The 55,814-nt window shown below is 68.5% G+C and carries 58 protein-coding genes and 1 pseudogene (1 of these 59 cut by a window edge); 40 read left to right on the top strand and 19 right to left on the bottom strand.

Annotated features, from left to right (window positions below; genetic code table 11):
* From lat to ACFVBH_RS28110, 5 genes are all read left to right on the top strand, one after another.
* Positions 1-1,025, top strand: partial view of an L-lysine 6-transaminase gene (gene lat, locus ACFVBH_RS28130; protein WP_354990431.1) — the 3' portion only. 316 nt of this gene lie to the left of the window's left edge; only the last 1,025 of its 1,341 coding nucleotides appear in the window; its start codon lies off the left edge, out of view; the stop codon is at positions 1,023-1,025.
* A 281-nt stretch (positions 1,026-1,306) separates the two neighbouring features.
* Entirely contained in the window at positions 1,307-2,530 is a 1,224-nt protein-coding gene (locus ACFVBH_RS28125; RefSeq protein ID WP_379006054.1) for a beta-propeller fold lactonase family protein, read from the top strand.
* A 160-nt stretch (positions 2,531-2,690) separates the two neighbouring features.
* A complete protein-coding gene (locus ACFVBH_RS28120) occupies positions 2,691-4,331 on the top strand; it encodes an acyl-CoA carboxylase subunit beta (RefSeq protein ID WP_354991218.1) in 1,641 nt (546 codons plus the stop codon).
* A 230-nt stretch (positions 4,332-4,561) separates the two neighbouring features.
* Entirely contained in the window at positions 4,562-4,873 is a 312-nt protein-coding gene (locus ACFVBH_RS28115; protein ID WP_354991221.1) for an acyl-CoA carboxylase epsilon subunit, read from the top strand.
* A gap of 5 nt (positions 4,874-4,878) precedes the next feature.
* Positions 4,879-5,514, top strand: a complete 636-nt coding sequence (locus ACFVBH_RS28110; protein ID WP_354991217.1) for a nucleoside triphosphate pyrophosphatase — start codon at positions 4,879-4,881, stop codon at positions 5,512-5,514.
* Here the strand turns inward: ACFVBH_RS28110 and ACFVBH_RS28105 are convergent.
* Entirely contained in the window at positions 5,440-6,114 is a 675-nt protein-coding gene (locus tag ACFVBH_RS28105; protein WP_354991216.1) for a transcriptional regulator, read from the bottom strand. The genes ACFVBH_RS28110 and ACFVBH_RS28105 overlap by 75 nt on opposite strands.
* 264 nt (positions 6,115-6,378) lie before the next feature.
* On the opposite strand from ACFVBH_RS28105, the gene ACFVBH_RS28100 reads away from it, so the two are divergent.
* The 6 genes from ACFVBH_RS28100 (at position 6,379) to ACFVBH_RS28075 (ending at position 11,861) form a co-directional block, all read left to right on the top strand.
* Positions 6,379-7,260 carry a sulfurtransferase gene (locus ACFVBH_RS28100; RefSeq protein ID WP_354991215.1) on the top strand — a complete coding sequence of 294 codons (882 nt, stop codon included), beginning with the start codon at positions 6,379-6,381 and terminating at the stop codon, positions 7,258-7,260.
* Positions 7,261-7,449: 189 nt separating this feature from the next.
* Positions 7,450-9,243, top strand: a complete 1,794-nt coding sequence (locus ACFVBH_RS28095) for an acetyl/propionyl/methylcrotonyl-CoA carboxylase subunit alpha (protein WP_354991214.1) — start codon at positions 7,450-7,452, stop codon at positions 9,241-9,243.
* Between the two features lie 136 nt (positions 9,244-9,379).
* The gene (locus ACFVBH_RS28090) at positions 9,380-9,781 is read left to right on the top strand and encodes a DUF1707 domain-containing protein (RefSeq protein ID WP_354991213.1); all 402 of its coding nucleotides are present in this window, start codon (positions 9,380-9,382) and stop codon (positions 9,779-9,781) included.
* Positions 9,781-10,146 carry a hypothetical protein gene (locus tag ACFVBH_RS28085; protein WP_354991212.1) on the top strand — a complete coding sequence of 122 codons (366 nt, stop codon included), beginning with the start codon at positions 9,781-9,783 and terminating at the stop codon, positions 10,144-10,146. Before ACFVBH_RS28090 ends, ACFVBH_RS28085 begins: the two co-directional genes overlap by 1 nt.
* 160 nt (positions 10,147-10,306) lie before the next feature.
* Entirely contained in the window at positions 10,307-10,834 is a 528-nt protein-coding gene (locus ACFVBH_RS28080) for a hypothetical protein (RefSeq protein WP_379006048.1), read from the top strand.
* A 223-nt stretch (positions 10,835-11,057) separates the two neighbouring features.
* Entirely contained in the window at positions 11,058-11,861 is an 804-nt protein-coding gene (locus ACFVBH_RS28075) for a biotin--[acetyl-CoA-carboxylase] ligase (protein ID WP_379006046.1), read from the top strand.
* Between the two features lie 98 nt (positions 11,862-11,959).
* Here ACFVBH_RS28075 and ACFVBH_RS28070 read toward each other — a convergent pair whose 3' ends face one another.
* Positions 11,960-12,913 carry an acyl-ACP desaturase gene (locus ACFVBH_RS28070; protein ID WP_354991210.1) on the bottom strand — a complete coding sequence of 318 codons (954 nt, stop codon included), beginning with the start codon at positions 12,911-12,913 and terminating at the stop codon, positions 11,960-11,962.
* A gap of 199 nt (positions 12,914-13,112) precedes the next feature.
* On the opposite strand from ACFVBH_RS28070, the gene ACFVBH_RS28065 reads away from it, so the two are divergent.
* From ACFVBH_RS28065 to ACFVBH_RS28040, 6 genes are all read left to right on the top strand, one after another.
* Positions 13,113-13,658: a PH domain-containing protein gene (locus tag ACFVBH_RS28065; RefSeq protein ID WP_354991209.1), complete on the top strand. Its 546-nt coding sequence runs from the start codon at positions 13,113-13,115 to the stop codon at positions 13,656-13,658.
* 10 nt (positions 13,659-13,668) lie between these two features.
* Positions 13,669-14,346, top strand: coding sequence for a response regulator transcription factor (locus ACFVBH_RS28060; RefSeq protein WP_297614539.1), 678 nt, complete (start codon positions 13,669-13,671; stop codon positions 14,344-14,346).
* A 107-nt stretch (positions 14,347-14,453) separates the two neighbouring features.
* A complete protein-coding gene (locus tag ACFVBH_RS28055; protein ID WP_354991208.1) occupies positions 14,454-15,773 on the top strand; it encodes a HAMP domain-containing sensor histidine kinase in 1,320 nt (439 codons plus the stop codon).
* A 119-nt stretch (positions 15,774-15,892) separates the two neighbouring features.
* Positions 15,893-16,321, top strand: coding sequence for a hypothetical protein (locus ACFVBH_RS28050; RefSeq protein ID WP_379006042.1), 429 nt, complete (start codon positions 15,893-15,895; stop codon positions 16,319-16,321).
* Between the two features lie 37 nt (positions 16,322-16,358).
* Positions 16,359-17,060 (top strand): response regulator transcription factor, encoded by a 702-nt coding sequence (locus tag ACFVBH_RS28045; RefSeq protein WP_354991220.1) that lies wholly within the window; start codon positions 16,359-16,361, stop codon positions 17,058-17,060.
* Positions 17,061-17,164: 104 nt separating this feature from the next.
* Positions 17,165-18,454 (top strand): sensor histidine kinase, encoded by a 1,290-nt coding sequence (locus ACFVBH_RS28040; RefSeq protein ID WP_379006040.1) that lies wholly within the window; start codon positions 17,165-17,167, stop codon positions 18,452-18,454.
* A gap of 273 nt (positions 18,455-18,727) precedes the next feature.
* On the opposite strand, the gene ACFVBH_RS28035 is transcribed toward ACFVBH_RS28040, so the two are convergent.
* Positions 18,728-19,270, bottom strand: a complete 543-nt coding sequence (locus ACFVBH_RS28035) for a GtrA family protein (RefSeq protein WP_379006038.1) — start codon at positions 19,268-19,270, stop codon at positions 18,728-18,730.
* Positions 19,271-19,351: 81 nt separating this feature from the next.
* Between ACFVBH_RS28035 and ACFVBH_RS28030 the strand changes: the two genes are divergently transcribed.
* From ACFVBH_RS28030 to ACFVBH_RS27995, 8 genes and pseudogenes are all read left to right on the top strand, one after another.
* The gene (locus tag ACFVBH_RS28030) at positions 19,352-20,557 is read left to right on the top strand and encodes a 5-(carboxyamino)imidazole ribonucleotide synthase (RefSeq protein ID WP_379006036.1); all 1,206 of its coding nucleotides are present in this window, start codon (positions 19,352-19,354) and stop codon (positions 20,555-20,557) included.
* Positions 20,550-21,053, top strand: coding sequence for a 5-(carboxyamino)imidazole ribonucleotide mutase (purE, locus tag ACFVBH_RS28025; protein WP_379006034.1), 504 nt, complete (start codon positions 20,550-20,552; stop codon positions 21,051-21,053). The genes ACFVBH_RS28030 and purE overlap by 8 nt, the downstream gene beginning before the upstream one ends.
* Positions 21,054-21,294: 241 nt before the next feature.
* A complete protein-coding gene (locus tag ACFVBH_RS28020) occupies positions 21,295-22,029 on the top strand; it encodes a TetR family transcriptional regulator (RefSeq protein WP_354986767.1) in 735 nt (244 codons plus the stop codon).
* Between the two features lie 165 nt (positions 22,030-22,194).
* Positions 22,195-23,352, top strand: a complete 1,158-nt coding sequence (locus tag ACFVBH_RS28015; RefSeq protein WP_354986768.1) for an acyl-CoA dehydrogenase family protein — start codon at positions 22,195-22,197, stop codon at positions 23,350-23,352.
* Between the two features lie 242 nt (positions 23,353-23,594).
* Positions 23,595-24,275 (top strand): HAD family hydrolase, encoded by a 681-nt coding sequence (locus ACFVBH_RS28010; protein WP_379006029.1) that lies wholly within the window; start codon positions 23,595-23,597, stop codon positions 24,273-24,275.
* Between the two features lie 1,325 nt (positions 24,276-25,600).
* Positions 25,601-25,672, top strand: a pseudogene (locus tag ACFVBH_RS28005) (hypothetical protein); the annotation flags it as partial.
* Positions 25,673-25,776: 104 nt separating this feature from the next.
* The gene (locus ACFVBH_RS28000; protein WP_379006027.1) at positions 25,777-26,445 is read left to right on the top strand and encodes a YdcF family protein; all 669 of its coding nucleotides are present in this window, start codon (positions 25,777-25,779) and stop codon (positions 26,443-26,445) included.
* A gap of 140 nt (positions 26,446-26,585) precedes the next feature.
* On the top strand, positions 26,586-28,067 hold the full coding sequence (locus tag ACFVBH_RS27995; RefSeq protein ID WP_379006024.1) for a DUF222 domain-containing protein: 1,482 nt from the start codon (positions 26,586-26,588) through the stop codon (positions 28,065-28,067).
* Between the two features lie 635 nt (positions 28,068-28,702).
* Here the strand turns inward: ACFVBH_RS27995 and ACFVBH_RS27990 are convergent.
* Both ACFVBH_RS27990 and ACFVBH_RS27985 read right to left on the bottom strand, forming a co-directional pair.
* Positions 28,703-29,506 (bottom strand): aminotransferase class IV family protein, encoded by an 804-nt coding sequence (locus ACFVBH_RS27990; protein WP_379006021.1) that lies wholly within the window; start codon positions 29,504-29,506, stop codon positions 28,703-28,705.
* Between the two features lie 92 nt (positions 29,507-29,598).
* Positions 29,599-30,021: a hypothetical protein gene (locus ACFVBH_RS27985; RefSeq protein WP_379006018.1), complete on the bottom strand. Its 423-nt coding sequence runs from the start codon at positions 30,019-30,021 to the stop codon at positions 29,599-29,601.
* 229 nt (positions 30,022-30,250) lie between these two features.
* Between ACFVBH_RS27985 and ACFVBH_RS27980 the strand changes: the two genes are divergently transcribed.
* The 4 genes from ACFVBH_RS27980 (at position 30,251) to ACFVBH_RS27965 (ending at position 33,340) form a co-directional block, all read left to right on the top strand.
* Positions 30,251-30,838 carry a TetR family transcriptional regulator gene (locus ACFVBH_RS27980; protein WP_379006016.1) on the top strand — a complete coding sequence of 196 codons (588 nt, stop codon included), beginning with the start codon at positions 30,251-30,253 and terminating at the stop codon, positions 30,836-30,838.
* 201 nt (positions 30,839-31,039) lie between these two features.
* Positions 31,040-31,759 carry a carbohydrate-binding protein gene (locus ACFVBH_RS27975; RefSeq protein WP_379006013.1) on the top strand — a complete coding sequence of 240 codons (720 nt, stop codon included), beginning with the start codon at positions 31,040-31,042 and terminating at the stop codon, positions 31,757-31,759.
* Between the two features lie 159 nt (positions 31,760-31,918).
* Positions 31,919-32,677, top strand: coding sequence for an APH(3') family aminoglycoside O-phosphotransferase (locus ACFVBH_RS27970; RefSeq protein WP_379006010.1), 759 nt, complete (start codon positions 31,919-31,921; stop codon positions 32,675-32,677).
* A gap of 327 nt (positions 32,678-33,004) precedes the next feature.
* Entirely contained in the window at positions 33,005-33,340 is a 336-nt protein-coding gene (locus ACFVBH_RS27965) for a hypothetical protein (RefSeq protein WP_354986778.1), read from the top strand.
* Here ACFVBH_RS27965 and ACFVBH_RS27960 read toward each other — a convergent pair.
* From ACFVBH_RS27960 to ACFVBH_RS27950, 3 genes are all read right to left on the bottom strand, one after another.
* Positions 33,337-33,627, bottom strand: coding sequence for a GNAT family N-acetyltransferase (locus ACFVBH_RS27960; RefSeq protein WP_379006007.1), 291 nt, complete (start codon positions 33,625-33,627; stop codon positions 33,337-33,339). The two genes, ACFVBH_RS27965 and ACFVBH_RS27960, sit on opposite strands and share 4 nt — an antisense overlap.
* 46 nt (positions 33,628-33,673) lie before the next feature.
* On the bottom strand, positions 33,674-34,993 hold the full coding sequence (locus tag ACFVBH_RS27955; protein WP_379006920.1) for an FAD-binding oxidoreductase: 1,320 nt from the start codon (positions 34,991-34,993) through the stop codon (positions 33,674-33,676).
* A gap of 187 nt (positions 34,994-35,180) precedes the next feature.
* Positions 35,181-35,690, bottom strand: coding sequence for an anthrone oxygenase family protein (locus tag ACFVBH_RS27950; protein WP_379006004.1), 510 nt, complete (start codon positions 35,688-35,690; stop codon positions 35,181-35,183).
* A gap of 112 nt (positions 35,691-35,802) precedes the next feature.
* Here ACFVBH_RS27950 and ACFVBH_RS27945 point away from each other — a divergent pair, with 112 nt between their 5' ends.
* A complete protein-coding gene (locus ACFVBH_RS27945; RefSeq protein WP_379006002.1) occupies positions 35,803-36,393 on the top strand; it encodes a TetR/AcrR family transcriptional regulator in 591 nt (196 codons plus the stop codon).
* Between the two features lie 97 nt (positions 36,394-36,490).
* On the opposite strand, the gene ACFVBH_RS27940 is transcribed toward ACFVBH_RS27945, so the two are convergent.
* Genes ACFVBH_RS27940 through ACFVBH_RS27930 form a run of 3 tightly spaced genes read right to left on the bottom strand, consistent with a single transcriptional unit; the run spans position 36,491 to position 39,347 of the window.
* A complete protein-coding gene (locus ACFVBH_RS27940; RefSeq protein ID WP_354986782.1) occupies positions 36,491-37,909 on the bottom strand; it encodes an NAD(P)(+) transhydrogenase (Re/Si-specific) subunit beta in 1,419 nt (472 codons plus the stop codon).
* Between the two features lie 2 nt (positions 37,910-37,911).
* Positions 37,912-38,229, bottom strand: a complete 318-nt coding sequence (locus tag ACFVBH_RS27935; protein WP_354986783.1) for an NAD(P) transhydrogenase subunit alpha — start codon at positions 38,227-38,229, stop codon at positions 37,912-37,914.
* The gene (locus ACFVBH_RS27930) at positions 38,229-39,347 is read right to left on the bottom strand and encodes a Re/Si-specific NAD(P)(+) transhydrogenase subunit alpha (protein WP_354986784.1); all 1,119 of its coding nucleotides are present in this window, start codon (positions 39,345-39,347) and stop codon (positions 38,229-38,231) included. The genes ACFVBH_RS27935 and ACFVBH_RS27930 overlap by 1 nt, the downstream gene beginning before the upstream one ends.
* A gap of 328 nt (positions 39,348-39,675) precedes the next feature.
* Here ACFVBH_RS27930 and ACFVBH_RS27925 point away from each other — a divergent pair, with 328 nt between their 5' ends.
* The 3 genes from ACFVBH_RS27925 to ACFVBH_RS27915 are packed head-to-tail and all read left to right on the top strand — an operon-like array spanning position 39,676 to position 40,901.
* The gene (locus ACFVBH_RS27925; RefSeq protein ID WP_354986785.1) at positions 39,676-40,125 is read left to right on the top strand and encodes an HIT domain-containing protein; all 450 of its coding nucleotides are present in this window, start codon (positions 39,676-39,678) and stop codon (positions 40,123-40,125) included.
* Entirely contained in the window at positions 40,122-40,256 is a 135-nt protein-coding gene (locus ACFVBH_RS27920; RefSeq protein ID WP_379005998.1) for a hypothetical protein, read from the top strand. Before ACFVBH_RS27925 ends, ACFVBH_RS27920 begins: the two co-directional genes overlap by 4 nt.
* 6 nt (positions 40,257-40,262) lie before the next feature.
* The gene (locus ACFVBH_RS27915) at positions 40,263-40,901 is read left to right on the top strand and encodes a Type 1 glutamine amidotransferase-like domain-containing protein (protein ID WP_379005996.1); all 639 of its coding nucleotides are present in this window, start codon (positions 40,263-40,265) and stop codon (positions 40,899-40,901) included.
* Between the two features lie 99 nt (positions 40,902-41,000).
* On the opposite strand, the gene ACFVBH_RS27910 is transcribed toward ACFVBH_RS27915, so the two are convergent.
* Complete coding sequence (locus ACFVBH_RS27910) at positions 41,001-42,455, bottom strand: MFS transporter (protein ID WP_354986788.1); 1,455 nt, start codon at positions 42,453-42,455, stop codon at positions 41,001-41,003.
* Between the two features lie 60 nt (positions 42,456-42,515).
* Here ACFVBH_RS27910 and ACFVBH_RS27905 point away from each other — a divergent pair, with 60 nt between their 5' ends.
* Positions 42,516-43,037 carry a MarR family transcriptional regulator gene (locus tag ACFVBH_RS27905; protein ID WP_354986789.1) on the top strand — a complete coding sequence of 174 codons (522 nt, stop codon included), beginning with the start codon at positions 42,516-42,518 and terminating at the stop codon, positions 43,035-43,037.
* 39 nt (positions 43,038-43,076) lie between these two features.
* On the top strand, positions 43,077-43,358 hold the full coding sequence (locus tag ACFVBH_RS27900) for a hypothetical protein (protein WP_379005992.1): 282 nt from the start codon (positions 43,077-43,079) through the stop codon (positions 43,356-43,358).
* Here the strand turns inward: ACFVBH_RS27900 and ACFVBH_RS27895 are convergent.
* Positions 43,317-44,687 carry an MFS transporter gene (locus tag ACFVBH_RS27895; RefSeq protein ID WP_379005990.1) on the bottom strand — a complete coding sequence of 457 codons (1,371 nt, stop codon included), beginning with the start codon at positions 44,685-44,687 and terminating at the stop codon, positions 43,317-43,319. The two genes, ACFVBH_RS27900 and ACFVBH_RS27895, sit on opposite strands and share 42 nt — an antisense overlap.
* A gap of 134 nt (positions 44,688-44,821) precedes the next feature.
* Positions 44,822-45,706: an NAD(P)H-binding protein gene (locus tag ACFVBH_RS27890; RefSeq protein ID WP_379005988.1), complete on the bottom strand. Its 885-nt coding sequence runs from the start codon at positions 45,704-45,706 to the stop codon at positions 44,822-44,824.
* 73 nt (positions 45,707-45,779) lie between these two features.
* On the opposite strand from ACFVBH_RS27890, the gene ACFVBH_RS27885 reads away from it, so the two are divergent.
* Both ACFVBH_RS27885 and ACFVBH_RS27880 read left to right on the top strand, forming a co-directional pair.
* On the top strand, positions 45,780-46,736 hold the full coding sequence (locus ACFVBH_RS27885; RefSeq protein WP_354986793.1) for an AraC family transcriptional regulator: 957 nt from the start codon (positions 45,780-45,782) through the stop codon (positions 46,734-46,736).
* A 341-nt stretch (positions 46,737-47,077) separates the two neighbouring features.
* Positions 47,078-47,509, top strand: a complete 432-nt coding sequence (locus ACFVBH_RS27880) for a thioesterase family protein (RefSeq protein ID WP_354986794.1) — start codon at positions 47,078-47,080, stop codon at positions 47,507-47,509.
* Positions 47,510-47,760: 251 nt separating this feature from the next.
* Here the strand turns inward: ACFVBH_RS27880 and ACFVBH_RS27875 are convergent, their stop codons facing one another.
* Genes ACFVBH_RS27875 through pdhA form a run of 3 tightly spaced genes read right to left on the bottom strand, consistent with a single transcriptional unit; the run spans position 47,761 to position 51,267 of the window.
* On the bottom strand, positions 47,761-49,128 hold the full coding sequence (locus tag ACFVBH_RS27875; protein WP_379006918.1) for a dihydrolipoamide acetyltransferase family protein: 1,368 nt from the start codon (positions 49,126-49,128) through the stop codon (positions 47,761-47,763).
* A 46-nt stretch (positions 49,129-49,174) separates the two neighbouring features.
* Positions 49,175-50,158: an alpha-ketoacid dehydrogenase subunit beta gene (locus tag ACFVBH_RS27870; RefSeq protein WP_354986795.1), complete on the bottom strand. Its 984-nt coding sequence runs from the start codon at positions 50,156-50,158 to the stop codon at positions 49,175-49,177.
* Positions 50,155-51,267, bottom strand: a complete 1,113-nt coding sequence (gene pdhA / locus ACFVBH_RS27865) for a pyruvate dehydrogenase (acetyl-transferring) E1 component subunit alpha (RefSeq protein ID WP_354986796.1) — start codon at positions 51,265-51,267, stop codon at positions 50,155-50,157. The genes ACFVBH_RS27870 and pdhA overlap by 4 nt, the downstream gene beginning before the upstream one ends.
* A 181-nt stretch (positions 51,268-51,448) precedes the next feature.
* Between pdhA and ACFVBH_RS27860 the strand changes: the two genes are divergently transcribed.
* The 3 genes from ACFVBH_RS27860 to ACFVBH_RS27850 all read left to right on the top strand — a co-directional run bounded on the left by ACFVBH_RS27860 (position 51,449) and on the right by ACFVBH_RS27850 (position 54,496).
* Positions 51,449-51,967, top strand: a complete 519-nt coding sequence (locus ACFVBH_RS27860; RefSeq protein WP_379005984.1) for an Lrp/AsnC family transcriptional regulator — start codon at positions 51,449-51,451, stop codon at positions 51,965-51,967.
* A gap of 152 nt (positions 51,968-52,119) precedes the next feature.
* Positions 52,120-53,625 (top strand): benzoate/H(+) symporter BenE family transporter, encoded by a 1,506-nt coding sequence (locus tag ACFVBH_RS27855; protein WP_379005982.1) that lies wholly within the window; start codon positions 52,120-52,122, stop codon positions 53,623-53,625.
* A gap of 61 nt (positions 53,626-53,686) precedes the next feature.
* A complete protein-coding gene (locus ACFVBH_RS27850; RefSeq protein WP_379006915.1) occupies positions 53,687-54,496 on the top strand; it encodes a sulfurtransferase in 810 nt (269 codons plus the stop codon).
* Here the strand turns inward: ACFVBH_RS27850 and ACFVBH_RS27845 are convergent.
* Both ACFVBH_RS27845 and ACFVBH_RS27840 read right to left on the bottom strand, forming a co-directional pair.
* A complete protein-coding gene (locus ACFVBH_RS27845) occupies positions 54,493-55,185 on the bottom strand; it encodes an HNH endonuclease family protein (protein WP_379005980.1) in 693 nt (230 codons plus the stop codon). The two genes, ACFVBH_RS27850 and ACFVBH_RS27845, sit on opposite strands and share 4 nt — an antisense overlap.
* A 112-nt stretch (positions 55,186-55,297) precedes the next feature.
* Positions 55,298-55,660: a hypothetical protein gene (locus ACFVBH_RS27840; protein ID WP_354986800.1), complete on the bottom strand. Its 363-nt coding sequence runs from the start codon at positions 55,658-55,660 to the stop codon at positions 55,298-55,300.
* Between the last annotated feature and the right edge of the window lie 154 nt (positions 55,661-55,814).

Raw genomic sequence — 55,814 nt, 5'->3', positions numbered from 1 at the left:
CACGGTTCGTGGACACCTTCGCCCGCGTCCTCGGCGACCCCCGGCTCCCGCACCTGTTCTTCATAGACGGCGGCGGCCTCGCTGTGGAGAACGCGCTCAAGGCGGCCTTCGACTGGAAGTCCCGGCACAACGAGATGCACGGGCGCGCACCGGAACTCGGCACCAAGGTGCTGCATCTGACCGGCGCCTTCCACGGCCGCACCGGATACACGCTCTCGCTCACCAACACCGACCCGGTCAAGACCGCGCGCTTCCCGAAGTTCGACTGGCCGCGGATCGACACCCCCTACGTCGGAACCGACCACCCCGACATCGAGGCCGCCGAGCAGCGCGCCCTCGACCAGATCGCCCGCGCCTTCGCCGAAAACCCGCACGACATAGCGTGTTTCATCGCCGAGCCCATCCAGGGCGAAGGCGGCGACCGGCACCTGCGGGGCGAGTTCCTGCGCGCGGTCCAGGAACTGTGTCACGCCAACGACGCCCTGTTCATCATGGACGAGGTCCAGACCGGCGTCGGACTGACCGGAACCATGTGGGCCTACCAGCAATTGGGCGTCGAGCCCGACGTGGTGGCCTTCGGCAAGAAGACGCAGGTCTGCGGCATCATGGCCGGCGGCCGCGTGGACGAGGTGCCGGACAACGTGTTCCGCGTCAGCTCCCGGCTCAACTCCACCTGGGGCGGCAACCTCGCCGACATGGTCCGGGCCCGGCGGGTCTTCGAGGTTATCGACCGCGAAGGACTGGTGGAGCGCGCCGCCCTCCTGGGACCGCAGCTGCTGGACCGGCTCACCGCCCTGGCCGCGGCGCATCCGGAGGTCTCCGAACCGCGCGGCCGCGGGCTCATGTGCGCCATCACCCTCGAATCGGGACGGCTGCGCGACACCGTCGTCGAGCGCATGCGGGAACAGGAGCGGGTGCTGATCCTGGGGTCGGGGGAGCGGGGCATCCGCTTCCGCCCGCCGCTCACGGTCACCGTCGAGGAACTGGACGAGGCCGTGGACGCGCTCGAACGCGTACTGGACTGAGCCCCAGCCGATTGCGACGGACCCGAGCCGATCGCGCTCGCACGATCGGCTCGGGTCCGAGTGGCTCGCCCTTGTACCGCACGAGCCGGAGAATTGCCGTGCGCCGCGGGACGCCCGGCGCGGACGGCTCCCCGCGCAGGGTTCGCCCCGCGCGGGGCCGTACACCGTAATGCCGCGTACCACCCGGTACTCCGGGCAACACCCGGCGAAATCCCTTGTGCCCTCCTAGAATTACCGGGCATGTCAGTCCGCCGTCATGTCGGTGTGACACCGTGCGCCACGTGATCGCGCATCGTGTACGCCCGCTGCTGGCCGCCGCGTTGCTCGCGCTGGCCGGTTGCTCCGGTGACGGCGGCATCGAAGGGACCGGAACCGGCACCGCCGGAACAACTTCCGCCCCGACAGTCACCGCACCCGCGAGCACGAGCGCCGCCGCGCCCACCACCACCGCGTCCGCCCAGCACCTCCTGCCGGGCATGCCCGCGCCGCTCTCGGGGACCGACGTGTACGCCGCCACCCGCGAACTCGATCCGACCGTGCTGGGCCACCTGCCGCGCGTCTACGTGCCCAACAGCGAGTCGCACACCATCACCGTCATCGACCCCGCCACCTTCCGGGTCGTGGACTCCTACCCGTCCGGCGGCATCGAACCGCAGCACGTCGTGCCCTCCTACGACCTGCAGACGCTCTACGCCAACAACGATCTCCCGATCGGCGGCGGCAGCCTGCTGCCCATCGACCCGCGCACCGGCGAACCCGGCACGCCGATCCCGGTCCGCGATCCGTACAACATGTACTTCACCCCGGACGGCCGCTACGCGCTCGTGGTGGCCGAGGCCGACCGGTCCCTGGACTTCTACGATCCGCACACCTGGCAGCTCTCGCACGCCATCGCCGTCCCCGACTGCGGCGGGGTGAACCACATGGACTTCACCGCCGACGGCCGCACCGCCCTGGTGAGCTGTGAGTTCAGCGGGCGCATGGCGGTGGTGGACATCGCCGGGATGCGCCTGGTCCGCATGATCGACCTGCCGCAGGGCCGCTCGGGCAAGCCGCAGGACGTCAAACTCTCCCCGGACGGGCGCACCTTCTACGTCGCGGACATGATCGCCAACGGCGTCTACGTCTTCGACGCCGCGACCTTCGAGAACACCGCCTTCGTGCCGACCGGGCACGGTGCGCACGGGCTCTACGTCACCCGCGACTCCCGGGCGATGCTCATCACCAACCGGCACGCGGGCTCGATCTCGGTGTGGGATTTCGCGGCGGGCGGGCTGGTGCGCACGTGGCAGCTGCCCGGCGGCGGCAGTCCGGATATGGGCAATCTCTCCGCAGACGGGCGCGTCTTCTGGGTGTCGGGGCGGCACCACGGCGAGGTCTACGCGATCGACGTGGTCGAGTGGAAGCTGTTGGCGCGCATACCCGTCGGGCGCGGTGCGCACGGACTCACGGTCTGGCCGCAGCCCGGCCGGTACTCGACGGGTCACACGGGGGTGATGCGCTGACGACTCCCGGGTATCGATATTTTTTCGGTGCGAGGCCCGCGAAGGCCGGGGAAATGGCTTCCCACCTGCGGGTTTCTACTGGCGTGCAGTCAATAACCGTACTCACGAGTAGCACCTACGGGATTAACAGACGGCACTGGTACTGGTTACACTCCCCGGCATGACGAGTGTCCAGCAGCAGCCTTCGCCGGGGTCGGCGGGCGCCCCAGATATCCACACGACCGCCGGGAAGCTGGCTGATCTGCGGAACAGGCTCGATGAAGCCCAGCATCCGATGGGTGAAGCCGCCGTCGACAAGGTCCACGCCAAGGGCAAGATGACCGCGCGCGAGCGCATCCTCGCCCTGCTCGACGAGGGCTCCTTCGTCGAGCTCGACGCGCTGGCCCGCCACCGCAGCGTCAATTTCGGCCTGGAGAACCAGCGTCCGCTCGGCGACGGCGTGGTGACCGGTTACGGCACCATCGACGGCCGCGACGTCTGCATCTTCTCCCAGGACGTCACCGTCTTCGGCGGCTCGCTCGGCGAGGTCTACGGCGAGAAGATCGTCAAGGTCATGGACCTGGCCCTCAAGACCGGCCGTCCGCTCGTCGGCATCAACGAGGGCGCGGGCGCGCGCATCCAGGAGGGCGTCGTCTCCCTGGGCCTCTACGGCGAGATCTTCCACCGCAACATCCAGGCCTCCGGCGTGATCCCGCAGATCTCGCTCATCATGGGCCCGGCCGCCGGCGGCCACGTGTACTCCCCGGCCCTGACCGACTTCGTCGTCATGGTCGACCAGACCTCGCAGATGTTCGTCACCGGACCCGACGTGATCAAGACCGTCACCGGTGAAGAGGTCACCATGGAGGAGCTGGGCGGCGCCCAGACCCACATGGTCAAGTCCGGTGTGGCGCACTACGTCGCCTCCGGCGAGCAGGACGCCCTGGACTACGTGAAGGACCTGCTGGGCTACCTGCCGAGCAACAACCGCGCCGAGGCCCCGCGCCACGCCGCCACCGACCCGATCGTCGGCGCCATCGAGGAATCCCTCACCGAGGACGACCTCGCGCTCGACACGATCATCCCGGACTCCCCGAACCAGCCGTACGACATGCACGAGGTCATTCGCTCCCTCGTTGACGACGACGAGTTCCTCGAGGTCCAGGCCGAGCGCGCGATGAACATCATCGTCGGCTTCGCCCGCATCGACGGCCGCAGCGTCGGCTTCGTGGCCAACCAGCCCTCGCAGTTCGCGGGCTGCCTGGACATCGACGCCTCGGAGAAGGCCGCGCGCTTCGTGCGCACCTGCGACGCCTTCAACATCCCGATCATCACCCTGGTGGACGTTCCGGGCTTCCTGCCGGGCACCGGGCAGGAATACAACGGCATCATCCGCCGCGGCGCCAAGCTCCTTTATGCCTACGGCGAGGCCACTGTGGGTAAGATCACAATCATTACCCGCAAGGCCTACGGTGGCGCCTACGACGTCATGGGTTCCAAGCACATGGGCGCCGATGTGAACCTGGCCTGGCCGACCGCCCAGATCGCTGTCATGGGCGCCTCCGGCGCGGTGGGCTTCGTCTACCGCAAGCAACTCAAGGACGCGGCCGCCGAGGGCGCCGACGTCGACGCGCTGCGCCTGGAACTCCAGAACGAATACGAGGACACCCTGGTCAACCCGTACGTGGCCGCCGAGCGCGGTTACGTCGACGCGGTCATCCCGCCCTCGCACACCCGCGGCCAGATCGTGTCGGCGCTGCGGCTGCTCGAGCGCAAGATGGTGACCCTGCCGCCGAAGAAGCACGGCAACATTCCGCTCTGAATCGGCGATAACCGCGGTATGCGGCGCACACTGTGGACAGGGCCCCGGTACGGCTCGTGCCGTGGCCCTCGTACCGCGCAAGATCGCCCCATCCGAGCAAAGATGGTAGGAATCGTCCCTCGCCCCTCGGGGGACGTAACGAATACCGTTCGCGGATCCGAACAACCATCCGTGAACCCGCCGCGTTACCCGCGTGGCAATTGGACAGGAGGACTGGCGCTGTGACGACCATGGCTGACGAAGAAATACTGCGCGCCGCCGAACTGGATCTAGCCGTCGATGGATTGACGGAAGCGGTCGAAACGGCTGTGGCCGATGCCGAACCGTCGAGCACGGGTCCGATCGTTCAGGTTCTGAAGGGCAATCCCACCGATCTCGAACTGGCCGCCCTGGTCGCGGTCATCGCCGCCGCCGCGAGCGTGCCCGCCGGCTCCGGCGCGAGCGGCCCCCTGGACGCGTGGGGGCGTCCCACCCTGCTGCATCGCGGCTCCTCGCCGTTCTCCCCGTACGCCTTCCCGGCGCTGTCGCACCTGCGCGACTGAACTCGGTGACGACCTTCGTACTGGCGTCACAATCCCCGGCCCGGCTCGGCGTCCTGCGCACCGCGGGCGTCGAACCGGTGGTGCGGGTGTCGAACGTGGACGAGGACGCGGTGGCCGCGGCGCTGCCGCCCGGCACCGCACCCGACCGGGTGGTCATCGAACTGGCCCGGGCCAAGGCGCTCGACATCGCCGCCGGGATCGGCGGCGAATTCCCCGATTCCGTTGTGGTGGGCTGTGATTCGATGCTGCTCGTGGACGGCGAGCTGCAGGGCAAACCACTCACCCCCGAGGTGGCGCGCAAACGCTGGGCCGTGATGGCCGGGCGCAGCGCCGACCTGCTCACCGGCCACTGCGTACTGCGCCTGCGCGACGGCGAGATCGTCGGCGAGGCCGCCGACTGCAGCACCACGACGGTGCACTTCGCCGAACCCGATCCCGCCGAGCTGGAGACCTACATCGCCACCGGCGAGCCACTGCAGGTGGCCGGGGCCTTCACCCTCGACGGCCGCGGCGGCTGGTTCGTCGAGCGCATCGAGGGTGACCCCTCCAGCGTGATCGGTATCGGTCTACCGCTGGTTCGTCGACTGCTTGCCCAGGTGGGGGTCGGTGCTACGGAGCTGTGGAGCGACCCGGTTCGCTGAGGGCGCTATCCGCGGTTCCTCCCCGGCCTCGCCGTTCACCCCGGGCACGCCCTCGGCCGCCCGGGCCTTGATCAGCTCCAGCCGCGTCACGCACAGCTCCGGTTCGACGAACGGGTGCAGCCGTACCGTGACGGTGTCGCGGGCGCCGTTGTGGTCCAGCACTTCCCGGATGAGTCCCAGATGGACTCCGCACACCACTTCGGAATGGGTGCGGGCCAATTCGCGCAGCGGGCACGCGGTGAGCCGGATGAGCGACTGCTCCTCGGTCTCGTCGGCGTGGTCGCGTTCGGGCGCGAATCCGAGTTCGGAGGCGACCGTGATGGTCAGATCGCGCGCGTCCTCGAGAGTTTCGATGGGCTGATCCACCGATTCCAATTTCGAACCCCACGCGCGCCCGGCCGCAATGGCGGCGTCCGAGCGCCTGCGCGGATCGCTGCCGAGCTGATCGGCCAGGACCTGCGCCAATTCCTGATAACCCACCGATCGCTGCACGGCGGTATAGCCGATGCGCGGGCGGCCGCGGCCGCGTGGGGGCTGCTGGAATTGACGGACCAGCGATTCACGCGTGAGGACGTCCAAATGGAAACGAACCGTAGTCACATGTTGGCCGGTGACTCGCGCGAGTTCCTGCGCGTCGAGAGGCTCGCTGGCGCCACGTAGGATCGCGAGCAGTCGTCGTCGCGGCCAAGAATCGGACATAGCTCACCCCTCCTCCCGGGAGACTTTATCGGATGAAGCTGCGCTTAATTCGCCCAATCACCCGATTCGTGATCTGAAACGAGTTTCGTTACCGCCACACGCCTACGATCGTTGTCGAGATTCCAACCGTCGATACCCAATCCACCACGCGTGAAGGAACACATCGTGCCCGTTGCTTCGGATCCGCATCCATCGTTCGGCTCCTACGCACATCCTCACCGACTAGTAACCACAGAATGGCTGTCGGCAAACATCGGCGCGCCGGGGATCAAGATCGTGGAGTCCAACGAAGACATATTGCTATACGACATCGGGCATGTCCCGGGCGCCATCAAGATCGATTGGCGAACCGAGCTCATCGACGGCCGCACCCGCGATGTGGTCGACGGTGAAACCTTCGCCGCGCTGATGCGCGCCAAGGGCATCGGCCGGGACGACACCGTCGTTCTCTACGGCGATCGGGCCAACGGCACCGCGGCCGCCGCCCTGTGGGTGTTCGCCCTCTTCGGACACGAGGACGTGCGCCTGCTGGACGGCGGGCGCGACGCCTGGATCTCCGAATCCCGCGACGTCACCTTCGACGTGCCCTACCCGATCCACGGCGAATACCCGGTGGTGGACCGGGACGACAAGCACGCCCGCGCCTTCCGTGCCGATGTCATCGCCCACCTCGGCGGCCCGCTCATCGACGCCCGCGTGGCCGAGGAGTACACCGGCGAGCTCGTCATCCTGGACCGTCCCGAGGAGCAGGCCCTGCGGGTCGGCCACATCCCGACCGCGGTGAGCATCCCGTGGAGCGCCTCGATCGCACCGGATTCTCGATTCCGCTCCCGCGCGGAGCTCGATGTCATCTACGGTGAGGTGTCCGCGGGCACCGCCCCCATGGTGTACTCCCGTATCGGCCGCTGGTCCGCCCTAACCTGGTTCGTCCTCACCTACCTCGTCGGTGTTGAAGGCGTCCGCAATTACGACGGCTCCTGGACCGAATGGGCCAACGCCGTGGGCGCGCCAATCGTCACCGGTGAAGACCCGGGCACGGTTGTCTGACTCACGCCGGCCCGGCCTAACGCTCGACCGAGCCGCTCCGATGTAGGGGCGACGCTCGCGAGAGGGTTGTAGAGTGTCGCACCTGTCACTCTCAGGGCCTACCCATGGGTAGCCCTAGCCGGGTTCGGCAGTTGTTGGCACACTGCCTACACTCGCCCAAGACGAAGTTTTCACAGCACAGGAGGCTCAGTGCCCAGCCATGCCAACGCGCAGATCACAAAGGTCCTCGTAGCCAATCGAGGCGAGATCGCCGTGCGCGTGATCCGGGCCGCCAAGGACGCCGGAATCGCCAGTGTCGCGGTCTACGCGGAACCGGACGCCGACGCGCCCTTCGTGAAGCTCGCTGATGAAGCCTTCGCGCTCGGTGGTCAGACTTCCGCCGAGTCGTACCTGGTGTTCGACAAGATCCTGGACGCCGCCGCCAAGGCCGGCGCCGACGCGATCCACCCGGGTTACGGCTTTCTCTCCGAGAACGCCGACTTCGCGCAGGCCGTGATCGACGCCAATCTGATCTGGATCGGCCCGTCGCCGCAGTCCATTCGCGACCTGGGCGACAAGGTCACCGCGCGCCACATCGCCGAGCGCGCCAAGGCGCCGATGGCGGCGGGCACCAAGGACCCCGTCAAGGGCGCCGACGAGGTCGTCGCGTTCGCCAAGGAGTTCGGTGTCCCGGTCGCGATCAAGGCCGCCTTCGGTGGCGGCGGTCGCGGCATGAAGGTCGCGCAGACCATCGAGGAGATTCCGGAGCTGTTCGAGTCCGCCACCCGCGAGGCCATCGCCGCCTTCGGTCGCGGCGAATGCTTCGTGGAGCAGTACCTCGACAAGGCCCGCCACGTCGAGGCCCAGGTCCTGGCCGACAAGCACGGCAACGTCATCGTCGTCGGCACCCGCGACTGCTCGCTGCAGCGCCGCTTCCAGAAGCTCGTCGAGGAGGCCCCCGCGCCGTTCCTCTCGGACGAGGTGCGCGGCAAGATCCACGCCTCGGCCAAGTCCATCTGCAAGGAAGCCGAGTACTACGGCGCCGGCACCGTGGAGTACCTGGTGCAGGGCGAGACCGTCTCCTTCCTCGAGGTGAACACCCGCCTGCAGGTCGAGCACCCGGTCACCGAGGAGACCGCCGGTATCGACCTGGTGCGTCAGCAGTTCCGCATCGCCGAGGGCCACGAGCTCGAGCTGAAGGAAGATCCCACCCCGCGTGGCCACTCCTTCGAGTTCCGCATCAACGGTGAGGACGCGGGCCGCAACTTCATGCCCGCCCCCGGCCCGGTCGTCGTGTACTCCGAGCCCGCGGGCCCGGGTGTGCGCGTGGACTCCGGCGTGGTCGAGGGCTCGGTCATCGGCGGCCAGTTCGACTCCATGCTGGCCAAGCTGATCGTCACCGGCGAGACCCGCGAGCAGGCGCTGCAGCGTTCGGCGCGCGCGCTGGCCGAGTACAAGATCGAGGGCCTGGCCACCGTGCTGCCCTTCCACCGCCACATCGTCGAGAACCCCGCGTTCATCGGCGACGGCACCAAGTTCGACGTCTACACCAAGTGGATCGAGAACGACTGGGAGAACCCGATCGAGCCGTACACCGGTGGTGTGCCGATCGAGGACGAGGACGAGGCGCCCCGCCAGAAGGTGGTCGTCGAGGTCGGCGGCCGTCGTCTCGAGGTCTCGCTGCCGGGTCAGTTCTCCGTCGGTTCCGCTCCGGCCGCCAACGGCGCGGGTGTGGTGCGCAAGAAGCCGAAGCCGCGCAAGCGCGGTGGCGCGGGCGGCGCGGGCGCGTCCGGTGACTCGGTCACCGCGCCCATGCAGGGCACCGTCGTCAAGGTCGCGGTCGAAGAGGGCCAGACCGTCGAGGTCGGCGATCTGGTCGTGGTGCTCGAGGCCATGAAGATGGAGAACCCGGTGACCGCGCACAAGGCCGGTGTCATCACCGGTCTGTCGGTGGAGGCGGGCGCCGCCATCACCCAGGGCACCGTGCTGGCCGAGATCAAGTGAGCTGAGCCGGCTGTGAGCTAGGCAGCCAACGGCTTTCCGGCGGGGGTCGCGCACCTGGGGTGTGCGGCCCCCGTCGTATGTCCGAGTACGTTCCGCGGCGGACGTGGCGGCATTCGCGTCGCGCTAAGGTCGGGTTATGGGCGAACTGCCGGAGATTCGTATCGGTACCGCGGAGCGGGAGGACGCGCTGCGTCGCCTGTCCGATCATTTCGCGGCGGGGCGATTGAGTGTCGCCGAATTCGACGAGCGCAGTGGGCAGGTCGCGGCGGCGGTGACGCGCGGGGATCTGGTGCCTATGTTCGCGGATCTGCCCGAGCCGGTGGAGACGGCGAAGGCCGTTCCGGCGCAGCGGGAGCCGAGGTTCGGGACGTACTGGCCCGAGCGGATCGGACCGGCGCTGCCGATTCTGGCGCTGATCCTGTTCCTGGTGACGCATCAGTGGTGGGTGCTGCTGCTGATTCCACTGGCGGGCGTGCTGTTCGGGCAGAGCAAACGAGAACGTAAGCGACGCAATCGGGAACGAAGGAACAGGGGCTGATGGAACCGATCGAGATCAACGCGGGCGGCTGGTATCTGCGGGCCATGCGCGCCGACGAGCGGATCGACGATCGGCCCGCGCTGGCCGACGGCGGGATCACCGATCCCGGGTATGTGGCCCGGCGTGCCGCGGAATGGGATGCGGAGACGCATTTCTCGTGGGCGGTGTGCGTGCCCACGACCGCGGAGCTGGTGGCCGAGATCGGTGTGACGCCGGGTTCGGACGGAACCGCCGCGGTCGGCGGCTGGGCGCGGACCGGGTACGAGGACGCGCTCGCGGACGGCCTGGAATCGGTGCGCCGTTTCGTCGCGGGCGCGCTCGGACTCGACCCGGTCGACGTCGCGTGGGATGCGCCCGCGCGCTGACCCGGCCTGCCCCGCTGTCCGGTCCGGACGATCCGACGCCCCAATTTCCTCGTCCTCACCAGCGTGAACGGCTCTCCGGGGCCGATATTCGCTCGTGCTCGCCCCCGTGTCCGGGGGACCCTGGATATGCCTCCGAACAACGGAGAAAGGGGTGGGGCACATGTGGAGCTGGGACGAACATCAATCGATCAGGGCGACCGCGGCGGCCTGGACGCCGTGGCGGACAACGCCACCCGAGCCGACCGTCACCGACCCGGACTACCGGAGCGAGGGCTCGACCCTGAGCCCGCGGGCCGCCGGTCCGCGGCCGCCGGGCCCGGAGCAGCCGAGTGACATGGGGGCGATCGAGCCCGCGGGTGACGCGGAGTGGCCGGGCGATATGCCGGTGGGCGATTCCGAGAGTCGTACGGAGCGCCGACGCGATGTGCAGGGCGCCGAGCCCTCGACTCGCGCGGAGCGGCCGGCCGAGGTGCCGGCGAACACGGTGCGGCGGGGCGCCGCCGTACCGGGTTCGCGTCGCGCCGTACCGCATTCGGGTGGAGCCCGGCCGCGTTCGGCCGGTGCGGTGCGGCGTCCGGCGACCACCGGTCCGCGACCCGGCAGCCGCGACAAGGACGATGGCGCACCCGCCGGTGACGGCGGGTGCGCCATCCGCGCGAACACGCCCGTGCGGGCGGCGGCCGGCTGACATGCGGGCGGACGGGGCGCGGCGGGGCTCTGCCGTATCGGGCTCCCGTCGCGCCGCATTCGAGGGAGCGCGACAGCATCCGGCCGCCACCGGATCGCGCGGCCGCGACCGGGACGATGGCGCATCCGCCGGTGACGGTGGGCGGGTCGGCCGCGCGAACACGCCGGTGCGGACCCCGGCGGCGGCCGGCAACGTGCGGGCGGGCACGGGGTAGCCTGCCCTGATGAACAGGGCACCCCTGGATGTGACCAGGCTGCGGCGCGAGCTGCTCGAGACACCGGCGACGCGCTTCTTCCACGAGATCGACGTGGTGGAATCGACCGGTTCGACCAACGCGGATCTGGTTGCGCGCGCGGCGGATTCGACTGCGGATCGGCTGGTGCTGCTGGCCGAGGCGCAGGAGCGCGGGCGGGGTAGGCACGATCGGCAGTGGGTGGGGCCGCCGCGCGCGCAGCTGGCCATGTCGGTGCTGGTGCGGGTGCGGGGGATCGCCCCGGAACTGCTGGGCTGGCTGCCGCTGCTGACCGGTGTCGCGGTCGTGGACGCGGTGCGTTCGGCGACCGCGGTGAAGGCCGTTCTCAAATGGCCCAACGACGTTCTGGTCGAGGGACGCAAGTTGTCGGGCATTCTGGCCGAGATCGCCGCGGTGGGTCCCGATCCCGCGGTGGTGGTCGGCATCGGCCTGAACGCGAGCCTCACCGAGACGGAACTGCCGGTGCCGCACGCGACGTCGCTGGCGCTGGCCGGTGCGCCCGAGCCGGTGGATCGCACCGCGGTGGCGGCGGCGATCCTGCGGGAGTTCGCCCGCCGGTTCGTCGCGTGGGAGGCCGCGGGCTGGGATATCGCCGAGCTGTCCGCGGACTATCGCGAACGCTGCTCGACCATCGGCGCGACCGTGCGCGCCGAGCTGCCGGGTGACGAGGTGCTGACCGGGGTGGCTACCGGCGTGGACGGGCACGGCCGCCTGCTGATCGGCGATCAGGCCGTCTCGGCGGGCGACGTCACCCATCTGCGCGCCGAATACTGAAGTCGCGGTGCGTGGTTCGTCCGTTTCGTAGTCCGCGCGAACGGTCGTGAAGTGAGCGGGGATCCTGGATCCCCGCTCGGTCCTCGTGCCGAACCCGTTCAGACCGTCTGCAATACCCCGCGTGCCGCCTCGCGGGCGAGCAGCCGATCGCGCTGCTCCTCGAACTTGAGGGTGTCGGCCTGCAGCTTCTCGACGTAGTCGGCCAGGATCTCGCGCGCTTTCTCCCCGCGCGGCCCGAAATCGTTGCGGTCGAAGATGTTCCAGTTCTTGAGCACCGGCTGCACGACCTCTTCCAGGTGCTGGCGCAGGTCGTAGATGCCGTGCTTGGCCATGAGCACGCCGTTGCGCCGGAAGTTCGGCATGCCCGCGCCGGGCATGACGAAGTTGGTGAGCACCTTGGTGATCGCCTCGAGCGCCTGATCCGGCACCAGGTCCAGCCCCGCGCCGCAGAGCGTGCGGTAGAAGATCATGTGCAGGTTCTCGTCGGCGGCGATGCGCTGCAGCATGCGGTCGGCGACGGCGTCGTCGCACACGCGGCCGGTGTTGCGGTGCGAGATGCGGGTCGCCAGCTCCTGGAAGGTCACGTAGGCGACGTTCTCCAGGAACCCGCCCCAGTCGTCGGGCGACTGTGCGCCGGCGGTCATGTGGATCATGCGCGCCTCCTCCAGGGCCACCGGATCGACCGCCCGGGTGACGATGAGGTAGTCGCGCATGACGATGCCGTGCCGGTTCTCCTCGGCGGTCCAGCGGCCGACCCAGGTGCCCCAGGCGCCGTCCTGGGAGAAGTTCTCGGCGATCTCGCGGTGGTAGGAGGGCAGGTTGTCCTCGGTGAGCAGGTTGGTGACCATGGCGATCTTGGCGACCTCGCTGAGGGCGGACTGGCTCGGGTCCCAGTCCTGGCCGCCCATGGCGGCGAAATTGCGGCCCTGGTCCCACGGCACGTAGTCGTGCGGGAACCAGTCCTTGGCCATCGACAGGTGGCGGTTCAGATTCTGCTCCGCCACCGGTTCGAGTTCTCGCAGGATTTCCAGCTGGGTCAACTCTCGGGTCACACACGCCTCCTGTGTCATGCGCCGGTCAAAGGCCGGAGTTTTGTTGCGCGGGACAGCTCGACGATTCGAAGATTCGGAGAAAGCGGGCAGATCAAGGGCAGAACGTGGTCGCCGATGCTACGCGGATGCCGAACGATTGTGCTCCAGTGCGGCGTTCGGCGTGAAGCATTCTGACATCTCCGCGCGGTACGGTGCTCATATGGGTTATCCGGAGGAGGCGCTGGCGCCGGAGGAGCGACTGCTGCTGCATCGTCACCCGCATTGGAAGATGTTGTTCTGGCCCGCTGCGACTTTCATCCTGATCACCGCATTGGCCGGATTCGCTCTCGGTGTGTCCGCGCGCAACACCGAGGGCACGTTGCGGTCGGTGCTGCTGATCGGCATTCCGGTGGTGTGGCTGGTGATCGTGCTGTGGCGCGCCATCGGGCCGCTGATCCGTTGGAAGTCGACGCATTTCATCATTACCGACCGCCGAGTATTGATTCGGCAGGGCGTACTCACGCACACCGGAATCGACATTCCGCTCAATCGGATCTCCAATGTGCAGTTCCGGCACGGGCTCTTCGACCGGATGCTCGGCACCGGCACGCTGGTGATCGGGTCCGCGTCGGAGGATCCCCTGGAGTACGACGACATTCCGCGCGTACAGCAGGTGCACGCGCTGTTGTATCACCAAGTCTTCGATATCGCGCAAAATGATCCGCGCCACGGCGGCTACCACGGATCCCAGGGCGCTTACCCGTAGTCTTGGGTGCGTGACCGCTGTACTGCTGGCCGAAGACGACGAGGCCATTGCGGCGCCGCTGTCGCGAGCGCTCGGGCGTGAAGGCTATTCGGTGACCGTCGAGAGTTACGGTCCCGCCGTGCTGGAACGGGCGCTGGAAGGCGGCCATGACCTGCTGATCCTCGACCTCGGGCTACCCGGTATGGACGGTCTGGAGGTGTGCCGCCAGGTCCGTGCGCGCGGGGCCGACCTGGCCGTGCTCATGCTCACCGCTCGCACCGACGAGGTGGATTTCGTGGTCGGGCTGGACGCGGGCGCCGACGATTACGTCGGCAAGCCCTTCCGGCTCGCCGAGTTGCTGGCCCGGGTGCGAGCGCTGTTGCGGCGCAGTGGAATCGGTGACGAGACCGTCGAGGTGGGCGGAATCCGGCTGGAGCCGGCCGCACGCCGGGTGCTGGTGAACGGGCTCGAGGTCAATCTCGCCAACAAGGAGTACGAACTGCTGAAGGTGCTCATCGACCGCGCCGGGCAGGTGGTTTCGCGGGAGACGATCCTGCGCGAGGTGTGGGGCGACGCCGATCTGCGCGGCTCCAAGACCCTGGACATGCACATGTCCTGGCTGCGTCGCAAGATCGGGGACGAGGGTCCGGTGGCCGAGCGGCGGATCGTGACCGTGCGCGGCGTAGGCTTCCGATTCAATACCGACTGACCGACCACGCTCACCGATCGCCCGTGTTGCCCACCGTGTTCGCGTCACTCGCCGCCCTGCTGTGGCATACCCCGTCCGCTGTGCGAACGAAGCGAGGCATATCGACGATGAGGCGCAGGATCCTGCTGTCCATGGTGGCCGCGCTCACCCTGACCACGCTGGTTCTCGGTGTGCCGCTGGCCTTCACGGCCTGGAAGTGGGTCGAGGACGTCGCGCGGCAGGAGTTGCGCAACCGGCTCGATCGCATCGCGGTGGAGGTGGTGGCGCAGGAGCGCGCCGACGGGCTGGTGCACGGCGCGCTGGATCTGCGGTCGGTGCGCCCGCTGATTCCGCCGGGCGGCCGGCTCACCATCGTGTATCCCACGCCGCAGGACAACGCGTCGCGCTTGGACATCGGTCCGGAGGTGGTGACCGATCCGCTGGCGGAGTCGCTGGCCATGGGCATCTCGGGGTCGCTGCGGCTGGAAACCCCTGCCGCGCCGATGCATTCGATGCAGCGGCAGGCGCTGGGCGCGGTGTTCGGGCTGGTGGTGATCTCCCTGGGCGCGGGCATCGCGGTGGCGGTGGTGACCGCGCGCCGGGTGGCCGATCCGCTGCGGGACGTGGCGGCGCGCGCGGCGCGGCTGGCGAAGGGCGATTTCCGCGCGGATCCGCGCCGGCACGGGATCACCGAACTCGACCGCGTTTCGGACGTTCTGGACTCGGCGACCGTGGAGATCGCGGGCCGGCTGCAACGCGAGCACGCCCTGGTCGCGGACGTCTCGCATCAGCTCCGGAGCCGGTTGACCGCGGTGCGGCTGCGGCTCGACGAACTCTCGACCCATCCGGATTCGGACGTGGTGCACGAGGCGGAAGAGGCCATGGCGCAGGTGGATCGGCTCACCGACGCCATCGACGAACTGGTGCGCGCCTCCCGCGACGAGGGCGCGGCGGATCGCGATCCGGTGCCGGTGGTGGCGGAATTGCGTGGCGTGGTGGCGGAATGGCGGCATCCGTTCGCCGAGGCGGGCCGCAAGCTCGTGCTGCTGGGCGATCCGACGTTGCGGGCTCCGATCACGAGTTCGCGGCTCAAGGAGGCGGTGACGGTGCTGATCGACAACGCGCTCATGCACGGCGGCGGCACCTGCACGGTGTCGGTGCGCACGGTGACCGGCGGTCGGGACGATCGCGATCCGCTGGTGTGCGTGGAGGTGGCCGACGAGGGCGACGGGGTTCGCGACGAGCTCGCGCCGCACATCTTCGACCGGGGTTTCTCCGCGGGCGGGTCGACCGGCGTGGGGCTGGCGCTGGCCCGGGCGCTCATCGAAGCGGACGGCGGCCGCATGGAACTCCAGCGCCGCCGGCCCGCGCTGTTCGCGGTGTTCCTCGGTTCGAATGCGGGTCTGGGCCGTCAGGCGGTCGCGGGTCCGGTGACCGAACCGCGTTGACGCGGCCCGGTTCTATCCGTTCTCTAACCATTCGCATGCCATCGCTGAGAAATCGCTCCATACCTTCGGACTCGTCCAGTGCAACGACGAACCATCGTCGACGAGTTGAAGGAGTGTTCATGCGGAAGTCCACTGTGCGCCGTAGCGCGATTGCCGGCGGCGTCGCGGGGGTCGCGCTGGTCGCGGCGCTGCTCGCCCCGGCCGTGGCGAACGCGGCCGAACCCGATCCCGCCGCGGTGACCGAGGCGACGTCCGAGGCCGCCGAGGTGGCCCGTCCGGGTGAGCGTTTCCCCGCGGAACCGGGTGAGAACGTGCTGATCACCAAGGACCGCGACGGCAATGTCACCGTGCACCGCGGCGATCTGTCGCAGCTGCCCCCGGGCGCGCTGCCCGCGCTGCCGACGTTCCCGAGCGAGGACGGCACGATCCTGGTGAGTCCGGACGGCGATCACGCCACCACCCGCGTGTACCCGGGCGATCGCGCGCCGGGCGACTGGGTTCCCGCGCGGCCGGTGCTGCCCGCGCCGTCCACCGGGAGCGCGGGCTGACCGGTCCGGCTCCGCTGAGTAGCGAGTTCGCGTCAGTATCGTCGATGCGGTGACGAGTCCGCTGATATTGGTCGTGGACGATGACGCCCGGGTGCTGGCGTCGGTGGCGCGGGGGCTGCGTGTGTCCGGTTTCGAGGTCGAGACCGCGACGGACGGGGCCGCCGCGCTGCAGCGCATAGCCGCCGGCGCCCCGCAGGCCATGGTGCTCGATCTGAACATGCCGCTGCTGGACGGCGTGCAGGTGGTGACGGCGCTGCGCTCGTTCGGCAACGACATTCCGATCTGCGTGCTGAGCGCGCGGTCGGAGGTCACCGATCGGATCGGCGCGCTCGAGGCCGGGGCGGACGACTATCTGACCAAGCCCTTCGATCTGGGTGAACTGGTGGCGCGCCTGCGCGCCATGCTGCGCCGCGCGCCCGCTCCCGCGCACGGTTCGGATCGCATCGTGGTGGGTCCGCTGGTGGTGCACCCGAGCGCGCGCCGGGTGTACGCCAACGACGTCCTGCTGGATCTGACCAAGCGCGAGTTCGATCTGCTGGCGGCGCTGGCCTCGGCCCCGGGCCAGGTCTTCACCCGCGCCCAGCTGCTGGATCGGGTGTGGGGCTACGACTTCGAGACCCAGACGAAGGTGGTCGACGTGTTCGTGTCCTATCTGCGCCGCAAGATCGAGGCGGCGGGCGCGCCCAGGCTCGTGCACACGGTGCGCGGGGTCGGGTTCGTGCTGCGGGCGGACGCGTGAGCGCGGGGGAGGGCGGCGCACCGGGCACCGGCGAGGGGGGCTCCTCCGGTGGACGCTCCGTCTTCGCGCGCGTCCGGAATGCCGTTTCCCTACATCAGTTTTCGTTGCGAACCCGTGTCGCGCTGGCGAGCGCCGCGACGGCCGCGGTGGTGGTGGCGATCATGAGCACGGTCCTGCTCGCGGTGGCGGGCAGTGACGCGCGCACCCAGGTGGGCACGGTCGTGAACGCGCTGGCGGTGACGCGGAACGAGGGGAGCGGACCGGACGGCGCGTCCCCGGCGGTTCCGACCGTGCCGAGTCACGGTGACAGGACCGTGCTCCCGACTCTGCCGGACGGTACGCAGGGCGTCCCCGCGGTCCCGCTCTCGGATACCGTTCCCTCCGAGTTGCTCGGTCCCGGAACCGAATTCGCCCGTACCTTCCCGGTCGACGGCCGCACCGTGATGCTGGCCGTGCCACAGGCGGTGGCCGACGATTCGGCCACCAAACAGCGCACCCGCGTCATCGGCATCGGTCTGGCAGCGACCGCCCTGGCCGCCCTGCTCGGCTGGTATTTCGCTTCCCGCGCGGTGACCCCGCTGCGCCGATTGACCGCCGCCACGGCCGGTCTCGGCGACCGCCTGAGCCTGGACGCCCCGCGTCACCCCGTGGCGAGTGAGACCACCGAGCTGACCGAGGCCATGAACACCATGCTGGCCCGGATCGCCGACGAACGGCAGCACACCAGCGAAGCGCTGGTCACCGCACGGGATTTCGCCGCGACCGCCGCGCACGAGCTGCGCACGCCGCTGACCGCGATGCGCACGGATCTGCAGGTGTTGCGGTCGGTCGAGCTGCCCGCGGCCGAACGCGCGCAGATCCTGGACGAGGTGCTGGCGGGCCAGCGCGCCATCGAATCGACCCTGTATGCCCTGGAGCGCTTGGCCGTCGGCGATCTGACCACCGAATCCGATTGGGAGGACGTGGATCTGGGGCAGCTGGCGGACCAGGTGGTGGAGGACGCCCGGCGCGCACACCCCGGGGTGGAGATCGACGCCGATGGCGTGGAGTCGATTCGGCTGCACGGCCTGGCGGCCGGCCTGCGCTCGGTGCTGGAGAACGCGCTCGCCAACGCGGTCCGCCACGGCCCGGCCACCCGGGTCGAGGTCGCGGCGCACGTGGTGGGGGAGACCGTGACCCTGACCGTCGACGACAACGGCGCCGGCGTGCCCGCGCCCGACCGAACTCGCGTCTTCGAGCGCTTCCAGCGCGCCGGGACCACCGCCCCCGGCAGCGGGCTGGGCCTGGCCCTGATAGCCCAGCAGGCCCGCCTGCACGGCGGTACGGCAGCGCTGACGGACAGTCCCCTGGGCGGAGCCCGCCTGACCCTCACACTGGCGCTGAATCGCCCCTGAGGCGGCAAGGCCGGGGCGATTCGGCATTCGAGGCACGCCCGCCTCGCGCGAACCTTTGCCGCAGCGGGCGTGCCTCCGGATTCGTAAGGTGGACCTGCCCCCGGATTGGTGCGGCGAGCCCGCCCACGGATTGGTGTGGTGGGCCTGTCTCCGGATTGGAGCGGCGAGCCCGCCCCTCGATTCGTACGGCGACCTCGGACCCCGGGTCGTCCCGATCCCCCCGAACGGCGAACGGCCCGCGACATCCGTCGCGGGCCGTTCCCTGTTCGTTTCTCAGCTGTGTCCGAGTTGCTCCTCGTTGATGAGGTCCTCGAGCTCGGATTCCATCTCGGCCATCTCGTCCGGGAAGACCCAGCGCTTCATGGCCCAGAACCGGAACGCCATCTGCAGCAGGTTGCCGATGATGAACGCGCTGATGAAGTCGGTGATGTTCTCGACGGTGAAGCTCACGTGCGGCTGGCGCAGGTCGAGCACATTGTTCGAGAGCCACAGCGGGATGCTGGCCAGCACCACGCCGATCCCGCTCACCGCGAAGAACAGCAGTGCTTCGTGATGCTTCTCTCTGCCGCCGCGTTTGTCGAAGGTCCATTCCCGATTGAGGATGTAGGACACGATGACCGCGACGATGCCCGAGAGCACCCGCGCGATGGTCGGCTTTTCGTCGAGAATCGTCCATTTCAGGACGTAGAAGATGCCGATGTCGATGACGAACGTGGTCGCACCGACAATCGCGAACTTCAACAGTTCGTAATGGCGGTCTGCGAGGTCCCGCAGGGGCTTGGGCAGGACGTTTACCACGTCGTCGACGAATGACACCTCGCGAGTCTACGTCGCCTGCGGAGGCCATGAGCAACCCGCGGCAACTGGGGGGTTGGCCACATGACAACATTTATGAACGTGAACGCACGTTCCTTCGACTCCTCCGCGATGCCCACCGTGACGATGATCGGTGGCGGCCAGCTCGCGCGCATGACCCACCAGGCGGCGATCGCCCTGGGCCAGCGGCTGCGAGTGCTGGCGGAGCGGCCCGATGACCCGGCCGCCCAGGTGACGCCCGATGTGGTGTTCGGCAGCCACGGTGATCTCACCGCCCTGCGCAAGGCCGCGGTCGGTTCGCACGCGGTGACCTTCGACCACGAGGGCGTGCCCACCGAACTGCTCGAGGAGCTGATCGCCGAGGGCGTGAACGTGCAGCCGCCGCCGAGCGCGCTGATCTTCGCTCAGGACAAACTGCGCATGCGCCGCAAACTGGCCGAGCTGGGCGTGCCGATCCCGGAATTCGCGGAGGTGACTTCGATCACCGACGCCGTCGCCTTCGGTGACGCGCACGGCTGGCCGTTCGTGCTCAAGGCGGTGCGCGGCGGCTACGACGGGCGCGGCGTGTGGATGCCCGCGGACGCGGCCGAGGCCGAGACGATCGTGGCCGACCAACTGACGCATGGCGTTTCGCTGCTGGCCGAGACCAAGGTGGAGCTGGCTCGCGAGCTGTCGGCCATGGTGGCGCGGTCCCCGTTCGGGCAGGCCGCGACCTGGCCGGTGGTGGAGACCGTGCAGCGCAACGGTCAGTGCGCGGTGGTCATCGCGCCCGCGCCGGACCTGCCCGAGCAGCGCGGTTCCGAGGCCGAGGGCCTGGCGCTGCGCCTCGCGGCCGAGCTGGGCGTCACCGGTGCGATGGCGGTCGAGTTCTTCGAGACGCGCTCGGGTGAGCTGCTGGTGAACGAGCTGGCCATGCGCCCGCACAATTCCGGGCACTGGGGGATGGACGGGGCCTGCACGGGCCAGTTCGAGCAGCATCTGCGCGCGGTGCTGGACTACCCGCTGGGCAGTACCCGCCCGCTGGCGCCGGTGACGGTGATGGCGAACATCCTCGGCGCCGCGCAGGCCCCGGAGATGTCGATGGACGAGCGGCTGCATCATCTGGCCGCGCGCCTGCCCGAGGCCAAGGTGCACCTGTACGGCAAGGGTGAGCGGCCCGATCGCAAGATCGGCCACATCAACGTGCTCGGCGACGAGGTCGAGGCCACCCGCGAGAAGGCCGAGCGCGCGGCGCACTGGATGTCGCACGCGATTTGGACCGATGGATGGGATCCGCATCATGACTGAGTCCGCACAGGTTGGCCTGATCATGGGCAGCGACTCCGATTGGCCGACGATGGTCGCGGCCGCGGAAGCGCTGGCCGAGTTCGGGATTCGCTTCGAGGTCGGCGTGGTCTCGGCACACCGCACGCCCCAGCGCATGCTCGATTACGCCCGCGAGGCGGCCGGTCGCGGCGTGCAGGTGATCATCGCCGGCGCGGGCGGCGCGGCGCATCTGCCCGGCATGGTCGCCTCGGCGACCCCGCTCCCGGTGATCGGCGTCCCGGTTCCCCTCAAGCACCTGGACGGCATGGATTCGCTGCTGTCGATCGTGCAGATGCCGGCGGGCGTCCCGGTGGCGACCGTGTCGATCGGCGGGGCGCGCAACGCGGGTCTGCTGGCCGTGCGCATTCTCGCGGCCTCGGACACGGCGCTGCGCACGAAGATGGAGCAGTTCCAGACCGATCTGGAGAAGATGGTCCTGGAGAAGGACGCCAAGCTGCGCTCGAGCCTGCTGGGCTGAGCCGGTTCGAGTTCGCCGGGCCGAGCCGGTTCGCGCCGGCCGGTTCGAGTCCGCCGGGCGGTCGTCGCGCACGACGTCCGGTCCGGGCGTTCGGCTCGGCCGAGTCGTTCCACGGGTCATCGACGCGCTCGATTCGCCCGGACGCACGCTGCGGATCCGCAACGCCGCTGCGAACCGCCGAGGATGCGCGCCGCAACGGCTGCATGCCGGGTGTGCGGGTTCCTATGGCTACGGTTGACCGGTGACCGTTGACCCTTCTCCCGCTGCCCGCTCCGGTGCGGACGCGACCGCGCGGCGGCTGCGCGTCGTCGATCAGGCTCTGCGGCTCTTCTCCGACAAGGGTTACGAGGCAACGACTGTCGACGAGATCGCGGAGGCGGCGGGTATCTCGCGGCGTACCTTCTTCCGGCAGTTCCGGTCGAAGGAGGACGTGGTCTTCGCCGATCACGAGTCCCAGCTGGCGCAGGCGCGGGAGTTCCTCGATACCGCGCAGGGCGATCCGTGGGATGCGGTGTGCGAGGCCGTGATCGGGGTGTTCGAGCGGTTCACGCAGTGGCGGGAGCTGGCGGTGCGCCGGTACGGGGTGGTACGCCAGGTGCCCGCGCTGCGCGAGCGCGAGATCGTGACGGTGTTCCGCTACGAGCGGTTGTTCACCGACTATCTGCGTGAAAAGCTCGCGGGGAGTTCGGATCTGGCGCTGGTGCAGTTCACCGCCGCGGTGACGGCCACGCACAACTATCTGCTGCGGCGCATGGTGCGCGGGCAGTCGGCGGCCGGGTCGGCGGATCTGCGCGCGGCGCTGGCGACGATTCCGCGGGGTGAACGCGGGCCGGTTGCTGTGCGGTCGGAATCGTCCGGTTCCGGGCACGCCGCGAACCGGGCCGCCGATGATCAAATGGTGGTAGCCGTGTTTCCGAGGGATATGCCGCCCCGGCAGGTCGCTGACTTGCTGGCCAGTCGCCTCGATAGGCTGTAACCGGTAAACAGTGGCATATATGACACTGCGTGCCACCCCTTGATGGGGGAGTAAGCGCATGTGGTCGCACTATTGCGGCGTACACTATCTCGTGAATGGCACTCAGTGCCGAGGATGCTGGGTAACCAGCGGCGATCCGATCCGACGACCAGGAGACGAACTCCCATGGCGGGCAACCCCGATTTCAATCTGTTCCAGCTCGAGGATTTCCACAATGAGCTGCGCGAGGCCATTCGCGGTCTGTCCGAGAAGGAGATCGCGCCCTACGCCAAGGACGTCGACGGCAAGTCGCGTTTCCCGGAGGAGGCGCTGACCGCGCTCAACGCCGCGGGCTTCAACGCGGTGCACGTGCCGGACGCCTTCGGCGGTCAGGGCGCGGACTCGGTCGCGACCTGCATCGTGATCGAGGAGGTCGCCCGCGTCTGTGGTTCGTCCTCGCTGATCCCGGCCGTGAACAAGCTCGGCACCATGGGCCTGATCCTGAACGGCTCGGACGAGCTCAAGCAGCAGGTGCTGCCGACCATCGTCAACGGCGGGATGGCGTCCTACGCGCTGTCCGAGCGTGAGGCCGGCTCCGACGCCGCCTCGATGCGCACCCGCGCGAAGGCGGACGGCGACGGCTGGATCATCAACGGCTCGAAGTGCTGGATCACCAACGGCGGCAAGTCCGACTGGTACACCGTGATGGCTGTGACCGACGCCGACAAGGGCGCGAACGGCATCTCGGCGTTCATGGTCCACAAGGACGACGAGGGCTTCGTGGTCGGCCCGCTGGAGCACAAGCTGGGCATCAAGGGTTCGCCCACCGCCGAGCTGTACTTCGAGAACTGCAAGGTTCCCGGCGACCGGATCATCGGCGAGCCCGGCACCGGCTTCAAGACCGCCCTGCAGACCCTGGACCACACCCGCCCGACGATCGGCGCGCAGGCCGTCGGCATCGCCCAGGGCGCCCTGGACGCCGCGATCGCCTACACCAAGGACCGCAAGCAGTTCGGCAAGACGATCGCGTCGTTCCAGAACACCGAGTTCATGCTGGCCGACATGGCGATGAAGATCGAGGCCGCCCGCCTGATGGTCTACACCTCCGCGGCCCGCGCCGAGCGCGGCGAGAAGAACCTCGGCTTCATCTCCGCCGCCGCGAAGTGCTTCGCCTCCGACGTGGCGATGGAGGTGACGACGAACGCGGTCCAGCTGTTCGGCGGCGCCGGCTACACCACCGACTTCCCCGTGGAGCGGATGATGCGCGATGCCAAGATCACCCAGATCTACGAGGGCACCAACCAGATCCAGCGCGTCGTGATGTCGCGCCAGATCCTGCGCTGATTCCCTTCCGCGGCAGCGAGTTTCCCGAGGGCGGTACCGGATTCGGTACCGCCCTCGGTCTTTGTCTGCCTACCCGGTAGCTTCGAGGTTCTGGATCATTCCAGGTGCTCGGCTACGCTCGGGCACGTGGACGCCCTCGACTCGAACTATCCGCGCCCGGCTTCGGCGCAAATCCAGTTCGTCCCCCGGGCTCGGGCCTGGTTCGACAGCATTTGGAACTCGGTCGCCGAGGACTATCGACCGTGAATGAATTGCTGGATCTGCTCTGGCAACGATCGGTTCTGCTCCTGGACTTCGATGGGTCGGTTTGTTCCGTGTTCTCGGGTCTTTCCGGCCGGGAAGCGGCCGACACCCTCGTCAAAGAGATCAACTTGCCTGTACCGGAAGGCATCGCCAGGACGAGAGACCCCTTCGATGTCCTTCATTACGCGGCCTCGCTCGGACGGGCGACCGGCGAGAGAATCGAACGCCGATTCGCTGAGATCGAGGTCGAGGCTGTCCGATCAGCACAGGCAACACCCTATTTCGGCAATTTCATGCGGCTCGTAGATCAGACCCACTACGAAACTTGCGTGGTCACCAACAACTCTTCGGAAGCCGTCAGCGTGTACATCGCTGCTCACGATGAGTTGCCGGACTACCTCCGGCACAGCATCTTCGGTCGAACGATGATCAATGTCCCGCTGCTGAAACCGAATCCATACCTGCTGACCCGGGCAATCGAGTTCACCCAGGAAACGCCTGACCAATGTGTCTTCATCGGTGATTCGGTCAGCGACATTCAAGCCGCCCGTGCTGCGTCGGTGGCGGTCATCGCTCTCGCGAACTGCCCGGAGAAACTGCAACTCTTCGCTGAGTACGCGCCCGACGCTGTCGTCACGACCATGCACACCCTCTCCGAGGCAGTGAGCTACATGCTCTGAGCGCCAGCCGGTTCCTGACTCGTTGCCGAATTTCGCTATAGGTTCAAGGGTTGCGCTGGCGCGCCGCCGCCACGCTGACGCCGCACAACGGCTGGGCTCCGCTCCGCCCGCCGGAGCGGCGGCGCGTCGGCGACAAACCCACACCTCCAAAACCTAGTGAGCTCACCAGCATCAGACCCGACATGAAGAGCAGGGCGGGCCGAGCACCGGCACTGATCGCCGGTCCCGCTCACCGTCGACGAATCGGCCGGCACTCTCACCGCGGACTCCGGTATCAGCCGACTCTCGCACCGGACTCTCGCCATCGAGATTGGCACTCCTGCGGTCGGTAGCTCCCCGCCTCCTCATCGGCCCGATTGTCTCGCTCCGGAAGGACGAGTCAAGGACCAGCTGCCGCTGTCCGCTACGCGGTGCCTACGGCATCCTTGACACGCCCTCCCTCCACAGAGGATGGCCTGTATGAGGAAGCGGGGAAAGAGAAGTCCCCGGACACCCGAGCGATCAGCGGCAATAGCGTGCGTTGCCGTCCACTTATTGGGCCTCCCGATCAGGGCTGGTGATCGATCAAGCCTTCATACTTCGCTCGTCGAGGTGACAGGACGCACGGGCCGACCCACCCTCGGACAGTCGAGACGACCTGTGCCCGGTTCGGGACAGTGGGAGAGGCGTCGAGCCCGCGTTGCCAGTTCCTCAATAGTCCCTCGGTCGTGGAGATCCGCGTCGTGACCAACGTGCGCCTATCACCGCGTCGGTTCCAGGTATGCCACACCGCCCACCCCTCGGCCCGCGGCTCGACCCCGAGCCTTGCGCACACTTGCTCGTACATATCCGTGTGCGGCCCAACGACTACCGCGCCACTGATCTTCAAACTCGGTGCAGGATCATCACAGCCGTCACCTTCGAAGTGATAGCTGCGGAGTTCACGCGCGAGTGCATTGACCGCCTGCTGCAGGGGCGTCGAGTCCAACGGATCGGGCGCGAGACTGCGCCACCCTTCAGCTCGGGCACAATCGTCGACCTCCCGGGCCAACAACTCCACCGCTCTCAAGTATTCGTACTCGTCGTCCGGCTCCGCGATCACGTCGAACATCGTCGCACCAGAAGTCGGCTCGCTTCCACAGACATCCGGATCGGACCGACCACACGAATCCCAGAGAATCACCCTGTCATCGGCATTACAGGATGCATGGGGGAGCGGCGTCCAGGCCGTCCACAGGCCGTCGGGAGCTCCGAACGCCCCAGAACCGGGTAGAACTCACCAGATCTCGTCTCGCAGCTCAGCGCCTCATTCGCTGGTGTTTCCGGAGGTGGCCGACACGCACCGCGAGATCACCCAGATCTACGAGGGCACCAACCAGATCCAGCGCGTCGTCATGTCGCGCCAGATCCTGCGCTGAGGTTTCTCGCGTCGACGGAATTCCCGCAGGGCGGCACCGGTTTCGGTGCCGCCCTGCGGCGTTCTGGTAGCTATGAGTTCACGTTTGCCGGTGGAGGAGAGCTCGTGGCGTCGACGGTCATTCCCGTGGGACTCCGTGTGGAGGTCGAGGTTTTGTGGGACCACGCGCAGATGCATCATGAGGTACGGGCCGTCGATGCCGGGATCGGGTTGGGGAGCCATGATCTGGATGTGCCGGTCTATACGGCGGAGCTCTACCATCGCGGGCTGTTTCCGCGGATCGTATTCTCCGGCGGGAACGCGCCCGGTACGACCGAACTCTTTCCGCGCGGGGAGGCGGTGCATTTCCGTGAGCGGGCAATGGAATCGGGTGTTCCGGGTGATGCGATTCTGGTGGAGCCCGACGCCACGAACACCGGGGAGAACATCGATTTCACCCGTGCTCTCTTCGAAAGTACTGGGACCCTTGGTGATATCCGGTCGGTCACGCTGATTTCCCGGCCGTATCAGCAGCGCCGGGCCTACGCCATCTGCCGGAAGCGGTGGCCGGAGGTCGAGGTGACCTGTGCGTCGCGGGCGGTGCCGCTCGACGACTACGTCGCCGGGATCGGTGACGTCGACCGCGTCATCAACACGCTGGTGGGGGATACGCAGCGGCTTTGGGTCTATCCCGCTTTGGGATGGGCTATCGAGCAGCCGGTGCCGGATCGGGTTCGTAAGGCGTTCTCGCGCTTGGTTGATGCGGGATTCGTTCGGCGGCTTCATCCCGAGTAGGTGGGAATGCGGCGGTAGGTTGCCGGCGTAGGGAAAGGGCGAGTTTTCGTTCGGATCTGAACCGCCGCTTGGTCTGAATAGCGTTGTATCACAATGGAATTGGACTATGTCTGCTCGCTATTGAGGAGTAGAATAGGGGTATGAATTCGGGAAGGGAATCCGCCATCGCGCAGAGTGCACAAGCATTCGCTGCCGCGGTGGAAGGGCTTCTCGAATCTCCCCTGTATTCGTTGTCCGATGACGAGGTCATCGAGATCATGCAGGACATCGAAATCAGCTTCCGCAAGCTCGAAGTGGCGAAGCAGCGTTTCGCTCTCGAATGTGGTGCGCGGGGGCTGTCCTCTCGGGCCGGGATCAAGAGCCTGATCGTGTTCCTGCAACAAACGCTGCGGATCTCGCATTTCGACGCGGCTGCCCGAGTGCGGAACGCCGACCGGCTCTCGGCCGTGTCCGAAGGGTCGGTTCAGCGCCCGCCGGTGTTCCCGCACATCGCCGCCGCGCAGCGTTCCGGGGAGATCTCGGCTGATCATGTGCAGGCGATCGTGAAGGTCCTCGATCGGATCCCCGCCAGTGTGGAACCGACATTGAAGGAACTCGCTGAACGGTCCCTGACCGACTTCGCGCGCACCGGCGATCCCAAGGGTGTGACCACACTCGGAGTGCGGGTCCTGGCATACACCGACCCGGATGGGGTGTTGACCGCGGACAAGGACCGGCAGCGGATGCGCGGGATCTGCATCGGGCGTCAACGCGCGGATGGGATGTTCCCTATCTCGGGGTTGCTGACCCCGGAGTTGGGTGCGGTGTTCCTGCCCATGTTCGCCAAATTCGCCCGACCCGGCATGTGCAACCCCGATGACCCCGAAAGCCCACACACCACAGCAGAACTCGGGATCGACACCGAAACCGAAACCGACGACAGCGACGCCGACACAGCCACCGTCGCTGCTCGTGCGGTGCTGCGAGCTGCTGCCAAGCGTGATCACCGCAGCGAAGCCCAGCGCAATCACGATGCGCTGCTTCGGTTCCTGCACCCGGACATGGGTCCCACCAAGCTCGGGTATCACCGGGGGCTGCCGGTCTCGACTGTGGTCACGATGCGGTTGACGGACCTGGAGCAGCGGACCGGGCTCGCTACCACGAACACCGGTGGCACGCTCTCGATCACCGAAGCGATCAAGTTGGCCGCGCGTTCGACCCCGTACCTGGTGATCGTAGATGCCAACGGCCGCCCACTGCACCTCTCTCGTGGTCAACGCCTCGCCTCGGTAGAGCAGCGCCTGGCCCTCACCGCGGTCGAGCGCGGGTGCACCCGCCCCGGATGCGACGCCCCAGCCACCCGCTCGGCGGTGCATCACATCAAGGAATGGGCTGATGGCGGCGAAACGGACATCGAGAACCTGACTTTCGCGTGCGATGCCTGCCACGCACAGGTCAATTCTGGTCCGAACGGTTGGAAAACGATCGTGATGCCGCCCGATTCGGAGAATCCGGGCAAAACCGGGTGGATACCACCACCACACATCGACCCAGCCCGCAGACCACGCGTGAATTTCAGCCATCACCCGCGTGTGCGCGGTCCCTCTGGGATCCCGGGTATCCCGGCGCGGCGACTCTGTTAAAGCGCTGCTCTGCAGCCGAACCCGCAAAGCCTAGACCAACGCAAAGGATCATAGGTGTTCACTCCTGTGGCCGACGTAGCCGAGACTCGCACGCACCCTTCGCGTTCCAGCGGGGTTCGGGAGAACAAGCAAGAACAACGAGGCAGTGCTGGTTACTTCGCCTGCCGTACCCGATTTCGGCTCCCCAGCTGGGAGACTGTTCGCCCTTCCAGCCTGGCTGGATGGCTGTGGGAACCTTCTCGAGCTCTACAGACAAAGATCCGTCATCGCTGAATGCTTGTACTGCCTTAGCGGGTGATTGTGGTGAGCGGTAATCGATTCGAGGCTGGCTCTTACCCCCACGAGTGGTGGATTACGTTTATCGGCCCGGGAGGGCTGGTACCGCCGTCGAGGCTCTCAACCGGTCCACGCTGGTATCCCGTTATCCAGGCTGCTCTTTCTCCGGTAGGCCACCCAACCGCAGCCGAGTTCCCCCACCGCACAACGCTGGTATCTCGTTATCCAGTCGTCCGAACCGGAACCACCCACCCAACGCTCCGATTCCCGGAGAACTCGGCCACGCATACACGGAAGCAGCTCCGGCCTTCGCCTCGGTAGCGATGGAACCGCAGCCCCCGCCCCCAAACCGCAGCCTCCTAAACCAAGACAGCCGGTTCAGCGTCATAGGCCCGCTGCAAAACCTCCGTAAATTCCACAGCCCGAGGAAACACCGTCCCCCCGATCCGATGAACCGAGATCCCCGGATTCCAGGAGTTCATGACCACCGCGCCGGACAACCCTGGAAGATCAGCGGCGGTGACAACTTTCGTGACCTGCGGAACGCCGAACCGCCCCAACTGCCGCTGAACAATCCCCATTGTGGTTCCGCGCAACATTTCCGCCTCGGGCCACACCACAGCGGATCCGTCCCAGAACGCCAGATTCCAGATCGTGGCCTCACTGAATCGCCCGTTGCGGTCGATGAACGCCGCATCGTCGAATCCCCGCGCGACGGCTTCGCGAAGGTAATACGTCTTCGCGACTTCACCGACATGCTTGATGGACGGCAACGCGCGTTCGTGTTCGACAACGTCGAGAGCGAGTGGCCCGCTCGGCCCGCTGGCGGGCGGCCCGGTCCGGATCAGAACCTGCGGCTCGATATCGGTTCCGGCCACTGTGAATTCGCCCGCGGGTGAGAACACCGTCGCGGTGAGTGACAGATCAGCGGGCCCATCCGCGAGAGCGGTGCGCAGGTGTTCGCGGATCAGCTCGTCAGGTAGTGCGCGGCCGAACATTCGCGTGGATGCGTTGCGCAGCCGGTCCAGATGAAGGTCCATTCCGCGAATTCCTTTGTCACGCACCTGCATAGCGGTGAAGTGCGCGTAGCCGGCGAAGGCCACCGGAGTCAGATCGGACGCTGTGGCAGGTTGGCCGTTGAGCTGTGCGACGTAGGAGTTCATGCGATCGAGCCTGCCGCCGGGGAAGCCGGCCAACCAGTGCGCGGCTATCCGGGGTGCGCCAACACCACCCTTCTCGATATCCGCCGCATCGACTATTCGGAATCCGGCCCCTGTATCCGCACCGGTACCGCGCACGTCACCGCGCCGACTACGAATGTCACCGTGGTCGGCTCCTCGGATGCCTCCGCATCCGCTGTGATCTCCACGGACAGTTCGGGATTCGCCGATGTGTCCAGCTCGATGCCGTCGAAGCTCAGCACATCCGCACGCGAGTCGGCTCCCGGCTGGTAGCTGACGCCCGTACCACTGGACAGTTCGTGCCGCGTGAAGCTCAGCCCCGAATCGGCGATGACACCGACAACGATGCGCACTTCACCGATGCCGCCCTCGTCGGCCGGCGTGATACGCACTCCCGCTCGAACGGCCCCGCCGCCCGGTGTGACGGTGACTTCCGCCGAGCTGGGTTCGACCGTGAAGGGATGCTCGATATCGCCGGTGAGCCCGATCGCGCTCATGGTCTGCTCCTACCTGCGTCAGCCAATGGGATGCACTGATCGACTACCCGCTGTCGCCGTCGCCATGCGCTCCCCCGCCGAGGTCCCGAGATTTCCCGCACTGCTCGCCCGACACGCCGCACGTCGGCGTGGATCGGCAACCAACTCGGTGACCTGCACAAACCCCGATACTCTTCGCCGAGGTCATCCGGTAATTAACCGATTACTTATCTGGAGAGCGCAGGTACAGATGACGAAACCAGCCGAACCACGAGATGCCGATGCGACGCGCCGTCGAATTCTCGACGCTGCCACAATCGAGTTCGCTGCCTTCGGCCTGGCCGGCGCTCGCACCGCTCGCATTGCCGAGGCGGCGCGCTCGAATCCCCGCATGCTCTACGCCTACTACGGCAGCAAGAATGCCCTGTTCGCCGCGGTTCTGAATCACCATGCGGCGGCGCACACGACGATCCCCTTCGATGTCGAGGATCTACCCCGCTACGCCCAGTGCCTCTTCGATCACTATCGCGCTGCTCCGCACCTGGCACGCCTGCTGCTCTGGCAGTCTCTCGAACGCTCCGACCTCACGAATGCCTCCCCCGCTCTCCGGGCCGCTACCGAGCACAGGATCGCCGCGATCGAATACGCACAATCCACCGGCCATGTCACTCTCGCGGTCCCGGCCGCCTCCCTCCTGGATCAGATCCACACCCTCGCCCGCGCCGATGCCACGGACTCCACACTCTCGTCCCGGCGAACAGCCGACCAACGCCACGAATTGGCCCTCGCCGTCGGCGCTCTGATCGACCCGCGCCGTGTTGCGGTCACCACCGCGTGATGTCGCTGGGATTGCGCTGCATCATCACATGTGCCAACCCGTCTGAATGGAATTGCGCTGTGTCGCAGTAGAAGTCGATCTTCCACACCGGCGATCCGGTAGCCGATTCGATGCCCGGTTTTCTGTCGCCCCCGGCTGTTAGCTTTCTGCGTGTTCGCCTCCGCGAACGAATTTTATTGCTGGAACGCAGGAGATCTACGCATGGCATCTGCTCGTGTACGCCGGGCGAGCGCCGGAGCCGTCCTCATGGCGGCTATGGCCACGGCGGCCGGTTTCGCCGCCACGCCCGCGACGGCCGGATTGACCACGATCACGGTGTCCGACAACGATATCCGTGTCGGTCGGCCGATTACGGTCACGGTGCACTGCGAGGTTCGCAGCACCGTCGCCGTCGCCATCGATGTCGATCCCTATTCGGCCGAACCGGGTGACATCCTCGAGGGCCGGGCGGTCGCACCGGATGAGAATCTGCTGGCCACCGTGCAGTGGACGCCGGCCACGGCCGGGACCCACACGATTCAGGCCTACGGTTGCGCGCTCGGTTCGCCGCCGGACTACCGCCCGCCGACCTCGACTCTCACCGTGACCGTGCAGGCCGCGCTGCCCACCGTGCCCGCGTGGCAGCAGGGTGCGGTCTACAACGTGGGTGACGTCGTCACTTTCGACGGTGCGCAGTATCGGGCGATTCAGGCGCACACCGCGCACGATGCCGGGTGGACTCCCGCCGCGACGCCCGCACTCTGGCAAAAGTTGCCCGCGGCCGGCGGACCGGCCGTCTCGGCCTGGGCTCAGGGGCTGGCGTACAACGCCGGTGATGTGGTCACTTTCGACGGTGCGCAGTATCGATGCCTGCAGGCGCACACCGCCCATGATGCCGGATGGACTCCGGCAGCGACTCCCGCTCTGTGGCAACGACTCTGAGCGCGTCTCACTGAGCCGTGCTCGTCCTCGATGTCCGGGGCCGGGCACGGCTCGAACCCGGGCAGTGCGCTTTCCCGGAGGGTCCGACCACCCTCGGCGCACTCGTCGCCGCCGAAATGCGGAGGCCCGAGCGGTGTCCCGCCTGGCAGACTCGGGCGCATGGGTGACTGGGAAGTGGTGACCGTCGGGTGTAGTGACGCCGTCGTACGACGCAGTGCCGATGGCAGCCGTTTCGACAAGACGGCTACGACGGCCGCCGCGCGGGCGGAGTTGGTGGATGAGCGGGACCGGCTGCTGTGGCTGGAGAGCATCGGGGTGGGTGCGCCGCGGGTGCTGGACTGGCGTGCGTGGGAGGGTGGAGCGACGCTGGTCAGTTCGACGCTGGCGGGGATTCCGGCGAGCGATGTTCCCGGAGACCGGGCTGCGGCGGCGGTCGAGGTGCTCGTCGAGTTCTCGCGGACGTTGCACGCGTTGCCCATTGGTGAATGCCCGTTCGATCGCACGCTGGCGGTGACCGTTCCGGCCGCGGCGGCGAATGTCGCGGCGGGGCTGGTCGACGAGGACGATTTCGATGGTGAGCGTGAAGGTTTCACCGCGGCAAAGCTATTGGGCGAGTTGGAGGGTGATCGTGCCCGGGCCGAGGTGCTCGAAGCCGCCGATCTCGTGGTCTGCCACGGTGACTTCTGCCTGCCGAACGTTCTCCTCGATCCGCAAACCCTCACGGTGACAGGCATTCTCGACGTCGGCCGGCTGGGGATCGCCGATCGTCACCTGGATCTGGCGCTGCTCACCCGATCGGTGGCGGACCCCGATCTCAATCCCGCCTACGGTGCGGAACTGGCGGAGTGGGTCGCCGATCGCACCGGCGCGGACCCCTGGCGGCTCGACTACTACCGCCTGCTCGACGAGTTCTTCTGAGCGCGGATATCGACCGTCTCCGACTCGGTCGCGCCGATCCCGGGTCTGCCCGTGGCGCTGATCCGGCATCCCCGCTGCGCGAGGGTCCCGCAGATCCCGGCGCCCACCCACCGGCGACCCCGCTCGCTCGGATTTTGCGGACCCGCATTCCCGCAGTACAACAGCGCCTCCGCGTGTCGCCGCGAAAACCCGTTAATAGCTGACTGATTGCCGCAGCCCCTGCGTCCCCGGTCGCCGGGTGAACGGGACGTTCCCGCCACGGTTTCATCAGGTAAAGCACGGCTTTCGGGACTGTCGGCCCGGGGACGACGGGTGCACTATGGACCCATGGCCGGAGTCGAAATCAACGACACCTTCGTCCGGCGCACGCTGGCCAACGGACGGGTGGAAGAGGTCGCGTGGACCGAGTTGGCCGAGGTGCGCATCATTACGACGGCGGATGGACCGTTCGCCGAAGATGTGTTCTTCGTGCTGATCGGAGCCACGGGTAAGGGCTGTGTCGTGCCGCATTCCGCGGCCGACACCGGCTTCCTCGCGCGACTACAGGCGCTCCCCGGCTTCGACAACGAGAAGGTGATCGAGGCCATGATGAGCGTGGCCGACCGCCAGTTGCTGGTGTGGCGGCGGCCGGAGTCCTCGGGTGGCGGCTATCGCGCGAATTAGCCGACCAGATCGGCGTATTCGGGATGCTCGGCGATGTACTTCTCGACGTACCAGCAGGTGGGGATGACCGAGAAGCCCTCCGCGCGTGCGTCGTTCAGTGCGTATTCGACGACCTGTGCGGCGACGCCGCGGCCGCGGAACTCCGGGAAGGTGAGTGTGTGCTGGATATCGCGGACCTTGCGATCGCCGGTGGTGCTCTCCGCGTAGTCGGCGTAGCCCGCGAGGGTGTCGTCGAGGTAGATCTCGTAGCGCGTGGCGTCGGCGTTGTGTTCCAGCCTGGTACTCATGGTCGGTGTGAACTCCCTTGTCGTGCGGATTGTTCCGGCCGGCGGTTCAGAGCACGGCTCCCGGGTTGAGTATCCCGTGCGGATCCAGGGCTTGTTTGATGCGCCGAGTGAGTGCCATCACATCGGGTCCGACCTGATCGGGCAGCCAGTCCTTCTTCAGCCGCCCGACGCCGTGTTCCCCGGTGATGGTGCCGCCCAGCGCGATGGCCAGGTCCATGATCTCGCCGAAGGCCAGCTGGGCGCGCGCGGCTTCGTCGGCGTCGTTGGGGTCGTGCACGATGAGCGGATGGGTGTTGCCGTCGCCCGCGTGCGCGATGACCGAGATGAGAACGCGGCGTTCGCGCGCGATATCGGCCACGCCGGTGATGAGTTCTCCGAGCCGCGGCAGTGGCACGCCCACGTCCTCGAGCAGTAGCGGTCCCTTGCGCTCCACGGCCGGGATGGCGAAGCGCCGCGCGGCGCAGAAGGCCTCGCCCTCGTCCGGATCGTCGGTGCGGAAAGCCTCGGTGGCGCCGGCCTTCTCGCAGGCGGCGAGCATGATGTCCGCTTCGTGTCCGGCGTGTTCACCGGGTGCGTCCGAGCGTGCCACCAGCAATCCCGCCGCGTCCCGGTCCAGGCCCATGCGGAGTTCGTCCTCGACGGCGTTCACCGCGACGGCGTCCATGAATTCGAGCATCGACGGCCGCAGTGCGCCGGTGATGGCGAGAATCGCGTCGGTGGCCGCGGTGAGGGTGGGGAAGGTGGCCACCACCGTCGATTGCGGCGGCTGCGCGGGCAGGAGTCGGAGCGTGAGTTCGGTGATGATGCCGAGTGTGCCCTCGCTGCCCACGAAGAGTTTGGTGAGCGAGAGCCCGGCGGAGTCCTTGAGTCGCGGTCCGCCCAGCCGCACCGCGGTCCCGTCCGCGAGCACCACTTCCATGCCGAGCACGTAATCGGTGGTGACGCCGTACTTCACGCAGCACAGTCCGCCCGCGTTGGTGGCCGCGTTGCCGCCGATCGAGCAGATCTCGAACGAGGACGGGTCCGGTGGATACCACAGTCCGTGCTCGGCCACGGCTCGTTTGACCTCGGCGTTCAGCAGGCCAGGCTGCACGATCGCGGTCCGCGTGACCGCGTCGACGGTGATGTCGCGCATTTTCTCGGTGCTGAGCACGAGCGCCCCGTGCTGCGCGGTGGCTCCGCCGGACAACCCGGTCCCCGCTCCACGCGGCACGATCGGCACGCCCTTTTCCTGCGCCCATCGCACCACGGTCGCAACCTGTTCGGTGGTCAGCGGCCGCACCAGGGCCAGCCCGATCCCGGCGTTCGGGTCGAAGGCCCGGTCCTGCCGGTATCCCGCCAGCACGTCGGGGTCGGTCACGACCATCCCCTCGGGCAGCAGGGATCGCAGCGAATCGAGGTCGACGCCAGAGCTGTTCGGTTCCACCCTCAGAAACTACGTGTATCGCCAGAATCGGGCACCCGATACGGACCGATGTCGCGTTGCGAGTGTCGCTGACCCGCGCGGCGGCGGGCCTGCCATCCCGCCCGATTCGGACGTCGATGCGCCGAGGTCAGGCGGTAACCGGCACGCGGCGAGCGCCCTCGAGATCCCGCCCGGGTTTGGCGCTCGCCCGCCACACCGTGAGCACGGTCATCAGCCCGAACGCCCCGAGTCCGGTCAGCGTGCGCAGCGCGTGGAACAGATCCCAGCGCGCGAGGATCTCGGCGTAGTCGGCGGGCGCACCGGTCAGCGCCCATTCGTTGATCCGGTGATTGATCGGCACATTGCCCAGTCGCGTGATCGCGAACGATGCCGTCACCAGCGCCGTCGCGCCCGCCGCGAGCCGCCGGTCCCGCCCGCGCGCGAGCCATGCGAGCGTGAGACAGCTCAGCGCCGCGGCGGCCATGGTGGCCTGCATGCTGATGCTGTTCATTTTCATCAGCTCGGTGTGGAACTCCAGCCGCATCTGCAGCGGCACCCGGTGGAACGTGGGCGCGAGATTGACCGCGCCGTAGCCGAAAGCCCCGGCGAGCAGTCCGGTGGACAGCAGTGCGACGGTCCGTACGAGTCGATGCGACACGAAATCTCCTGGGGCGCTGACGAAGCGGAGCGCGTGCCGCCGCTGTCGTATAATTCTGACAACGCTGTAAAGGTTAAGCCGCCATCGACAACTTTGACAAGGGAGTAAGAGTTTGTCCGCTGTATCCGAGCCCCGCCGCCGCGCCGATGCCGAGCGCAGTCGCGCCGCCATCCTCGACGCCGCCCTCGCCCTGCTGCCGGATCAGCCCGGCGCGGGCATGTCGGCGATCGCCGCGGCCGCCGGCGTGAGCAGGCAAACCATCTACGCGCACTTCCCCTCTCGCGACGACCTGCGCGTCGCCGTCGCCGATCGCCTCGCCGCCACGACGGCCGCCGCCATGTCCGACGCCGATCTCACCGCGGGCTCGCCCACCGCCGCCCTGCTCCGGGTGCTCGACATCAGCTGGCGCGCTTTCGAAGCCAACACCCCCGTCATGCGCAACCTCGGCCCCGTCGCCCCCAAAGACGGCTACGCCCGCCACATCCCGGTCACGGACCATCTGCTCCCGCTCCTGCGCCGCGGCCTCGACTCCGGCGAATTCACCTGCGGCACAACCCCGGAATGGCTCGCGACCGCCATCGTCACCGTGGGCGCCGCCGCCAAGCAGGAGGTGAAGTCCGGCCGCATGACCCGCCCGGAAGCCGAAGCGGCCCTGCGCGAGAGCGTCCTGCGCCTCGCGGGAGCGCCCGCCCCCGGTACGTGACCCCCACCCGAGTACCAACACCACCCCGCGAACGACGATGGCCCGCACCCCTCATCGGGTGCGGGCCATCGGTTGCCTTGCGGGCGTAGGGAATCCCCTACAGCTGCTTCAGCTCCTCGGTCACCGAGCTGACCGACTTCTTCGCGTCACCGAACAGCATGGAGGTGGTGTCCGCGTAGAACAGTGGGTTGTCGATGCCGGCGAAGCCGGAGTTCATCGAGCGCTTCAGCACGATGACCGACTTGGCCTTGTCGACGTCCAGCACCGGCATGCCGTAGATCGGCGAGGAGGCATCCTCGCGCGCAGCCGGGTTGGTGACGTCGTTCGCGCCGATGACCAGGGCGACATCGGTGCGGCTGAACTCGCCGTTGATGTCGTCCATTTCCTTCATGGCGTCGTACGAGACCTCGGCCTCGGCCAGCAGCACGTTCATGTGGCCGGGCATACGACCGGCGACGGGGTGAATCGCGTACTTGACCTCGACGCCCTTGGCCTCGAGCAGCGCCGCCATCTCCTTGACCGCGTGCTGCGCCTGCGCGACGGCCATGCCGTAGCCGGGCACCACGATGACCTGGTTGGCGTAGGCCATCTGGATCGCCGCGTCGGCCGCGGAGGTGGCCTTGGCCTGCTTCTGCTCGCCACCGGCGCCACTGGGCGCGGTGCCGCCGCCGCCGAAGCCACCGGCCACGATGGCCGGGATCGAGCGGTTCATGGCCTTGGCCATGAGGTTGGTCAGAATCGTGCCGGACGCGCCGACGATCATGCCCGCCACGATCATGGCGGTGTTGTTCAGCGCCAGACCCGCGGCCGCGGCCGACAGGCCGGTGAGCGCGTTGAGCAGCGAGATCACGACCGGCATGTCCGCGCCGCCGATGGGCAGCACGACCATCAGGCCGAGAATGCCCGCGAGCACGAGCACCAGGATCATCCAGTACTGCGGCACACCGTCTTTGGTCGCGCCGATGCCGATGACCACCGCGCCGGCGATAGCGCCGAGCAGCAGCAGCAGGTTCAGCGGCTGCTGCAGCTTGCCGATGCCGATCGGGCGGCCCGGCAGGGTCTCCTGCAGCTTCAGGAACGCGATGATCGAGCCCCAGAAGGAGATCGAGCCGATGATGGCCGCGAAGAGCGAGCCGATCACGATGTGCACGGTCGGCTCTTCGCCGTGCTTGAACGCGGAAAAGCCGGTGGTGTCGATGAATTCGGCCCACGCGATGAGCGCCACGGTGCCACCGCCGACGCCGTTGAACGCGGCGACCAGCTGGGGCATGGCGGTCATCTTGGTGAAGCGGGCCGGGGGCACGCCCAGGCCGATGCCGACCACGAGACCGGCGACGATGATGATCCAGTTGCTGGTGTCGCGAATCGAGATGAAGGTCGCGATGACCGCGATGACCATGCCGATCGCGGCGATCCAGTTGCCGCGCACCGCCGTCTTCGGGCCCGTCAGGCCCATGAGGCCGTAGATGAAGAGCGCGAACGAGACGATGTAGAGAATATTGACGAGATTGTCCATGGCTACTTACCGGCCTTCTCGGTCGCGGCGGGCTTCTTGGCCTTGAACATGCCGAGCATGCGGTCGGTGACCACGAAGCCGCCGACCACGTTCAGCGTGCCGAAGACGACCGCGACGAACAGGATGATCTGCATGAGGATCGAGGGGTCCTCGACCTTGCCGAACACCACGAGCGCGCCGAGCACGACGATGCCGTGAATGGCGTTGGTGCCCGACATCAGCGGTGTGTGCAAGGTGTTGGGCACCTTGGAGATGACGGCGAAGCCGACGAACCCGGATAGCACCAGGATCGCGATGTTCGCGAGAAGTTCGGTGTACATCAGGCTTCCTTCTCACGCGTGACGCAGGAGTCGGCCAGCACCTGATCGCTGAAATCGGGGGCCAGGGCGCCGTCCTTCAGCATCAGTTCCAGCAGGGCCGAAATGTTCTTGGAGTACAGCTCCGAGGCGTGCTCGGGCATGGTCGCCGGCAGGTTCAGCGGCGAGCAGATCGTGACGCCGTGGCGCACAACGGTTTTGCCGGGCTCGGTGAGCTCGCAGTTGCCGCCGGTCTCGCCCGCCATGTCGATGATGACGCTGCCGGGCTTCATGCCCTCGACGGCGGCGGCGGTGACCAGGCGCGGTGCGGGACGACCCGGAACGAGCGCGGTGGTGACGACCACGTCGAATCCCTTGATGGCGTTCTCCAGCGCGGCCTGCTGCTGCTCTTTCTCCTCGTCGGTGAGTTCGCGGGCGTACCCGCCCTCACCGGCGGCGTCGATGCCGAGGTCGAGCCACTGCGCGCCGACCGAGCGCACCTGATCGGCGACCTCGGGACGGACGTCGTAGCCGGTGGTCCGGCCGCCGAGGCGCTTGGCGGTGGCCAGGGACTGCAGTCCGGCCACGCCGACGCCGAGCACGAGCACGGTCGCGGGCTTCACTGTGCCCGCGGCGGTGGTGAGCATCGGGAAGAAGCGCGTCGATTCCGACGCGGCCAGCAGCACGGCCTTGTAGCCGGCGACGTTGGCCTGCGAGGACAGCGCGTCCATGACCTGGGCGCGGGAGATACGCGGAATCGCCTCGACGGCGAACGCCTGGACGCCGGCCGCCTTGAGCGCACCGATCTTGGTGTCGGCGTTGCGGGGCGCGAGGAAGCCGATGAGGGTCTGCCCGCTGGAGAGCTTGGCGATCTCGGCGTCGTTCGGCGGCGCGACCTTGACGATCACATCGGCCGACCACGGATCGCCCACGGTGGCGCCCGCTTCGACGTAAGCTTCATCCGGGATGAGCGCGCCCAGTCCGGCCCCGGCCTCGACGATCACTTCCACGCCCTGCTTCAGCAGGGAGGGAATGATCTTCGGCACCAATGCGACGCGGCGTTCGTCCGAGTTCGTCTCTCGAACCACGCCGACGCGTGCACCGCGGGGCGCAGCCGTCTGTGCGCTCTGCGTTGTGTCCACTGTCAATCTTCCTTCTCGATGATGAACCGGGACCATCGTTGTGCAGGTGATGGGCCGGTCACCGGTCCAAACGGTGAGGCCGAACTTACTGACAAGTAAGTTCGTGAGAATTCTCGCAACTGTACCTGGTCCGGCGTGAGCGTAGCGGAGATAGCGATCACATGGTGTTGCTAGAAACGCTCACCCGGCAATCGTCCGCAAGCCCGCTACCGGCCACAAGTACGCACGACGGTGTTTGCTACTTACTGGTAGGTGTGTTTCCAGTTGGGGCGAACGGTGTCTGCGAATGGGGTGTCGCGGCTCACTCGTACGCCGTAATGTCTGGCGGGTGAGTGGCTGTATCTTCTGCCGGATCGTGGCGGGGTCCGATCCCGCGACCAAGATATTCGAAGACGACCTCCTGCTGGCGTTCCTCGACATCCGGCCCATCACGCGGGGCCACACGCTGGTGATCCCCAAGTCGCACGCGACCGACCTGACCGAGCTCGACCCCGCGCTGGGCGCGAAGGTGTTCGAATTCGGGCATCGGCTCGCGAAAGCGGTGCGCCGCAGCGATCTCGGGGCCGACGGCGCCAATCTGGTGCTCAACGACGGCAAGGCCGCCTTCCAGACCGTGCATCACGTGCACCTGCACGTCGTGCCCCGGCGCAAGGGCGACACCCTGACGTTCGCGAAGGGTTTCGTCATGCGCCGCCCGCACGACAGGGAGGCCACCGCCGCGGCCATCCGGGCGGGGCTGGAGCGGCTGACCGCGGAGGAAAGGGAAACCAGCGCATGACCGACACGGTGCCCGACCACACCCTCCGCGCGGCCACCGCGCCCGCCCAGTGGGACGCCGGCACCCGGCCAGTGGACGGGCGCCGCCCGCGGCGCAATGCCCTGGTCCGCGGCCTCGACAGCGCCTGCTGAGGCCCGGTGCGACTCTTTCTGTCCAGCTATCGGTTCGGCGCGCACGCCGATCGGCTGCTCGCCATGATCGGTGAGCCCGGCCGGGTGGCGGTCATCGCCAATGCCTGCGACGCCTGGCCCTCGGCCTGGCAGAGCGCGGTCACCAGTGATCTGTTTCCGTTGCGCCGCATGGGCTTCGCGCCCGAGGTGGTGGACCTGCGCGAATACGTCGGCCGCGCCGCGGCCCTGGAGCGCGCGCTGACCGGTTTTCCGCTGGTGTGGGTGCGCGGCGGCAATACCTTCGTGCTGCGCGCCCAATTCGCCCGCAGCGGAGCCGATGTCGTCCTGACCCGACTGCTCGAGCGCGACGCGCTGGTCTACGCCGGCTACAGCGCGGGCGCGTGCGTCATGACCCCGGACCTGCACGGGCTGGAGTCCATGGACGATCCGGGGGAGGTGGGCACGGCCTGCGGGGTGGAGCCGCGCTGGGACGGACTGGGCCTGGTGGACCGGCCGATCGTTCCGCACCTGGATTCGCCCACGGATCCGGACGGGCTGTCCCGCAAGCTGGTTCGCGACTATCTGGCCGCCGGCACACCGCACTGGGCGCTGACCGACGATCACGTGGTCGTGGTGGACGGTGAACGCACCGAGGTGCTGACCTAGATCGCATCGGAGTCTCGGTCCGGGCCGGCGGCGCGGGTTCGGCCCGGCCCGGACGAAAGGGCGCGTGCCCGGTCGATGACCGAACACGCACCGTGACCGCTACTCGCCCTTGTGCCGCAGTCCGTGTCCGAGCGCCACGGCCGAGGCCGCGAACGCGCCGATCGACAGCACCGCGAAGCTCGCCACGTAGGCGCCGACGCTGGGCGCGTGGGTGCCCGCCATGACGTGCGCGGAAAGGATGGACGCGGTGACCGCGCCCGCGATGCTGCCGCCGGCGGTGCGCACCAGGGAGTTGATGCCCGAGGCGATGCCGCTCTCGCTCATGGCGACGTGCTGCACCGCGAGGGTGCCCAGGGCCGCGTAGCCGATGCCGAACCCGGTGCCCTGCAGGACATTCGCGATGATCATGTCGTAGCCGTGATCGTGCGAGAAGGTCAGCCAGCCCATCGAGAGTCCGGCGAAGGCCGAGCCGATGGCCAGGGTGTACGCCGGGCCGATCTTGGCGGCGATGCGGCCGGTGCGGAAGGAGAAGAAGGTCATCAGCGCCGAGCTGGGGATGCCGTACAGGCCCACCGCGAGCACGGAACCGGACAGGCCGTAGCCGACCTTGTCGGCGGGGGTCTGGATGAAATTCGAGATGAGCGTGAAGGATCCGAACATCGAGAAGCCCAGCAGCGCCGAGGCCAGGTTCGCCGAGAGCGACTGCGGGCCGACCAGCAGCTGCAGGCGCACCAGCGGCTGCTCGACCTTCAACTCGACGAACACCCAGATCACCGCGAGCACGATGGCCGCGCCGAACAGTGCCAGCACCGAGCCCGAACCCCAGCCCCAGCGCGGGCCCTCGCTGATCGCGAGCAGCAGCGAGACGAGCAGTCCGGCGAGCAGGGCCGCGCCGATGTAGTCGGGCTTGCCGCCGTGTCGCACGCCGTTGTTCTTGGCGCTCACCTGGATCAGGACGGTGGCGACCACGCCGAGGGCGGCGGTCAGCCAGAACACCGGGTGCGGATCGGTGGTGTGATCGGCGATGACGCCGGTGATGAGCAGGCCGACGGTGCCGCCGACGCCCATGGTGCCGGACACGACGCCGATCGCGCCGACCAGTCGCTCCCGCGGGAACGTGTCGCGAATGATGCCGATGGCCAGCGGGATCATGGCCGCCGAGATGCCCTGGAGTGAGCGGCCGACGATGTAGACGCCGAGCGTGGTGGCGAAGGCGCAGATCACCGACCCCGCGATGAGCACGCCCATGGTGATCATGACCATGGGCTTCTTGCCGTACATGTCGCCGAAGCGCGCGAGCAGGGGAGTGGCGACCGCGCCGGTGAGCAGCGAAGCGGTGAACAGCCAGGTGACGCCGGCGACGTCGGTGTTCAGCTGCACGATCATGCGCGGCAGCAGCGGGATGACCACGGTCTGCTGCAGCGAGACGACCAGACCGGCCGCGCACAGCGCGAGCAGGGTCAGGCCGAGATGCGCCGGCTGCTTGTCCGGGACGGGGTTCGTCGCGGCAGCGGGGATGCTCCCACCGCCCTGACCGACTGCGGTCGAAGTCATGCCTGATCCTTTTTGTATTACTTACCAAAATTAAGTAAATGGGTTTCGTAAGATAACCACATGCCGCCGCCGGAAGCCATCTCCCCCCACGAGGTTGACGAGGGTCACATCGTGGAACTCGAGCGTGCGCTGGCCCGCGTCGCCTATCTGCTGACCCGGGTCCGCCGCCACGACCGGGCCATGCACGAGTGCGGCCTCACCATGGATCGCGCCAGCGTCCCGCTGCTGCGCGTGCTCGTCGACGCCGAGGAGCCCATGCGCCTCGGTGAACTCGCCACCCGCCTGGATGTGGAGGCTCCGCACGTGAGCCGCCAGATCCAGCGCCTGGAGAAGTCCGGCCACGTAGAACGGGTCCCCGATCCGGACGACCGCCGCGCCCAGCGCGTACGCCCCACCCCCAAGGCCCGCGAGGCCGTGGAGGCGATCCGCGTGGTCCTGCGCGGCTGGATGCGAGAAGCCCTGTCCGACTGGACTTCCGAGGACCTGAAGGCCCTGGCCGTTCTCAACCACCGGATGGTCGACGACTTCCTCGACCACGCGGAACAGATAGGCGATCTGACCCCGGCCGTCCGCCCCCGCTGATCCGCTCCACCGCGGGGCGAGTGCGGCTACGGTCGGATCGTGAGAAGTGCGCCGCGCGTGGCCGATCGGATCATGCCGACGCTGGTGATCGTGGTCGGCGTCGCGGTGTTCGCGGTGTTTCTCGTGGCGAGCCTGGGCATCCTCGGGCTGATCGTCGGCCCCTCGCACCCGGATTGCGCGAGGCTGCCCACCGAGGTGGGGCCCTGTGGGATAGGGGAGAAGTTCCGGGTCTTCAGCTATCTGGCGGTGCCGATCTGGTTGCTCACCGCCTTGTGCCTGCTACTGCTCCTGTCCGGAATTCGACTGATTCGGCGGCGCTGATCCGGCGACCGCGCGAGCGCCCCAGCCGCACAGCAGTAGTGCGAGCAGCGGGACGACCATCGCGGTGGTGAGGGGCACCAGCTGGGTGAGCCAGCCGATGATCGCGGGGCCGGCGAGCAGGCCCACGTAGCCGAGGCCGAAGACGCGGGACATGTCGGTCGCGGATGTGGATGAGCCGAGATTGCCCGCGGCGGTGAAGACCTGGGGGACGCCGCCCGCGAGGCCGATGCCGCACAGGGCCCAGCCGAGGATGGTCAGGGGGAGCCAGCCGGACAGGGTGATCAGCGCGAATCCCGCTGCGGCCAGCAGGGTTCCCCAGCGCAGGACCGCCACCGGGCCGAACCGGCCGGCGACCCGGTCCGCGCCGAAGCGGCCCGCGGTCATGGTCGCGGAGAAGGCGGCGAAGGCCAGGCCCGCCGTGCCGACCTCCACGTCGAGGCGGTCCCGCAATTGCAGCGCGCTCCAATCCGCCGCCACCCCTTCGGCCATGAGCAGCACGAAGGCTATGCCGCCCAGCGCCAGTACCTTGCGGGTCGCGCTCGCGCGCCCGGCCGAAGCGTGGCCGCCGGGCCCGGCCGAGGCGTGCTCGACCTGCCCGCCCGCCGCGATCCCCGGGCCGTCCGGGTCTGTGCCGTCCCGTGTCGTCGCGTCCGCCGTCCCCGCGGTGTCCAAGGTGGCCCCGGCCGCCGCGGAGCCGGGCGGGATGTCCGGTACGGGCTCGGTCCGCTGTGCGCCAGCCGAATTCGACGCGGCGGGGGTGCCGGCCAGCAGGCGCGGCGCGCACACCGCGACCATGACGAGGCCGAACCCCGACGCCGCCAGGAACGTGGTGTGGATGTTCCAATCGGCTCGCTGTGCGGCCGCCCCAGCGAGCGAGCCCGCCAGTCCGCCGAGCGAGAACAGGGCGTGGAAAGCCGCCATGATCGGGCGGGCGTAGGCGCGTTCCACCTGCACGGCCTGCGCGTTCATCGACACGTCGAGCATGCCGTTGCCGAAACCGTAGGCCACCAGGGCGAGTGCGAGGGTCAGCGGTGAGGTGGCGAACGCCAGGCCGGGCAGGGTCAGGGACAGCAGGGTGGCCGCAGTGGCGGTGAGGGTGCGGCTGCCCAGTCGGTCGGCGAGTGGTCCGGCGGTCTGCATGCCCACGATGGCGCTGGCGGCCATCAGCAGGATGAGCATGCCCAGCAGGCTGTGCGAGACGCCCGTGCGTTCGGAGACCGCCGGAATGTGCACGATCCAGATGGCCGAGAGCAGACCGTTCAGCCCGAACACCACGAACAGCGCGGCGCGTGCGATTCGAATCGGGGGAGAGGGCGACGCAGCGACCATTGGTACGACGCTACCGGCACAACCGGCAGCTCCCCGTGACCCCGGCGATCGCGGCTTCGTCGACACTCCCGGCCGGGCTTCGAATCAGGACCGGATCCGGGTTCCGAATCCGATGAACTACAACCTGTTTCGTCTCAATTGTAGGCCCGGGCACCGACAGATTTACCCCGCGCTGTGACCGAGAAGACACCGGAAACCGCCACGTCGCGGGCATACTCGGCGAAATCCCGGGGTTCGCGGCCCAGCGCCCGGCGCACCCCGTCCGCGGGCCGGGAGTTCCGCCCGTCCAGCAGCACCCCGAACAGATAGTCCAGCAGGCTGATCTCCGCGCCCGGCACGCCGCGCATGCTCAGCGCCGCAATGTATTCCAGGCGCGAGACGGAGGTGAACGACAACTCTCGCCCGCATGCCGCGCCGAGCTCGGCCACCGCCTCGGCGAAGGACAGTGCGCGCGGGCCGGTCAGCTCGTACACCTGCCCGTCGTGCCCATCCGCGGTCAGCGCCGCCACCGCCACGTCGGCGATGTCGTCCGCGTGCACGAAGGGTTCGGGCACCGGCCCCGCGGGCAACGTCAGTGTCCCGGTGCGCAATTCGCCGGCGAAGATGCCCTCGCTGAAGTTCTGGGCGAAGAACGCGCAGCGCGCGATGGTCCACTCCGGACCCGAATCGCGCACGATCTCTTCGCATTCCAGCGCCTCGGGTTCGGCCCGCCCGGACAGCATGACCACCCGCCGCACCCCGGCCGCGGCGGCTCGCGCGGTGAACGTCTCGAGCGCCGCGGTCGCGCCCGGCATCGCCAGGTCCGGTGCGTAGGCGAGGTAGACAGCGTGCATCCCGTCCAGCGCCGCCGCCCAGGTGCCCCGGTCGTTCCAGTCGAAGGGCGGCTCGCCGTGGCGCGACCCCGCGCGCACCGGAACCCCGAGCGCGGTCAGCCGGGTGCGCACCCGGCTCCCGGTCTTGCCGTTCGCGCCCAGCACTAGAACGGCATTCGTGCTGCTGGGGGAGTCTTTATCCGTCATGGCACCAGTACATCGAGAAGCCCTGAGACTGAACATGGTTGAGAAGCGCCCGCACATTTGCCATCGTCTTGGTATGGATGCGTTGGCCAGCTTGCTCGAAGGACCACGCGCGCGGGCCGCGTTCGTCATGCGATCGTCCTTCGACCCGCCCTGGTCCCTGCGGATCCGGGACGAAGCCCCGCTCACCCTGGTGGCCATGGTGCGCGGCGGCGGCTGGATCGTGCCGGATTCCAAGGGCGGCAAGCAGATCGCGCCCCGCCGGTTGCGCGAGGGCGACATCGCGATCTTCCGCGGTCCGGACCACTACACCGTCGCCGACGACCCGGAGACCGAGCCGCAGGTGATCATTCACCCCGGTCAGATCACCACCACCCCCGACGGCGAGGTGCTCTGCGAGACCCTGAGCCTGGGCATGCGCAGCTGGGGAACCAGCGCCACCGCCGCGAACGTGCTGGTCACCGGCACCTACGAACAGGAGTCCGCGGCCAGTCGCCGGCTGCTGCGCGCGTTGCCGCCCATCGCGGTGCTGGGCCGCGACGAGGTCGACACCCGGGTGCTGGACCTGCTGGTGGAGGAGGCCGCCAAGGATCTGCCCGCCCAGGGGGCCATGCTGGACCGCCTGCTCGACCTGCTGCTCATCGCCACACTGCGGGCCTGGTTCTCCCGGGCCGACGCCCCCGCCTGGTATCACGCCTACGCCGATCCGCTGGTGGGCAAGGCGCTGCGGCTCATGCAGCACAATCCCGCCCACGGCTGGACCGTGGCGTCGCTGGCCGCCGAGGTGGGCGTCTCCCGCGCGGCCCTGGCGCGCCGCTTCACCGAACTGGTCGGCGAGCCCCCGATGGCCTTCCTGACCGATTGGCGCCTGGCGCTGGCCGCGGATCTCCTGCACGAATCCGACGCCACCCTGGAATCGATCGCCCGCCGGGTCGGCTACGGCAGCGCTTTCGCCCTCAGCACCGCCTTCAAACGCCACCACGGCATCAGCCCGCGCGATCACCGCAACGCCACCGATCAGCGCACCGCCTGAGTGCCCGCCGTCTCCCCGGATCGTGCCGCGGTTCGCCACGACTCGGGAGCGGGTCGGTGACGACTCGGCCCCGAGCGTGATTCAGCGCGTCGAGCAGGGCCGATCCGGCGGTTTCGGCCGGGATCCCGGCGGTGCGCGGCAGGATCTCTCCTGTTCACCGTCGGTGGCCGTGAGGCTCTGGCCGAGCCCGCCGTCTGACCTCGCAGCACCGCGCGGCCGCGAAGCCGCGCCGACTTCGGCGAGGACGGGGCCGGCCCGTCGGCCCGGCACACCGTGAGGGGCGCGCCTCGGCCCGAACCCCGCCGTATCGCCCGGCGCGGAAATCCCCTACCGTCCGTGGGGTGACGGATGAGCGATACCCGGTGCTCTGGCCGGTGCCGACCCGCTGGGCGGACAACGACCACTACGGCCACGTGAACAACGTGACCTACTACAGCTACTTCGATACCGCGGTGAACGCGTGGCTCATCCACGCGACCGGAACCGATATCCGGGATCTGCCCGCCATCGGCGTGGTGGCGCAGACCTCGTGCAAGTTCGTCGGATCGATCAGCTTCCCGGATCAGCTCCGCGTGGGCATTCGCATCGCGCGCCTGGGTAATTCGAGCATCAACTACGACCTGGCCATCTTCCGGGAGGCGGGCGGGACGCTGGAGCTGGCGGCCACCGGCACCTTCGTGCACGTCTACGTCGACGAGGTCACTCGCAAGCCGGTCCCGATCCCCGCGGTCATCCGCGAGGCCGCCGAACCCCTCGTGGTCACCTACTCCTAGCCCGGCTCGGCACGCCCGGCGGCTGCGTCGGGCCGGTAGTCGAGTCGCCACGCATCCTGCGGGTCGCGCGTTGGCCGGGGCATCGGCGGCCTGCCTGCCGCCGAGACCTCGGATGGCGGGACGGGCGCGCTGCCCACGTCCTCGCGGTTGCCCGAGCGGATGACCCGCTCGAATCGGCTGCTCGTCCGGTCGTGGATCCGGCGGTGGCGGCTACGCAGCCGCCGCCACCGCCGTGCCCCCGGGTCGCGCATCTACACGCGACCCAGCAGCGTGAGCGGATCCTCCAGCAGCGCGGCGACGGCCGCCAGGAACCGCGACCCCTGTTCGCCGTCGATCATGCGGTGGTCGAAGCTCATGCCGAGCGTGGTCACCCAGCGCACGGCGAGCTCGTCCCGGTGCACCCAGGCCCGTTTGCGGATGGAACCCAGGCACAGGATCGCCGCCTCGCCCGGATTGACCAGCGGCACACCGGCATCCACACCGAACACCCCGACATTCGAGATCGTGAAGGTGCCCCCTGTGAGATCGGCCGGGGTGGCCGTACCGGACCGCGCCAGCTCCGCGACCCGGCCGATGTCCTGGCACAGATCCCGCAGGCTCAGGGCCTGCGCCTCTTTGAGATTGGGCACCAGCAGCCCGCGCGCGGTGGCCACCGCGATGCCGAGATTGACGTAGTGCTTGGTGACGATCTCCTGATCGGCCTCGTTCCAGGTGGCGTTCAGCTCCGGGAATTCGCTCAGCGCCACCAGCGTCGCCTTCGCGACCAGCGCCAGGGGGGTGAGGGTGAGCCCGGCGAAGGTGGGGGTCGCGCGCAGGTGATCGAGCAATTCCATCGACCCGGTGAAATCGGTGGTGACGAAGGCGCTGGCCTGTGGAATGTGCTGTGCGCTGGCGACCATGGCCGCCGCCGTGCGCTTGCGGACACCGGTGATGGGGGTGCGGGTTTCGCGCTCGCCGGGCTGCCTGCCCGGGCCCGCGTCCGGGTTGGGCGGCGTGCCGGGCGGCGCGGTGTGGATCGGAATATGTTCCGCGCCGGGGCTTTGCGCGTGACCGCCGCGCAGATCCCGAGCGGTCACCGCGCCCCCGGGTCCGCTCCCGGCGACCGCGCCCAGATCGACCCCGGATTCGCGGGCCAGCCGGCGCGCGCCGGGGGTGGCCGCGGGCCGGCGGCGGGCCAGACCCTCGTGACCGGTGTCCGGGCCGGAAGCGCCGGTCCCGGTCGCGGCGGCACGGCCCCGGCGCGAGACGGGTTCGCTGTCGGGTCCGTAGCCGACCAGCACGGCCTGGCGGCCGCTCGCCTGTTGCGGCGCAGCGGAATCCGGGACGCCCGCGTCGGCGGCCCCGGAATCCGCGGGGGTTCCGGTCGCCGGCGAGGCCCCGGCTTCGCCCGCCGTCCCGATCCGAATCAACCCGGCCCCCACCGGCACGGTCTCACCGGGCTGTGCGAGCAGCTCCAGCACCGTGCCGGCGTACGGACTCGGTAGCGCCACCTGAGCTTTCGCCGTCTCGACCTCGGCGATGACCTGGTTCAGTTCCACCGCGTCGCCGACTCGCACCGCCCACGACACCAATTCGGCATCGGCCAATCCCTCACCGAGATCGGGCAATTGGAATTCCATGACCTGACGCTGTTCTTCCACCGAGCTTCCTCCGAAGGCATGACCGTTAGGCGGCGAGCGTGCGATCGACCGCGGCGAGAATGCGGTCGGGGTCGGGCAGGTGGTGCCGTTCGAGCTTAGCGGGGGGATAGGGGATGTCGAAGCCGCCGACCCGCATAACCGGAGCTTCCAATTCATAGAAGCAGCTTTCGGTCACGCGCGCCGCGATTTCCGCGCCGAGACCGCCGAATACCGGCGCTTCGTGGACTACGACCAAACGACCGGTTTTGCGGACGGAGGTCTCGATGGTGTCGAAATCGATCGGTGACAGGCTGCGCAGATCGATCACCTCGAGCGAATGTCCCTCCGCCGCCGCGATGTCGGCCGCGCTCAGCGCCGTGGCGACGGTGCCGCCGTAGGCGACCACCGTGGCATCGTCCCCGGTGACACAGACGCGGGCCCGGTCCAGGGCCAATCCGCCATCGCGATCGAGCTGCGCGAAGTCGACCTCGGCCTTGTCCCAGTACCGCCGTTTCGGCTCGAAGAACACCACCGGATCGTCCAGTGCGATCGCCTGGCGGATCATCAGGTACGCGTCGGCCGGATTGCTCGGCGACACCACCCGTAATCCCGCGGTGTGCGCGAAATAGGCTTCGGGAGATTCGGAATGGTGTTCGACCGACCCGATGCCGCCGCCGAACGGAATGCGAATGGTGATGGGCGCGGTCACTTTTCCTCGTGTGCGATAGTGAATTTTCGCCACCTGGCACACGATCTGGTCGAAAGCCGGATACACGAATCCGTCGAACTGTATTTCGCACACCGGGCGCAGCCCGCGCAGCGCCATTCCGAAAGCTGTTCCGATGATGCCGGATTCGGCCAGCGGCGTATCGATCACCCGGTTGTTGCCGAAATCCTTCTGCAGAGTGTCGGTGACCCGGAAGACACCGCCCAGCCTGCCGATGTCCTCGCCCATGAGCAGGACCTTCGGATCGTCCTCGAGTGCCCGGCGCATTCCGAGGTTGATCGCTCCCGCGAAGGTGGTCTTCATGACCGGACTCCCTCCAGATAGGCGGCGTACTCGGCACTTTCGCGTTCGATCAGGGGGTGCGGGGTGGCGTACACGTGCTCGAACAGCGCACTCGGCTCCGGATCCGCCATGCCGAGGGTGGCGCTGCGCAGGCGGGCGGCCACCGCGTCGGCGGTCACCGTGACCTCCTGTGCGAAATCGCTGTCCCACAGCCCTTCTCGCTCCAGCAGCCGGTGCATCCGGTCGATCGGGTCGCGCCGGCGCCACAGCTCGATCTCCGCGGCCGCGCGGTAGCGGGTCGGATCGTCGGCGGTGGTGTGCGGGCCCATGCGATAGGTGATGGCCTCGATGAACGACGGGCCGCCGCCCGAACGCGCGCGCACGATCGCCTGCCGCGTCACGGCCAGGACCGCGAGGGCGTCGTTGCCGTCCACCTGCACCGCGGGAATCCCGTAGCCGGCGGCGCGGCGGGCGATCGGGGTGGCGCTCTGCACCCGCACCGGCGCGCTGATGGCCCAGTGATTGTTCTGGCAGAAGAACACCACCGGCGCGCCCCAGGACGCGGCGAAGCCGAGCGCCTCGGCGATGTCGCCCTGACTGGTCGCGCCGTCTCCGAAGTAGGCGATGGTGGCGATCTCCGCGCCCTCGAGCTGCGCGGCGTAGGCGTAGCCGGTGGCATGCAGGCCCTGCGCGCCGACCACGATGGCCGGATTGGTGATCTTGACCGCGTCCGGGTCCCAGCAGGAGTGCGCCACCCCGCGCCACAGGGTGGTCATCTCCTCGGGCGGTACACCGCGGCAGTAGGCGACCCCGGCCTCGCGGTAGCTGCAGAACGCGTAGTCGTCCGGGTGCAGGGCGTGTGCGGAGCCGATCTGGGCGGCTTCCTGGCCGAGCAGCGGGGGCCACAGGCCCAACTGGCCCTGTCGTTGCAGGGCGGTGGCCTCGGTGTCGATCCGCCGGGCGACGACCATGTCGGTGTACAGCGCGCGCAGGCGGTCACCGCCGATGTCGGCGACGAGCGGGGCGTGTACCCGGTCGTGGACGCGGCGTCCGTCGGGCTGGACGAGCTGCACCGGGTAGGGGATCTTCTCGACGTCGGCTCGTGTGGCAGGGATGCGCTGTTCGGGCATCGATATCGCCTCCTCGGAACACCGGGTACACCGTGGGCGCCGGGGGATCGTGTCCGGATCGGCGGCGGTGTGTGGCCTGTACCACACAGCATCCTCCGCTTGGCGATATGCGCAAGTACCAAGGTCAAAACTGAGCAGAATGCGCGGTTGTGACCCCAACCGGCGTGTCATACTGCCTCCCATGAGCAGCAGGGAACCCTTCACCGGCCCGCTCGACGCCACCGACGCCCGGCTGTTGCTGGAGCTGGTGGGCAACCCGCGCGCCACCGGCGTGGAACTCGCGGCCAGACTGGGGATGTCCCGGAACACCGTGCAGGCCAGGCTGACTCGCTGGGAAGCGGCGGGCGTCCTGGCCAGCGTCGAACGCCGCGTCGAGCCCCGCGCCCTCGGCTACCCCCTGGCGGCCTTCGTCGCCGTGGTGGCCGATCAGCACCGCCTGGACCCGCTCGTCGCCGCCCTGTCCGAGATCCCCGAGGTCACCGAGGTCTGCGGAACCACGGGCGCGACCGACCTGATCGTTCGCGTGGTGGCGGCGGACGCCGACGACCTCTACCGCATCGCCGGCCGGATCCTGGAGATCCCCGGCGTGGAACGCACCACCATGTCCCTGGTCATCCGCTCCCTGGTCGGCCCCCGCACCACCCCGCTGCTCGAACGCCTCGCCGGCGCCAACGGCGTCGCCGAGCTCGAATCCGACTGAACCCCGGACGAATTCGAACCCGATGCCGGATCGCGGGTCTCGCGGGTCCGACCGTGTCCTTCCGTGGCCGACGCGCGCCACCTCGGGATTTCAGTCCAGTTTCGGTCGATTGGCCACTGACCACGCCCCGACTGGACCGGGACTATGACCTGATGGGCACTTCCACCGGAACCGGCAGACCGTCCGACCGCACCGGGTCGGACGGCGCCGGGCCCGATGGCGTCGCCGCCCGTGTGACCACCGGTGACCTCGCCGTCGTCGGTGCACCCGGTGCGGAGAACTCGCCGGCCGGTTCGGTCATGCGAGCCGAAGACTCCGGGCAGTCCGCGGCTGGGCCACCGCTCTCCGATGTCGATGCCGATGTCCCCGCGGTGTCCGGCGCTGCGGCAGCAGCGGACCCGGCCGCCCGGCCCGGAGCACGGCCGCACGACCCCGGCCGGGTTCCGGCGGCCGACCCCGGGGTGGGGCAGCCGATCGGGGCCGGAATCGTCACCGCCCTGGTGGGATTCACGAGTTCGTTCGCGGTGGTGCTGGCCGGGTTGACGGCCATGGGAGCCACCGCGGCGCAGGCGGCGTCGGGGTTGCTGGCGGTGTCGGTGACGATGGGCGCGGGAATCCTCGTGCTGAGTCTGCGGTTTCGGATGCCCATCACCCTCGCCTGGTCGACGCCCGGGGCCGCGCTGCTGGCGAGCACCGGGGCGGTGGCGGGCGGGTGGCCCGCGGCCGTGGGCGCGTTCGTGGTGACGGGATTGCTGATCGTGCTGACCGGATTCTGGCAGCGCCTGGGCGCGCTCATCGCCGCCATCCCGGTCGAGATCGCGCAGGCCATGCTCGCGGGCGTGCTGCTGCCGCTGTGCATCGCGCCGATGAAGGCCCTGGCGGTCAGCCCGGCGGTGGTGGGCCCGGTCATCCTCACCTGGCTGGTGTTGCAGCGGTACGCGGCGCGGTGGGCCGTGCTCGCCGCCTTCGCGGTCGCGGCGATCGGCGCGGGCATCGACATCGCGGTGACCCATCGCGGCGTCGATGTCGCGGCCATGGCACCGCGGCTGGAATTGACCGTGCCGCACTGGAGTTGGCAGGCGCTGATCGGCGTCGCGGTCCCGCTGTACGTGGTGACCATGGCGGCGCAGAACATTCCGGGCACCGCGGTCATGAGTTCGTTCGGCTACCGCGTGCCGTGGCGCGCGGCCATGACGGTCACCGGTCTGGGCACCGTGCTCGGTGCGCCCGCGGGCGGGTACGCCATCAACCTGGCCGCCATCAGCGCCGCGCTGTCCGCGGCCCCGGCCGCACACCCCGATCCGCGGCGCCGCTGGATCGCCGCCGCCACCGCGGGTGTCACCTACCTGCTGCTGGCCCTGGCCTCGGGTGCGCTCGTCGCGCTGGTCGCCGCCGCCCCGCCGGGCGTCCTGGAAACCGTTGCGGGCCTTGCCCTCATCGCCACGCTGGCGGGCGCGCTCACCGCCGCCCTGGCCCCGCCGGAGCACCGCCTCGCGGCGGCCTTCACCTTCATGACCGCCGCCTCCGGCATCGGCCTGCTCGGCATCGGCGCGGCGTTCTGGGCGCTGGCCGCGGGCCTGCTGGTGCGCTGGTTCCTGAATCCGCGCGAACCGGTCGCATCGGCCGCGCCGAGTGCGAGTGTGAACCCCGCTCAGTAGGGTGAGGGTGTTCCATTCGGAGTGCGGATTCTGCGAAGAGGAGTTTGCGTTGGGCACGGTGCTGATCTCGGCCGAGGAGCTGCGGGAACGACTGGGCGGCGGTGATTCTCGGGTGCGACTGCTGGATGTGCGGTGGGCGCTGGGGGATCCGGATGGGCCGCAGCACTATCTGAACGGGCACATCCCCGGCGCGGTCTTCGTGGATCTGGAGACCGAACTGGCCGCCCCGCCGTCACCGGCGCGCGGGCGGCATCCCATGCCGGAGATCGGCCACCTGCAGAAGTGCGCCCGCAGCTGGGGCGTGCGCACCGGTGACACCGTCGTGGTCTACGACGCCACCGGCGGCATGGCCGCGGCCCGGGCCTGGTGGCTGCTGCGCTGGGCGGGCGTGCCCGAGGTGCTCATCCTGGACGGCGGGTTGCCGGCCTGGGAGCGCGCGGGCGGCGCTCCGGCCACCGGTGAGGAACCCGATCCCGCCCCCGGTGACGTGGTCCTGAACCCGGGCGCGATGCCCATGATCGACGCCGATGCCGCCGCCGGCTGGCGCGGCCTGCTGCTGGACGCCCGGGCGGGCGAGCGCTATCGCGGCGAGGTCGAGCCCATCGATCCGCGCGCGGGCCACATTCCGGGCGCGGTCAGCGCACCGACCGCCGAAAACCTCACGCCCGAGGGGCATTTCAAGTCCGCTGACGAATTGCGTTCGCGCTTCACGGAATTGGGCGCCGGGCCGGTCGCGGTGTACTGCGGCTCGGGTGTCACCGCGGCCCACCAGGTGGCCGCGCTGGCGGTGGCGGGCATCGACGCCGCGCTCTACCCGGGCTCCTGGTCGCAGTGGTCGCACGACCCCAAGCGCCCGGTCGCGACCGGCTAGTTCGCCGGGCATCCGCGCGCGACGCGTTGCAGCGCGGTCCTGTCCGCCTTGGTGACGGGCAGGCCGTAGTGCACCGCGACGGTCAGGTACTTGCCCGCGTAGAAGCAGTGATTGGCCCCGGCCGGCGGTAGCCACGACGCCGGGGTCCGATCGCTTTTGGCCTGGTTGGTCTTGCCGTCCACCGCAAGCAGATTCAGCGCGGTGTCATTGGCGAAGACCGTGCGCCGCGCGGGCGTCCACCCCGCCGCGCCCATGTCCCACGCTGCGGCCAGCGGATAGACGTGATCGATCTGCACCGCCTTGGCATCGGCCTTGGCGAAGACCAGCCGCCGCCCGGTGTACGGATCGATCAGCGTGCCGCCCACGACCACGCAGGTGCCCGCCCCGGCCCGGTAGGCCACGTCGGCGAGCTGCGCGGCCAGCACATTGTTGCGGGTGTCGCACCCGTCGTGCCCGCCCGGGCCGTCGTGGTCGTCACTCCACGCGGGCCCGAACACGCAGCCCTGCCCCGCTTTACAGCCGCGCTCGTAGCCACCCGGATGCGGCCGCGCGCTGACGGTCAGCACCCGGGACAGCAACTGTTCGAGCGTGGCGCGGGTGGGACTGCCCGGTGCGGGCGCGTCGTGTCCGCCCACCGCGGCACAACCGGATGCGGTGAGCGCCAGCAGAACCGCGAGCAATACGCGCACCGCTACACAATTACTCCCGCGTGCGGAAGTTATGGCGTAAGGACGCGGCCTCGCACCCCCGCGTACTCACGACATCGCGATGTACGGGTGGGTGAAACGGGGTGGAACAGAGCTACAACCAGGCGTGAGCGAGCAGATCGTCTGCCGCGGTCTCCGACAGCTGTGGTGGGAAGCGGGTGGCGGCGATGGAATCGGCGCGCACGCCGTCGTGGCCGATGAGCCACGAACCGCCCCGCTCTTCGCACTCGGCGATTTTGGCGAAGGTGGAAAGCAGGAAATTGATGGCGTCACGTGGATCGGCGACGCGGGCCAAACGCTGGGATTCGCCCGGACGGGACAGATCGAGCCATACGCCCGATTGACCGTCCAAACGCATTCCGACGATTTTCGTCGTGTCCACGAAGGTGAACTTTCGTCGCTCCCACGGCGTTGTCGGCGTGAAGCTCTGCTCGAGCACTTGGAGCAGAATCGTCATCTTCACGGCCTCCCTCGGTATCGAAATTGCCACGGCTCCGGAATGAGTCGCAGTGGATTATCAGGGTGCGCCCCGCCAGGCTGTCACTAGGCACAGCCGTTACCGCGATACGCGGTGACCTGGGGTTATTCCAGTATGTGCTGTCGGCGCGCAG

It is taken from the genome of Nocardia sp. NPDC057668, from assembly GCF_042799795.1.
In the GTDB taxonomy this organism is placed as follows: Bacteria; Actinomycetota; Actinomycetes; order Mycobacteriales; family Mycobacteriaceae; genus Nocardia.
This window is presented reverse-complemented; position numbering and strand designations above follow the sequence as displayed.

Bases quoted from the DNA above. Each gene is read 5' to 3' on its own strand.
- ACFVBH_RS28120 (WP_354991218.1), top strand. From the start codon at position 2,691: ATGACGAGTGTCCAGCAGCAGCCTTCGCCGGGGTCGGCGGGCGCCCCA.
- ACFVBH_RS28115 (WP_354991221.1), top strand. From the start codon at position 4,562: ATGGCTGACGAAGAAATACTGCGCGCCGCCGAACTGGATCTAGCCGTC.
- ACFVBH_RS28090 (WP_354991213.1), top strand. From the start codon at position 9,380: ATGGGCGAACTGCCGGAGATTCGTATCGGTACCGCGGAGCGGGAGGAC.
- ACFVBH_RS28085 (WP_354991212.1), top strand. From the start codon at position 9,781: ATGGAACCGATCGAGATCAACGCGGGCGGCTGGTATCTGCGGGCCATG.
- ACFVBH_RS28080 (WP_379006048.1), top strand. From the start codon at position 10,307: ATGTGGAGCTGGGACGAACATCAATCGATCAGGGCGACCGCGGCGGCC.
- ACFVBH_RS28075 (WP_379006046.1), top strand. From the start codon at position 11,058: ATGAACAGGGCACCCCTGGATGTGACCAGGCTGCGGCGCGAGCTGCTC.
- ACFVBH_RS28065 (WP_354991209.1), top strand. From the start codon at position 13,113: ATGGGTTATCCGGAGGAGGCGCTGGCGCCGGAGGAGCGACTGCTGCTG.
- ACFVBH_RS28055 (WP_354991208.1), top strand. From the start codon at position 14,454: ATGAGGCGCAGGATCCTGCTGTCCATGGTGGCCGCGCTCACCCTGACC.
- ACFVBH_RS28050 (WP_379006042.1), top strand. From the start codon at position 15,893: ATGCGGAAGTCCACTGTGCGCCGTAGCGCGATTGCCGGCGGCGTCGCG.
- purE (WP_379006034.1), top strand. From the start codon at position 20,550: ATGACTGAGTCCGCACAGGTTGGCCTGATCATGGGCAGCGACTCCGAT.
- ACFVBH_RS28015 (WP_354986768.1), top strand. From the start codon at position 22,195: ATGGCGGGCAACCCCGATTTCAATCTGTTCCAGCTCGAGGATTTCCAC.
- ACFVBH_RS27995 (WP_379006024.1), top strand. From the start codon at position 26,586: ATGAATTCGGGAAGGGAATCCGCCATCGCGCAGAGTGCACAAGCATTC.
- ACFVBH_RS27990 (WP_379006021.1), bottom strand. From the start codon at position 29,506: ATGAACTCCTACGTCGCACAGCTCAACGGCCAACCTGCCACAGCGTCC.
- ACFVBH_RS27985 (WP_379006018.1), bottom strand. From the start codon at position 30,021: ATGAGCGCGATCGGGCTCACCGGCGATATCGAGCATCCCTTCACGGTC.
- ACFVBH_RS27980 (WP_379006016.1), top strand. From the start codon at position 30,251: ATGACGAAACCAGCCGAACCACGAGATGCCGATGCGACGCGCCGTCGA.
- ACFVBH_RS27975 (WP_379006013.1), top strand. From the start codon at position 31,040: ATGGCATCTGCTCGTGTACGCCGGGCGAGCGCCGGAGCCGTCCTCATG.
- ACFVBH_RS27970 (WP_379006010.1), top strand. From the start codon at position 31,919: ATGGGTGACTGGGAAGTGGTGACCGTCGGGTGTAGTGACGCCGTCGTA.
- ACFVBH_RS27965 (WP_354986778.1), top strand. From the start codon at position 33,005: ATGGCCGGAGTCGAAATCAACGACACCTTCGTCCGGCGCACGCTGGCC.
- ACFVBH_RS27960 (WP_379006007.1), bottom strand. From the start codon at position 33,627: ATGAGTACCAGGCTGGAACACAACGCCGACGCCACGCGCTACGAGATC.
- ACFVBH_RS27955 (WP_379006920.1), bottom strand. From the start codon at position 34,993: ATGGTCGTGACCGACCCCGACGTGCTGGCGGGATACCGGCAGGACCGG.
- ACFVBH_RS27940 (WP_354986782.1), bottom strand. From the start codon at position 37,909: ATGGACAATCTCGTCAATATTCTCTACATCGTCTCGTTCGCGCTCTTC.
- ACFVBH_RS27935 (WP_354986783.1), bottom strand. From the start codon at position 38,229: ATGTACACCGAACTTCTCGCGAACATCGCGATCCTGGTGCTATCCGGG.
- ACFVBH_RS27920 (WP_379005998.1), top strand. From the start codon at position 40,122: ATGACCGACACGGTGCCCGACCACACCCTCCGCGCGGCCACCGCGCCC.
- ACFVBH_RS27910 (WP_354986788.1), bottom strand. From the start codon at position 42,455: ATGACTTCGACCGCAGTCGGTCAGGGCGGTGGGAGCATCCCCGCTGCC.
- ACFVBH_RS27905 (WP_354986789.1), top strand. From the start codon at position 42,516: ATGCCGCCGCCGGAAGCCATCTCCCCCCACGAGGTTGACGAGGGTCAC.
- ACFVBH_RS27895 (WP_379005990.1), bottom strand. From the start codon at position 44,687: ATGGTCGCTGCGTCGCCCTCTCCCCCGATTCGAATCGCACGCGCCGCG.
- ACFVBH_RS27890 (WP_379005988.1), bottom strand. From the start codon at position 45,706: ATGACGGATAAAGACTCCCCCAGCAGCACGAATGCCGTTCTAGTGCTG.
- ACFVBH_RS27885 (WP_354986793.1), top strand. From the start codon at position 45,780: ATGGATGCGTTGGCCAGCTTGCTCGAAGGACCACGCGCGCGGGCCGCG.
- ACFVBH_RS27875 (WP_379006918.1), bottom strand. From the start codon at position 49,128: ATGGAATTCCAATTGCCCGATCTCGGTGAGGGATTGGCCGATGCCGAA.
- ACFVBH_RS27870 (WP_354986795.1), bottom strand. From the start codon at position 50,158: ATGAAGACCACCTTCGCGGGAGCGATCAACCTCGGAATGCGCCGGGCA.
- pdhA (WP_354986796.1), bottom strand. From the start codon at position 51,267: ATGCCCGAACAGCGCATCCCTGCCACACGAGCCGACGTCGAGAAGATC.
- ACFVBH_RS27860 (WP_379005984.1), top strand. From the start codon at position 51,449: ATGAGCAGCAGGGAACCCTTCACCGGCCCGCTCGACGCCACCGACGCC.
- ACFVBH_RS27855 (WP_379005982.1), top strand. From the start codon at position 52,120: ATGGGCACTTCCACCGGAACCGGCAGACCGTCCGACCGCACCGGGTCG.
- ACFVBH_RS27840 (WP_354986800.1), bottom strand. From the start codon at position 55,660: ATGACGATTCTGCTCCAAGTGCTCGAGCAGAGCTTCACGCCGACAACG.